Annotated in this window: 42 protein-coding genes and 2 tRNA genes (1 of these 44 running past the window's edge); 14 read left to right on the plus strand and 30 right to left on the minus strand. The window is 41.5% G+C overall.

Annotated elements, in window-relative coordinates; genetic code table 11:
• The 11 genes from K245_RS0109060 to K245_RS0109110 all read right to left on the minus strand — a co-directional run.
• On the minus strand, positions 1–329 hold a 329-nt coding region (locus tag K245_RS0109060; protein WP_027359035.1), incomplete at its 3' end, for an IS5/IS1182 family transposase.
• Positions 330–425: 96 nt separating this feature from the next.
• Positions 426–1,397, minus strand: a complete 972-nt coding sequence (locus K245_RS0109065; RefSeq protein ID WP_027359036.1) for a glycosyltransferase family 2 protein — start codon at positions 1,395–1,397, stop codon at positions 426–428.
• Between the two features lie 107 nt (positions 1,398–1,504).
• Positions 1,505–3,154 (minus strand): glycosyltransferase family 39 protein, encoded by a 1,650-nt coding sequence (locus K245_RS0109070; RefSeq protein WP_027359037.1) that lies wholly within the window; start codon positions 3,152–3,154, stop codon positions 1,505–1,507.
• Positions 3,144–4,316, minus strand: coding sequence for a vitamin K epoxide reductase/DsbA family protein (locus K245_RS0109075; RefSeq protein ID WP_027359038.1), 1,173 nt, complete (start codon positions 4,314–4,316; stop codon positions 3,144–3,146). The genes K245_RS0109070 and K245_RS0109075 overlap by 11 nt, the downstream gene beginning before the upstream one ends.
• Entirely contained in the window at positions 4,313–5,686 is a 1,374-nt protein-coding gene (locus tag K245_RS0109080) for a tetratricopeptide repeat protein (protein ID WP_198013862.1), read from the minus strand. The genes K245_RS0109075 and K245_RS0109080 overlap by 4 nt, the downstream gene beginning before the upstream one ends.
• 817 nt (positions 5,687–6,503) lie before the next feature.
• A complete protein-coding gene (locus tag K245_RS28475; RefSeq protein WP_084156182.1) occupies positions 6,504–6,926 on the minus strand; it encodes a type II secretion system protein in 423 nt (140 codons plus the stop codon).
• 229 nt (positions 6,927–7,155) lie between these two features.
• The gene (locus tag K245_RS23745) at positions 7,156–8,910 is read right to left on the minus strand and encodes a tetratricopeptide repeat protein (RefSeq protein ID WP_156906750.1); all 1,755 of its coding nucleotides are present in this window, start codon (positions 8,908–8,910) and stop codon (positions 7,156–7,158) included.
• 45 nt (positions 8,911–8,955) lie between these two features.
• Entirely contained in the window at positions 8,956–9,699 is a 744-nt protein-coding gene (locus tag K245_RS0109095; protein WP_027359040.1) for a glycosyltransferase family 2 protein, read from the minus strand.
• Between the two features lie 13 nt (positions 9,700–9,712).
• A complete protein-coding gene (locus tag K245_RS23750) occupies positions 9,713–10,630 on the minus strand; it encodes a class I SAM-dependent methyltransferase (RefSeq protein ID WP_051284006.1) in 918 nt (305 codons plus the stop codon).
• Between the two features lie 233 nt (positions 10,631–10,863).
• Complete coding sequence (locus K245_RS0109105) at positions 10,864–12,489, minus strand: DUF4352 domain-containing protein (protein WP_027359041.1); 1,626 nt, start codon at positions 12,487–12,489, stop codon at positions 10,864–10,866.
• A gap of 45 nt (positions 12,490–12,534) precedes the next feature.
• A complete protein-coding gene (locus tag K245_RS0109110) occupies positions 12,535–14,172 on the minus strand; it encodes a two-component system sensor histidine kinase NtrB (RefSeq protein WP_156906751.1) in 1,638 nt (545 codons plus the stop codon).
• A gap of 492 nt (positions 14,173–14,664) precedes the next feature.
• Between K245_RS0109110 and rpsT the strand changes: the two genes are divergently transcribed.
• Positions 14,665–14,937: a 30S ribosomal protein S20 gene (gene rpsT, locus K245_RS0109115; protein WP_027359043.1), complete on the plus strand. Its 273-nt coding sequence runs from the start codon at positions 14,665–14,667 to the stop codon at positions 14,935–14,937.
• A gap of 213 nt (positions 14,938–15,150) precedes the next feature.
• On the opposite strand, the gene lptE is transcribed toward rpsT, so the two are convergent.
• Positions 15,151–15,660: an LPS assembly lipoprotein LptE gene (gene lptE / locus K245_RS0109120; protein ID WP_027359044.1), complete on the minus strand. Its 510-nt coding sequence runs from the start codon at positions 15,658–15,660 to the stop codon at positions 15,151–15,153.
• Between the two features lie 131 nt (positions 15,661–15,791).
• The gene (leuS, locus tag K245_RS0109125) at positions 15,792–18,383 is read right to left on the minus strand and encodes a leucine--tRNA ligase (protein ID WP_027359045.1); all 2,592 of its coding nucleotides are present in this window, start codon (positions 18,381–18,383) and stop codon (positions 15,792–15,794) included.
• Positions 18,384–19,398: 1,015 nt separating this feature from the next.
• Here leuS and K245_RS0109135 point away from each other — a divergent pair.
• The 7 genes from K245_RS0109135 to topA all read left to right on the plus strand — a co-directional run bounded on the left by K245_RS0109135 (position 19,399) and on the right by topA (position 28,444).
• On the plus strand, positions 19,399–20,859 hold the full coding sequence (locus K245_RS0109135; RefSeq protein ID WP_027359046.1) for an Rne/Rng family ribonuclease: 1,461 nt from the start codon (positions 19,399–19,401) through the stop codon (positions 20,857–20,859).
• 247 nt (positions 20,860–21,106) lie between these two features.
• Positions 21,107–21,448, plus strand: a complete 342-nt coding sequence (gene yajC, locus K245_RS0109140; RefSeq protein ID WP_035276861.1) for a preprotein translocase subunit YajC — start codon at positions 21,107–21,109, stop codon at positions 21,446–21,448.
• A 97-nt stretch (positions 21,449–21,545) separates the two neighbouring features.
• Positions 21,546–23,114 (plus strand): protein translocase subunit SecD, encoded by a 1,569-nt coding sequence (gene secD, locus K245_RS0109145; protein WP_027359048.1) that lies wholly within the window; start codon positions 21,546–21,548, stop codon positions 23,112–23,114.
• Positions 23,115–23,131: 17 nt separating this feature from the next.
• A complete protein-coding gene (gene secF / locus K245_RS0109150; RefSeq protein WP_035276863.1) occupies positions 23,132–24,190 on the plus strand; it encodes a protein translocase subunit SecF in 1,059 nt (352 codons plus the stop codon).
• Between the two features lie 52 nt (positions 24,191–24,242).
• Complete coding sequence (locus tag K245_RS0109160) at positions 24,243–25,022, plus strand: tetratricopeptide repeat protein (RefSeq protein ID WP_198013863.1); 780 nt, start codon at positions 24,243–24,245, stop codon at positions 25,020–25,022.
• Positions 25,023–25,028: 6 nt separating this feature from the next.
• Complete coding sequence (gene dprA / locus K245_RS0109165; protein WP_027359052.1) at positions 25,029–26,162, plus strand: DNA-processing protein DprA; 1,134 nt, start codon at positions 25,029–25,031, stop codon at positions 26,160–26,162.
• Positions 26,147–28,444, plus strand: a complete 2,298-nt coding sequence (gene topA, locus K245_RS0109170; protein WP_027359053.1) for a type I DNA topoisomerase — start codon at positions 26,147–26,149, stop codon at positions 28,442–28,444. The genes dprA and topA overlap by 16 nt, the downstream gene beginning before the upstream one ends.
• Before the next feature lie 88 nt (positions 28,445–28,532).
• On the opposite strand, the gene K245_RS26520 is transcribed toward topA, so the two are convergent.
• The 5 genes from K245_RS26520 to bioD form a co-directional block, all read right to left on the minus strand.
• The gene (locus tag K245_RS26520) at positions 28,533–29,090 is read right to left on the minus strand and encodes a hypothetical protein (RefSeq protein WP_051284007.1); all 558 of its coding nucleotides are present in this window, start codon (positions 29,088–29,090) and stop codon (positions 28,533–28,535) included.
• Between the two features lie 29 nt (positions 29,091–29,119).
• Positions 29,120–29,521 (minus strand): hypothetical protein, encoded by a 402-nt coding sequence (locus K245_RS0109180; RefSeq protein WP_027359054.1) that lies wholly within the window; start codon positions 29,519–29,521, stop codon positions 29,120–29,122.
• Positions 29,522–29,948: 427 nt separating this feature from the next.
• Positions 29,949–31,022, minus strand: coding sequence for a TerC family protein (locus tag K245_RS23760; protein ID WP_051284008.1), 1,074 nt, complete (start codon positions 31,020–31,022; stop codon positions 29,949–29,951).
• A gap of 334 nt (positions 31,023–31,356) precedes the next feature.
• On the minus strand, positions 31,357–32,646 hold the full coding sequence (gene bioA, locus K245_RS0109190) for an adenosylmethionine--8-amino-7-oxononanoate transaminase (RefSeq protein ID WP_027359055.1): 1,290 nt from the start codon (positions 32,644–32,646) through the stop codon (positions 31,357–31,359).
• On the minus strand, positions 32,639–33,259 hold the full coding sequence (bioD, locus tag K245_RS0109195; protein WP_027359056.1) for a dethiobiotin synthase: 621 nt from the start codon (positions 33,257–33,259) through the stop codon (positions 32,639–32,641). The genes bioA and bioD overlap by 8 nt, the downstream gene beginning before the upstream one ends.
• Positions 33,260–33,496: 237 nt before the next feature.
• On the opposite strand from bioD, the gene K245_RS0109200 reads away from it, so the two are divergent.
• From K245_RS0109200 to K245_RS0109215, 3 genes are read left to right on the plus strand one after another with little or no spacing between them, the layout of a single operon-like run.
• Positions 33,497–34,192, plus strand: coding sequence for a hypothetical protein (locus tag K245_RS0109200; RefSeq protein WP_027359057.1), 696 nt, complete (start codon positions 33,497–33,499; stop codon positions 34,190–34,192).
• A gap of 55 nt (positions 34,193–34,247) precedes the next feature.
• A complete protein-coding gene (locus tag K245_RS0109205) occupies positions 34,248–35,228 on the plus strand; it encodes an Lnb N-terminal periplasmic domain-containing protein (RefSeq protein WP_027359058.1) in 981 nt (326 codons plus the stop codon).
• Between the two features lie 15 nt (positions 35,229–35,243).
• Positions 35,244–37,109 (plus strand): esterase/lipase family protein, encoded by a 1,866-nt coding sequence (locus K245_RS0109215; RefSeq protein WP_156906752.1) that lies wholly within the window; start codon positions 35,244–35,246, stop codon positions 37,107–37,109.
• Positions 37,110–37,160: 51 nt separating this feature from the next.
• Here K245_RS0109215 and K245_RS0109220 read toward each other — a convergent pair whose 3' ends face one another.
• From K245_RS0109220 to tadA, 8 genes are all read right to left on the minus strand, one after another.
• Positions 37,161–37,943: a methyltransferase gene (locus K245_RS0109220; RefSeq protein ID WP_027359060.1), complete on the minus strand. Its 783-nt coding sequence runs from the start codon at positions 37,941–37,943 to the stop codon at positions 37,161–37,163.
• 150 nt (positions 37,944–38,093) lie between these two features.
• Positions 38,094–38,723, minus strand: coding sequence for an alpha/beta hydrolase (locus tag K245_RS0109225; protein WP_156906753.1), 630 nt, complete (start codon positions 38,721–38,723; stop codon positions 38,094–38,096).
• 52 nt (positions 38,724–38,775) lie between these two features.
• Positions 38,776–39,954 carry an aminotransferase class I/II-fold pyridoxal phosphate-dependent enzyme gene (locus K245_RS0109230; protein ID WP_027359062.1) on the minus strand — a complete coding sequence of 393 codons (1,179 nt, stop codon included), beginning with the start codon at positions 39,952–39,954 and terminating at the stop codon, positions 38,776–38,778.
• Positions 39,955–40,145: 191 nt separating this feature from the next.
• Positions 40,146–43,685 (minus strand): DNA polymerase III subunit alpha, encoded by a 3,540-nt coding sequence (gene dnaE / locus K245_RS23765; protein ID WP_084156186.1) that lies wholly within the window; start codon positions 43,683–43,685, stop codon positions 40,146–40,148.
• Between the two features lie 676 nt (positions 43,686–44,361).
• On the minus strand, positions 44,362–45,825 hold the full coding sequence (gene guaB / locus K245_RS0109245) for an IMP dehydrogenase (protein WP_027359064.1): 1,464 nt from the start codon (positions 45,823–45,825) through the stop codon (positions 44,362–44,364).
• 357 nt (positions 45,826–46,182) lie between these two features.
• Positions 46,183–47,157, minus strand: coding sequence for a peptidylprolyl isomerase (locus K245_RS23770; protein WP_051284009.1), 975 nt, complete (start codon positions 47,155–47,157; stop codon positions 46,183–46,185).
• A gap of 196 nt (positions 47,158–47,353) precedes the next feature.
• A complete protein-coding gene (locus K245_RS0109260) occupies positions 47,354–48,649 on the minus strand; it encodes an adenylosuccinate synthase (RefSeq protein WP_027359065.1) in 1,296 nt (431 codons plus the stop codon).
• Between the two features lie 142 nt (positions 48,650–48,791).
• Positions 48,792–49,265 carry a tRNA adenosine(34) deaminase TadA gene (tadA, locus tag K245_RS0109265; RefSeq protein ID WP_027359066.1) on the minus strand — a complete coding sequence of 158 codons (474 nt, stop codon included), beginning with the start codon at positions 49,263–49,265 and terminating at the stop codon, positions 48,792–48,794.
• A 102-nt stretch (positions 49,266–49,367) separates the two neighbouring features.
• Here tadA and K245_RS0109270 point away from each other — a divergent pair.
• From K245_RS0109270 to K245_RS0109280, 3 genes are all read left to right on the plus strand, one after another.
• Positions 49,368–49,444, plus strand: a tRNA-Arg gene (locus K245_RS0109270).
• A gap of 395 nt (positions 49,445–49,839) precedes the next feature.
• On the plus strand, positions 49,840–50,664 hold the full coding sequence (locus K245_RS0109275; RefSeq protein ID WP_051284010.1) for a Fic family protein: 825 nt from the start codon (positions 49,840–49,842) through the stop codon (positions 50,662–50,664).
• Between the two features lie 195 nt (positions 50,665–50,859).
• Complete coding sequence (locus K245_RS0109280; RefSeq protein ID WP_051284011.1) at positions 50,860–51,558, plus strand: RluA family pseudouridine synthase; 699 nt, start codon at positions 50,860–50,862, stop codon at positions 51,556–51,558.
• A 359-nt stretch (positions 51,559–51,917) separates the two neighbouring features.
• On the opposite strand, the gene K245_RS0109285 is transcribed toward K245_RS0109280, so the two are convergent.
• The 4 genes from K245_RS0109285 to rsmG all read right to left on the minus strand — a co-directional run.
• Complete coding sequence (locus K245_RS0109285; RefSeq protein ID WP_027359069.1) at positions 51,918–54,671, minus strand: TrlF family AAA-like ATPase; 2,754 nt, start codon at positions 54,669–54,671, stop codon at positions 51,918–51,920.
• A gap of 685 nt (positions 54,672–55,356) precedes the next feature.
• Positions 55,357–55,809 (minus strand): DUF4826 family protein, encoded by a 453-nt coding sequence (locus tag K245_RS0109290; RefSeq protein ID WP_156906754.1) that lies wholly within the window; start codon positions 55,807–55,809, stop codon positions 55,357–55,359.
• Positions 55,810–56,034: 225 nt separating this feature from the next.
• Positions 56,035–56,117 (minus strand) — tRNA-Leu (locus tag K245_RS0109295).
• A gap of 88 nt (positions 56,118–56,205) precedes the next feature.
• Positions 56,206–57,671: the 3' portion of a 16S rRNA (guanine(527)-N(7))-methyltransferase RsmG gene (gene rsmG, locus K245_RS23775; RefSeq protein ID WP_156906755.1), read on the minus strand. Its footprint extends 58 nt past the window's final position; only the last 1,466 of its 1,524 coding nucleotides appear in the window; its start codon lies off the right edge, out of view; the stop codon is at positions 56,206–56,208.

The raw sequence follows: 57,671 nt of genomic DNA on the forward strand, positions 1-57,671 counted from the left end.
CTAAAAAGCCAGATCGTCTTGGAATCGGGAACTTTATCGCCTGCATCAATTGAAAGAAAACGCATAAAGGACAATCGGTCTAAAATCTGATATTCAATCCCATCATCAGAAAGGTTGTAAAGAGACTGTAAAATCAGTATTTTAAACATCAGGATAACATCATACGGTTTTGCGCCCGCGTTGCTCTTTCGATCCTTCACAAAAACATTACTCAAAACAGAACGAAAATCCTCCCATGGAATCACCTTATTCAATTCAACTAATGGATCTCCATTCTTGTCAATTCTCGTATAGCGCTCTTTCCAGTCAAATAATCCAAGCTGCTTCATTGTCTAATTTGCTCACCATATTCATAAGTTAATATGGTTGTCTTATAACATACTTTTACTTGTTTAGTAATTAATAAAACAATTTTTAGAGATTCTCTATATTATAGGAGCTTTCCTCCCGCCCCTAAGACTCCGATTAGCTTCCATATCAAGCCACATTCCAAAAAGAGTGAACTGACTCGCGCTGATAAAGGTAAACATGGCAGCAAGAGCATTTATTGGGGGAATATGTCCAACAAACACCCAAAAATAAAAAACTCTTAAAAAGAGGAGAAAAGATGAGCAGCCAAAAAAGAAAGCCAGAAAATAAAATAGCACCAGAGGGTGAAAATCCCTGATAACGTATTTTTCCTTCATTCTCCAGAAAAACAGTTTCAGAAGAAGCCAGCTCAAGGTAAACATAACTTTTTTTATGTTCATGCCTGATTTCTCGCCGACATTGTAAACCGGCTCAACGGGAACATCAGCAATTCTGAAATTGGCCACATTAAGCCTTACAATCAGATCATTGGGTTGACCGTAACTCTTATACATCGAATCCCAGTCTATTGTTTTAAGAACATCACGGTTCATTGCTGTATAACCGGACTGAAAATCTGAAATCTGCCAGTATCCAGAGGCAATTTTTGTTAAAAGAGAAAGAAAAGCTGTTCCATAATATCTGACTTTGGGCATCTTTTCATATGCTTTGCCCGAAAAAAATCTGTTACCTTTGGCAAAATCTGTCAACCCCTCAGTAACCGGGTACACAAGTTTTTCCAGATCATCCGGGTTCATTTGGCCGTCACCGTCCATTCTTACTATAATCTCGGCGTCCTGGCTCAAAACCCATTTAAAACCCTTAGCAAGAGAAGCTCCGCATCCGAGATTTGTTTCGTTTTTTAACAGAATTATTCTTTTGTCTGACTCAGATATTTTCTCAACTGTTTCAAAAGTGTTATCAGTACTTGAATCATCTACAATTACGATTTTATCGACAAAGTCAGGCATCGTCTCAATGACTTTTATAATCTGCTTCTCTTCATTATGGGCAGGAACAACAACATAAATTTTTTTATTTGAATACATTGGATAATCCTGATTTCTGTTTAGCCCAAACATAGAATCTGAATAAAAATGGGTTACTACTGTCGGTGCACAATATATAAGTATACAAGTCTACGTGATTGCCTGATTTACTTTATAATCTCATAAACTGAATACCCGTAGGCCCTGAATATCAGTCTGGCATGAAGCCTCCAGAAATCTAAAATTATTTTCTGGTGATCATCATCAAATACACCGCTTAACCATGACGAGTAGAGTTCTTCACCTACAACAAAATGTGTTATCCTGATATTAGTCAGATTATTAAATATGTCTTTAGCACTGTTAGCATTATTTGTAAATTTCCTAAAAACATTCTCATCAGTTACCATCGGACGGTCACAGTAATATCTTCTGTTTCCTACAAAAAGGCCAAAAATTTTGGCATTCCGGTCAACTTTCTGATTAATATATTGATACGCTGAATATTCTGGCCTTTGATTCTGAATATATTCACCCCGCGAAATTTTTCCTGAAAGATACGGTATAGGATCAATTTTTTTATACAGCTCGAAAAAATAATTATAATTCATCGAAAACATAGCAATGATAATAATTGCAAAGGCTGATTTAATGGTTAACCCTGAACAACCAAATTTTTTTTTAATTATCTGCCATAATTCCCCAAGCCCGATAAAAGAGAGAACAGTTAAGGGGGCAATGGCTGGTCCAATCCACCTAATGCGCATATCTGTCTGAACATAGACAAAAATGATATAAGCCCATGCAAATGAAAAAAGCAGAATTTTTTCATGATCAGGAAGCTTTTTCTTCATGTACCTGACAACTTCTACAATCATTGAGATTATTGGAAGAAAAAAAAGAAAAGGATTCAGTCGGCCATCAAAATATTTTGGATCATCGTCTCTGCCCTGAAAAAAAATACGGACAGGAGTTGTTATTGTTTCAAAAAAACTCTCGCCATGAACCACCCTGCGGTAGTAAAAATGGCTTTTTTTGACTGATTCCCCGCCAGCAAGTCCCGTATGGCTATCTGAAGGATTGAAAAGAGAGTTATACAGAGGATAAACTGGATTTTTGGTCCACAAGTAATTTTTTACAAGCCAGGGGGAAAAAATTATAATCGCAACAATGCAAAAAAGGCAGGCTCGCTCTATGACAAATTTTGACTTCGCAACTTTCTTTTCTGAAAGCCAGATAACAGCAAACATCATAAGCATAAACACAATCAGGCCGTTGTATTTGCAGCTCATGGCAAAGCCGCATGACAAGGCAGAAAAAACAAGATATCGGAGTTTTTCTAATCTTTGCCATTTAATAAGATAGTATAATGATAAAAAAGAAAAAAAAATCAGGCCTAGATCAACATATACAGTTACTGACAACTTTACAATTACAGGCAGAGACAGAAAAAACAATGCGCCTGCACAGGCAGCATATAAAGATGCTCTTTGCCTCAGGATCTTATAAACAAAAAATGATGAAAACAGAGCCATTCCAAAATGAATGTATTTTGGTATAATATCATTGCCGAAAAACAAAGGGATTGCGTAAATAAGCTCCAGGAGCTGGGGGTAATATGAAAATTCAATATCAGGAATTTCATATATACCGCCATGCTCTATATAAAGTTTGGGAATGGCGAGATGATGGGTTAAGGCATCCCTGTCAACAGGAGGCGTTGAAGCCATTAAAATGATGGTAATAAATAAAAGTGCGTACAGTAAAATAGAAAAAAAGAGAAATATATTTTTATTATCAAAAAGGCTATTCTTCATTCACAGCTTTCTCGATTGTTTCAAACGGCAGCTCTCCTATGTAAACCTTGCCTTCAATCACAAAAGCAGGGGTAGCCATGATTTCAAGCTTCATACCTACCAGAATATCATTATTTAAAATCTGCCTAACAGTTTTGTTTTTTATGGCAAAATAGACTTCAGCCCTTGAAAAACCAATCAGCTCACTTATTCTGGCAGTATTGATTCCACCCTCATCACCGATTTCAAGATTGAAAAGAATATCATTAACTTTCCAAAAATTCCCCTTATGTGCAGCATAAACCGCTATCAGCGCAAGCTCGCCTGATCCCTCGTGAAAAGGAGCTGTAATAATAACATTATTAAATCTGCTGTCCATCGGATAATGCCTGTGTACAAGACGCAATTTATCCGGGTGAGCGGCCACAAGCTGCCGCATGAAAAAATGAGCTTTTTTGCACTGAAAACAACGGTAGTCAGAAAACTCTGTTATCGTTAATTTGGGTTTTGTAGCTCCAATCCAAGGATGGCCGTCATCGGTCATTCCTGAATCGATACCTGATTCTTCAATGGATAAAGGCTTAAGAAGCCAGTATTGGGGCATAAACAGCCACATTGCAACAGGCGAAACGATTATGATAAAAAAAACGATCCGCGCGATTTTAATTTTCATAAAAAATTTCAGGTCATTTATCAATCCCCTGAAAATTCCATCAGTATCAAAACGGCTTCTGATAATCCATGAATAAAAAAGCAGCGCAATATTGATGGCGTAACTGAGTATGCACATGATGCAGTAGCTTTTGATATAATAACCGGATATGAACGCAAGAACAAGACTGTAGGCTGTGAAACATCCTGATATAATAAAAATTAAGGGCCAGCCCCGCCTTTTTTCAGCCCTCACTGTTCCTGATATTGCAATAATAAAAAAAAGAAGCGCATATCCAATGATACCCCAGAATGGCACCGGTATATTCATAAATATTGAATAGCTGCTCTGGGAGACAGTATCGCAGTTGATGGCCTTTGAAATCGCACAGAAACTTATATAACTGATATCATTATAATTTCTGTAATGGGAATAGCTAAGATAAATGGAATTGACGAGACCGGATAATGAAATGATGAAAACAGGTATAAAATAGTATCTGTATGATAACGCATTTATTTCTTTTTTCATTGCTGCTTATCATCCTTACCTAAAAGCTCCCGTATTTTTTTCATTATGACAGGCTTAATTATATCAGCAGAAACAGGCACTGTCTGATAAAAAACAGGTAAAACTTTCAGCATTGTATTAATTGAAACTATACTGTTATTGCCAAGCATTTCTTCAGCATATTTTTCAGCAACAGTCATATTCCCTGATTTTACGCCGTTTTCTATAAGGCAGAAAGTTGTAAACATATTAGCAGGCTCTTTTCTGCCCAGCCTTGATAGAAACCACTCTGCATTTTTATAATGCCCTGTCATTGAAAGCGCCCTGCCTATATTCAAATATACTGAAGAATCCCAAGGAGACTTATGAAGAGCCTGTCTTAGATAATGGAGAGCTTCATCGGGTCTGTTCTGCCATAAAAGAATCAGACCTTTTACATTTAAATAATCGCTTTTGAGGTATCCTTTGCGGTTATTAAGAAGCAGGTCCATTTCTTTTGAGGCTTCTTCCCATCGTCCAAGCATTATGAGTGGTTTTACCATATCAAAACGGCCCTTTATAAAATCAGGATCAATATCAAGGGCTTTCTTATAAAATTCGATTGATTTTTCAAACTGATTTCTTTGAAAATATATAAAAGCAATGTTTCCATAAATATCTGAATCAAGATTCTTTCTTGCTTTATTCATAAGCAGAGTTTTTTCAAAAAGAGCCATTGCTACATCATAGTCTCTTAGTGTAGGATTATCTTTCCATGCTAAAGCAATCGCGACATTTGTAGCAGGCCTTGCATCGTTTGGAGCTTTTTTCAAAGCATCATACCATAGGGAAAGTTCCGTTTTCCAGACGTTATTGCGACTATATGTATTTATACCAAACCAAATAATTACAAGAGAAGCTGTAAATATAATCATCTGATAAACGAAACAGTTTCTACCTTTGAATCTTTTCAAAGCTTCATTTACTCCCCAGGCAACAGGCATAAAAAGGAACATGGAAGGCAGATAGTTTCTATGCTCAAAGACGAGTTCCAAAGGGATAAATGTCGATTCTATTATGTGATTTAAAAAATAAAAAAGAATTGATAATGCCAGCAAAGGTCTTTTAGTGAACTGAAAAAATCCTATAACAATTATCGTAAAAACTGCCAAAATAGAAGGAAGCGTCATCCAAGGCTGAAATAAATTTTTTGAAATTTCAACATCGTGGGTTATGGAAAACCTATCAGATAGAGGATAGAATAACTGGGAAAGATATCCAAGAATTATTCTTGGCTCTGTAAGAAGCCTTTCCGAAATGGAAAAAGGCCTGTAATTATATCGATCTATAAAAAAAAACAGGTTGCCTTTAACAAAGATTGCCACCCCGCCAATACTAATGACAGCTACCAATAAAAATATCGCAAAAAAATGTTTATATTTTATTTGTATTTTCTTCACATCTTTAAAAAAAAGAACATCTACCATAATAATAGATAATGGCAGGATAGCAGCATTTTCTTTTGAAAAAAAAGCGCAAAAATAGCATAGAATGCAGAGGAAATAAAAAAAATAGCCTTTAGCCTTATTCACAGCTACCTTATGGCCAATGCCATACAATATTAAGCAACGCCCTTTGACATAAAAAAAAATTGCAGCGATATAAAACATCGCAGCCATACTGGTCATGCGTTGTACTATATATGTTACAGCTGATGTCTGTATAGGATGCACCGCCCACAGAACAGAAGCCAAAACTGAAATAAAATAGGCTTCTTCCTTCGTAAAGCGCTTTCTTAAATTTGGAGATTCAAAAATAACAAGACTGGATAGAAGAAGAAAGACTAACGATAACCAATGAATTAAGATATTTATGATGTGATATCCAACTGTATTCGAACCGCCAATCAACCAGTTTAAAGCAAAACTCAAATTTGGAAGTGGTCTGTAATTTTTATGACCCTCTCTTGAAAATGAGGATTTCCAAAGAGTGTCATAAGAAAAATTTTCAAGATGGAGGGCTTTATTATTAATGATATTCGGTATATCATCGAACTGCCAGACAGAATCAAGGGTATTTGAATATACGCAGGCGATGATCACAAAAAGAAGAAAACTCGTCTGAATCGCATTTTTCATAGAGATATAATCAACTGATACAATGCTGATAAAAAAAGGAAGGCGGATTTCTCCGCCTTCCCTCTATTCTGACATCTTAACTGTCATTAAGCTACTTGAGGGACAGAACTTTTGTATATACCTTATTAGTCCATGACTTAGTAGTAGTACCTGCTATGTTAGGAGAAGAGTCTTGGTACTCTTGAGGGCATCTTCCGCTTCCATCAGTAACTGTGATTGTAATTGCAACGTTAGGATCAGCTGGCCCCACGATTGTCCATGAGTTGGATCCGGTACCTGTGTAGGTAAGGTCTGTACTCGCAATGTTTGTATGTGTTGGAATTGAGAAATAATCTGCAACTGCTGCTGCTACCGCATTTGCATCAGATTCAGCAGCTGAACAGAAAGATTTGTTTCTGTATGCAATGAAGTTAGGTATAGCGATTGCCGCAAGAATACCGATAATAGCGATAACAATCATGAGTTCGATAAGTGTGAAGCCTTCTTCGCTCTGCATTCTAATTTTTCTAATCATAATGTTTCTCCTTTTCTTTAGGTTGTAAATAATGATTTGACCATGAGATAATAGTTTTTGTTGTTAACAATAAAAGCAAACAACATGCCAATAAATAAACACATATAAATTATGATTGCATAGCCACTACCATAAAACATTAGCTGAGCATATGACATTTTTTGGGATATATATATACAAAAAATGTCAAACACAAAAAAAACTCATCTGTGAAATACTATCAATAATATCATTGAGCCCTAAGAATTTTATCAATATCACTCTGGGCGTGTATATATCCCAGGCTGTAAGATTTCTGGAAATTCCACAAAGCTGCAGCAACATCGCCGATTTCATTATTAACAAGTCCCACCTTATAATAAGCCCTGGCATTATCAGGGGTAAGCATTATAGCCTTTCCAAGATATTTCAAAGATTTACTATATTCTTTCTGCTTCAAATAAATGCTTCCAATATTATAATAAGCTAAAGCAAAATCTGGCTTGATACTCACGGCTCTGAAAAAACTTTTTATTGCTTCCTCATTCTCATCCAAAGCCATATGGCAAACTCCAACATTAAAATGACCATTAAAATATGATGGTTTAATTTTGATTGCTTCGGAAAAACAGTCCTTGGCTTCTAATATTCTTTTTTCCTTCATTAAAGCATCACCAAGATTGCCGTAGGCGATATAATTATTTTTTGTAACACAGATTGAATGCTGAAATATCGAAATACTGTCACACCAGTTTTTGACATAAAAGCGAGCTGCAAACATAAAAAATATCGCTGTGGCAAGTAATGAGCTATAAGCGAAAAAATTACCGTACTTTAGTTTATCAAAAACAAATTGGGCGCCGAAGCCCATTATTAAAAAAAGGCCTATAAAAGGAATATAAGTATAGCGGTCAGCAATTGATTGAGCCCCAACCTGAACAATTCCTATAACAGGAACAAGAGTCCCCATGTACCAAAACCAGCCGACAAAAAGCCATGGAATTTTTTTAAAAAACCAGATAATCGCTGCCGATACAAATATGAGAAACAATAAGGAAATATAAAAAAATGGCCAATCAATTTTTGGGGCATAAGGATAAAATATCGAAAGATTAAAAGGATAGACCATTTTAATGATGTATTTAAAGTAAGAAATGAATGCGTTACAAAACCTCTCAGGTAATGGCAGTACGTCAAGCGATGACACTGCACCTCCCTTGGCCTGAGCTATTACTGTAATATAGCTTGAGAGCATGCTCAATATGAAAAACGGAATTTTTTCTATTATTAGAGATGACAATATTCTGTATCGTGGATACATTTTCAAGTCATTCATGCGTTTAAGCGGCCAGTAATCAAAAAGCATCAATAAGAATGGCAGCGTAACGATCATTGGCTTTGACATTATTCCAAGTGCAAAAAAGGTCATAGCCGACCAATATGTTACTCTTCTGCGTGACTTAGCATAAAAAATATAAGTCAAAATAGTAAGCATCATAAAAAAAGTACTCAGAACATCTTTTCTTTCTGCAATCCAAGCGACTGATTCAACGTGCATGGGATGAAGAGCAAAAAAAGCCGCGATAAAAGCACTTGGCCATTTTTGAGTTGTTGTTTTGAAAAAAATAAAAAAAAGAAGAATGGTATTTAAAACATGGAATAGCAAATTAGTAGCATGATGTTTGCCTGGGTCAAGACCATAAAGCTGACAGTCCAGCATGTGAGACAGCCACGTAACCGGGTGCCAGTTGCTTGCATGAAATGAAAAAAAGGCCCACTTTATACTATCTGCTGTCATGCCATGTTTAACATGAATATTTTCAGTGATATATTGAACATCATCATAGTTAATAAAGTCATAATTAACAACTGGGATATATACAAATAAAGTTGCCGTGAATAATAGACAGCAAATTATGAATTCTGGTCTGACTAACACTTGTTTTGATGAATATTTAATCAAGTTCGGATAATCTTTCAAAAAAAATGCGGCAATAAACTTCAATTTTAAGTAATTGCGACCTTTAAAACTTAAATTTGCCGCTTTGTGCTATTTAATAAACAAATTATGTATTTTCCCTGATTTTGCGAGTATGTAACAATACATAGTTTTCAGACATCCAAATCCATATTGAACACTTCTAAAAAAATTTATCGAAGAAGCCTCAGCAAAGTACTTTGTAGGGCAGCTTATCTCGGCTATTGTGCAACCAAGCCAGATTATCTGTGCCAGCATCTGGTTATCAAACACAAAGTCATCTGAATTTTTATCAAACGGAATTTTTTCCAGAAGTTCCCTTGAAAAAGCCCTATATCCTGTATGATATTCAGAAAGTTTTGCCCCAAAACAGACATTACCCGCAAAAGTCAAAAAACGGTTGGCAGCATATCTCCACAAAGGCATTCCGCCTTTCAGCGCCCCGCCTCCAAGAATTCTGGAACCAAGAACGCAGTGATAGAGACCATTTCCTATGAGAGAGGCCATTGCAGGTATAAGTTTAGGCGTGTACTGATAGTCGGGATGAACCATAATAACGATATCTGCGCCATTTTCGAGGGCAAGCCTGTAACAGCTTTTCTGATTTCCTCCGTATCCTTTATTCCTTTTATGCTTGAATATAATCGACTTGGGCAAGTTTTCTGCTATTTCAACAGTTCTGTCGGAACTGACATCATCCACAATTATAACCAAGTCGACAACGCCCTGATCCATGACTTCATCATAAGTCATGCGAAGTGTTTTCTCAGCATTATAAGCAGGCATTACCACAACAACTTTTTTATCTTTATACATAAAATATAAGGCCTTATTTTTTAGCTATGACAATAATTGTGCCACTATTATTAACTATTTTTTCAAAAACGACTATGGGTAAAAAGAGAACTGAGAAAGTGAAGCCAAGTATAATATTTAAATGATCTATCAAACTATTCGACCTTTTTTTTCTGCCTCTTAATCGATCAAAAAAAACATCCGCCTTCTTAAAAATAGAATTCAAGGCGCTCTGAACCCATCCGAGAAGATCATACTCAAACTCCTGCCAAAGCTTGTGTTCGATAATAAAACCATTTGATTTGAGACAGCATTTTAATGAATCTGCATCAAAATGGTATATATGACGGGGTACATCCAAATGAAGCCATTTGTTTTTAAATAATCGAGCCTGGATACTTTTTTTATTTGGAACCGCGATAATCAGCTTACCGTTTGGAGCAAGAAGGCTATAAATACCAGTGAAAACCTTTTTAGTATCCGGCATATGTTCCAGTGTATGCCACATGGTAATACAATCAAAAGGTTCACTTCCAGCGAAATCTTCAATCTTTTCTTTAACAGCCAAGTTATTAAATAAATCATAATCAGGATTGATCTCTGTGCCGCTGACATTCCATCCAGTGGTTTTTAATGATTTTATAAATGAGCCATCTCCGCATCCAATATCGAGCAGCTTTTTGCCTTTACCATTTTTGATTGTCGAGGAAACGATCTTGGAACGCCGCTTTATGCAATATTTTTCAGTAAAACCGTGCCTGTTACCATAATATGATCTATCGTAATATTTTTTTAGATCATTAGGCTGGGGGGTTGTATATCCAAGTCCGCAGCCAGAACAATTATATATCGAGAAAACTTCCATTGAAACACTATCACTGACTGGGCTGTAAAGAGGTTCGAGGTTCATACCACAAATATGGCATTTGGTATGAAAAGTTTTATCAGACATTTGTTTTCGCCTATTGTTTTTTATTTTAAACAGGTGTTTCTATTATACCCAATTGACTCACAAAAAGTCCGATTACCTTCATTCCGGCGCAGGCCGGAATCCAGAAGCGCCTGAACAGAATGGATACCGGATCAAGTCCGGCATGACGACGACGCCTTTTTTTGACTTTTTGCGAGACCGTCACTCTTAATGGCTTATGCTTCTTGTAAGAGCTATCATACAACGGCAGATATTCATGGAAACTCCCTGAGTATCTGCCCAAGTTTTACGTGATCAAAAGCAATTCGTCTTGGTCTGCTTTTGGTATAAAAAAACACGTCTCCTTCAATTTCTTCGCCAGGAGCCAACTCTGTGACCAGATTTTTTGAAAAATCATTATACTGGTATTTGACGCCATCCTCGCAATCAAGAGAAAAGAAATCCGGATTTATCCTGAAAGCATCTGGTCCGACATTTTTTAGCCAGACCCTTATTTTTCTCTGGTTTCTGTTTTTATTACCTGAAAAGCCGTCATCACGCATAGCCATTACGACATATTCATTTCCTTCGAAAAAAAGAAGCTTCTCACTTTTCGCTTTGTGAACAAGCCATTCATTCCCAGGAGTTGGTTCAAGACCATAAGCCTTTTCAGCAATTGTTATTGCGCCTTCCAAGACAGCCTTATCCTTATTATAATTACGGAGAATACTTTCTGCCTTTTCTGCCATTTTTGAAGCGAACATCATCCTGTTCAGCCTTAGCAAATCGGCGTAAGATTCATTCCCAGGATCAATGTCTGAAAGCCTCGAATATGCTTCGTATCTGGCTTCATAATCATCAAATGCCATATCTTTTATTTTCTGATTCAGAATTTTCTCGTCAAGGCTGCTTTTTATCAAAATGAGGAAAGGATTGTAACGCAGATTTGGTATATCATATTTATTAAGTTCTGACTTAGCAGGCTCTATTCCTTCTCTGTCTGCTACAGAAATGATATGTTCTTTAAGCGACCAGGCATTTTTACGAAATATATCAGCCTTTTTTTCAAGCGCTGTTTCATCTGCAATACGCTTTTTTTCATCTCTGTAAACCCGGTAAGAATCAATGCCGGAATTGACAGAATAATAAACAGCCACAAAACATATAACTACTGAAACAAACAGTAAAATCTGCTTTTTAAAGTTCCATGTCACAGAATACGAGGTGAGAGCCAATGATTTTAAAACAGGCGTTAAAGCAAACAAAAAAGAAATAAAATATTTTGCAATTACGACAGCGAACCCTCTAATGCCTGCTAAAACTTTTGAAAACTCTTTCAGATAATTACATGCGCCAGAAGAAACAGGCGTCTCGTATAGATCCTCCTGTTTCATGGACTCAAGTTTTGCGAAAACGGCTCCGCAGTTCCGGCACTCATACTCTCCGAAATACCGGTTTGACCTGCAATTGAGACAGAAACCAATAACATGGCCGGTCTCTTCAAATTCCATGACAAGTCTATCATCCCCATCACTAAAACTGTCAAATGATAAAATATCAGAGGACTCGGGCTTCCGGTTTTCCTGCTCATCCAAGACTTCTTTGTCCGACTCCTTTATCAGGGCATTTTCATAGATTTGAAAATCTATGCCGCACATCAGGCAAACCCTGTCATTTTCAAGCCTGTCAAAACCGCATGAAGGACATTTGGGCCCGGAAAAAGTCTTTACTTCCGGGACTACCTTCTTTTTTTCGTCTGATTCTACCTCCGGTTTCTTAGCGGGCCCGGTATCTGAAGAGCTTTGGTAAATCTGAAAATCAATCCCACACATCAGACAAATTCTGTCAGATTCTATTCGCTCGAATCCGCATGCAGGGCATTTCAAATCTTGGCCTGTCATAACCGTGATACCTTTAATTATCTTGATGCCATATTAATAACAAAACTAAATTTTCCAGATATTTATACCATGGGTTCTGCCAGCTACAGGAAGATAGACCATAACTTTTGTACCCCGTCCCTCTTCAGAAAGGATATGTATATGGCCGTCATTCTGTTTAACCGCAGAGTAAGCAATCGTAAGACCAAGCCCCATACCTTTTCTCACACCTCTCTCCCGTGTAGAAAAATAGGGATCAAAAATCCTTGGCATATCTTCCTTGCATATTCCAGGGCCATTGTCAGACACGGTTATTTTAACATATTCACCAGGAGGCAAAAGAAAGCCGGGATGAATGGAATCTGCATCCATAATGACCTTTTCAGCCTCTATCTTCACTGTATTGTCTGACGAGACTGCAGCCTCGAGCGCATTGGACATTATACTTGATAAAGCAAGCCTTATTGAATCACAGTCTATGCGTACCTCAGGAAGATCCTTCGGAATATTTGTCACTATTTTTATTCCTGAAGTCCCGAGATTGAGCATGACAGCTTCATTAATGACAGGGCCGACCAGAATATTCTGGCGATAGACCTTTCTGGTCTGTGAAAAATTAATAAATTTATGGGTGATTGACTTCCCCATGTTTGCGGCTTTTTCAATCTGCCCGAGCATATTGTGTACTCTGCTGCTTTTTTCCAGCTCCATCTGGGCAAGGGATGTATTTCCAACTATAATTGAAAGAATATTGTTAAAATCATGGGAAATTCCGGCAGCGATTGTATTTGCCACCTCAAGCTTTCCTGACTTTATTCTCTCGTCCTCAAGCGCCCTTCTTAATGAAATATCCCTGATTATCAGCTGGTAAAGACGCTCATCCACACCCTCTACGGTTGTCACCCCTATTTCCACAGGAGTTCTGGAATCATCCCTCTTTTTTAACACTGTTTCAAAAAAATCTGACGCGCCTAATAACGAAAGGCCACCAGCATTCACTGTAGAATCGAATTCAAAAATACGATCTATGCAGATTCCTGATAATTCGGAAATATCCATTCCGGCGAGCTCGGCAGCCCGTCGGTTCACCATTTTTATTACACCCTCACTGTCCAGAAGAAAAAGAGCTTCGCCAGATTCCTCGAAAAGAAGACGGTAGCGCTTTTCGCTGTCTTCAAGAGCTGTCTTGGTTCTTGCCAGTTCCTCTTCCAGCTCCATCTCCTTGGAAACCTCCGTAAGATTCCCGAATGACAGACAGATCCCATCATTATCAAATGACTCAATTAGTACGGAATCCTTAAGCCACAAAATTCTTCCGCTCTGGGTTCTGATTTTGTATACTGCTTCAATATTCCCGGCGGTTTTACCCTGCTTCCTCTGGCTTTCCCTGATAAAAGCCATATCAGCTTTTCTGATTATATGCTTTTTGATTGTTACATCAAAATATTTATATACTCTCTGATCAATAACAGCCTTCCTAAAAATTTCCGGCAGCCCTTCTGTGTCCGTATCAAAAATCTTCAGAAAGCCTTTGCTTGCAAACTCATACCATATTGCGCCTGTTTTTTCATCCCAGGCAGAAATATAATGAAGAAAAGGCCCGGGCACTGAATCAAGCCCCTGATAAACCGACAGCGCTTCAGCAAGACGCATTTTCAGTTCTTCACTATAACCTGAGTCCAATATTCTTCCATGATAGTTCAAGATGTTATCCTCTTGATGGGTTGAGTTTGAAGAGAAATTCGGATTAATTTGGGCACAGCCAAAAAAATATTAATTTTGACAAGGTCGCAAAAAGTCAAAAAAAGACGCCTGCGTCATACCGGACTTGATCCGGCATCTTTGTATTTTCAATTACTTCTGGGCTTCCGGATTCCGGTTTTCACCGGGACAGGCCCCGCCTGAATGACCTTAATAGAACTTTTTGCGAGTCCATCAATTTTATAAAATATTTTAACATATGCGGCAATCTGTTTTATTCAGCATATGCGGCAATCTGTTCCTGATAATCAAAAAACCCCCGCATATCCGGCATAAAAAGGCCCGCCTCCAAATTACGCTTGCAAAACACTCTATTTATTATTAAAAAATAGCCTTGACATAAAAATCATCAGATAATATTTATACAGTCTATTTTGACATTCAAAATACAATTTATGCATATAGAAAAATATCAAACTTAAGGAGTCTTGGAAATTGGCTAATCATAAGTCAGCAGAAAAAAGAGCAAAACAGGGCGAGAAGAAAAACCTTCGCAACAGAATGGTAAAAACTCATGTTAAAACAGCAGTAAAAAAAGTCCTCGCAGCTGTTACTGAAAAAGATGAAAATGCAGCAAGCGTTCTTGACATGGCAAAATCAGCCATAGACAAGGCTGCAAAAAAAGGCGTAATTCACAAACGCAATGCAGCAAGAAAAATTTCCCGTCTTGCAAAAAAGCTTAATGCGATAAATAAAGCAAACGCGTAAACGCTCAAATATATTAGCAACTGAAAATCTGAAGCCGGGGATTCCCGGCTTTTCTTTTTCTTGTATAGCCCGGCTTGATCGTTTAAATCGCTTATTGATACTAATGGTCTCGCAACAAGTCAGAAAAGGACTTCAGGCCTGACTTGATCCTTCATCCAGCACTCTCAGACACTTCTGGATTCCGGCCTTCACCGGAATGACGGAAATACCTTGTCAATATTCATTCAGCTTTTCATAAACAGTTTCAGCCATTCTTTTTGAAACCGTCAAAAGCGCATTCTGCTTATTATTTTCAGTTGTTGTCCTGTTATCAGAAACCTTGTAAGCTTCCTCGTCCGTCAGCTTTGCAAGCTGCCTTACAAGTTTTCCGCTCTTATCCACAAGATTCACGTCCAGAAAAACCACGGCCTTTCTTTCAGTGGCAATATCAGGATTTGAGTGTGTTATGCCCTTAATGTCTATCCTTGAGATCTCGCCCTTGATGAATCCGTCAGCCTTTTCGAGAGAAGAATAAGTATCCGCGCTCTTGCTGATGAATTCCTCAATAAGGGAATTGGTCAGAACAACCTCGTATCCGCTTTCCCTGCTTTTGTTTTCAAACATCTGGATACCAAGCTTTTTAATGCCTCCGGGAAGTTTTGTTCCAACGGCAAACCTGTAGCCGCAGGATGTAAACGTACAGACAAGAAGGATGATAAGAACACTTAAATATCTTTTATTCAAAGGGATCTCCAGAAATATACCAGGACAAAAAAACTTTGCCGGGAACCGAAGGTGAAAGTTTCCGGCCTATTGAAATGGAAGAGCCTGTCTGGCGCATACCAAATAGTATGCACCAAGGAACAGGCAAAGTATTAAACTACTATATTAAGAAGCTTGTTCTTGACATAGATAACCTTTTTCAAAGGTTTGCCATCGATAAACTTCTCTACCTGCGGATCTTCGAGTGCAAGCTTTTTTACTGTTTCCTCATCCGAATCCAGAGGCATATTGAGCTTTCCTCTGAGTTTCCCGTTAACCTGAACAACCACGGTCACCTCGTCTGCAACAAGGGCGTCTTCCCTGTAAACAGGCCAAGCCTTTGCAGAAACACTTGAGCCATCTCCAAGAAAAGCCCAGAGTTCTTCTGAAATATGGGGAACAAAAGGCGCAAGCAAAAGTGTCATGGACTCGATTGAGAATCTGATAACTTCAGGAGCAAATGGAGCTTCTTCCTCTCCTTCCATGAGATAGAGCAAATTAACAAGTTCCATGACAGCACTTATTGCGGTATTGAACTGATATCTGTTTTCAATGTCTTCCCCAACTTTTTTGATGGTAAAGTTAGCTTTCCTGAAAAGTTCCTGAACCTTTCCTGATAGTGCATCCACCGATCCTGAGTATGATTTTTTGCCGTTTATGAGATCATAATAACGGCTGATGATCCTCCAGACCCTGTTGAGGAACCTGTCAGCGCCTTCTATACCCTGGTCGCTCCATTCAAGATCCCTTTCAGGAGGAGCAGCAAAGAGACAGAATAACCTTGTAGTGTCAGCGCCGTATTTATCGAGCATTTTATCCGGATCTACGCCGTTCTTCTTTGACTTGGACATTTTTTCAAGGCGTCCTGAAGTAACTGGACTTGAGCACATTTTGCAAACAGGCCCTGATTCTGTCTGAACAATTTCATCATAATAAAGAAATTTGTGTTCAGGACAGGTCATGGTCTCCCTGCAAACCATCCCCTGGGTCAGAAGCTTGTCAAATGGCTCCGAGATGCCGACAAGCCCTTCGTCCCTCATTACCCTTGTGAAATATCTTGAGTAAAGAAGATGAAGAATCGCGTGTTCAACGCCGCCGATATATTGATCAACCGGCATCCAGTAATCAACTGACTCACGGTCTATCATCCCTGTGGTGCAGAAAGGGTTGCAATATCTTATAAAATACCACGACGATTCCACAAAAGTATCCATTGTGTCCGTATCCCTGACTGCATCGGGATTTCCGCATTTAGGACACTGTACCTTCTTGAAAAAATCGAGCGCAGGAAGAGGAGATCCACCATTTTCAAGGAGCTGGGCATCCTCTGGAAGCAGAACAGGCAGATTCTCAATTTTTTCAGGAACTATCCCGCATGAATCACAGTGAATCATAGGGATGGGACTTCCCCAATATCTCTGCCTTGAGATGCCCCAGTCACGCAGCCTGTAGGTCACAGCCTTGTCCCCCAGCCCCTTATCCTTAAGATAAGTTGCTATGGCATCCTGGGCATCCTTATTGTCCATACCTGTAAAATCACCTGAGTTAACAAGAAAACCAGGAGCTGTATAAGCGGCCTTCATTGTCTCAGCATCAAGGGTTTCACCCTTTGGCTGAATAACTACAATGCGCTCGAGATTATATTTTAGCGCAAAGTCAAAATCTCTCTGGTCATGGGCAGGTACAGACATGACAGCGCCTGTTCCATATTCCATCAGGGCAAAATTGGCGGCAAATACCGGCATTTTCCTGCCTGTCATCGGATTTATGCAATATGCGCCTGTAAACACGCCTTCTTTTTCCAGCATGTCGATATTTCTGCTGGATCTGTCCTGGGTGGCAATTTTTTCGAGAAAAACTTTTACATCAGCCTCTGTTTCCTTTCCTGACGAAAGTGAAAGGACAAGAGGATGTTCAGGAGCAAGACACATGAATGTAGCGCCGAATAAAGTGTCAGGTCTTGTTGTGAATACTTCTATTGTTTCCGGGCTTTCCTCGATGGCAAATCTGATTCTTGCACCCACGCTCTTGCCTATCCAGTTCCTCTGCATCGTTGTTACTTTTTCAGGCCAGCCAGTGAGATTATCACATTCCTGAAGAAGCTCCTCGACATGATCTGTTATGCGGAAAAACCACTGATCCAGCCTTTTCTGACGAACCTGATTTCCGCATCTCCAGCATTCCCCGTCTTCAACCTGCTCATTTGCAAGAACTGTCTGGCATGGATCGCACCAGTTGACATGGGATTCTTTTCTGTAAGCCATGCCTTTTTCAAACATTTTTATAAAAAGCCACTGTTCCCATTTGTAATAATCAGATTTGCAAGTGGCTATTTCCTTTTGCCAGTCATAACTGAAACCGAGACGCTTTAACTGAACTTTCATGGCTTCGATATTGGAATATGTCCAGGCAGCCGGATGTGTATTATTGCTGATAGCGGCGTTTTCCGCTGGCATACCGAAAGCATCCCAGCCCATGGGATGAAGTACGTTGAAGCCTTTCATTTTTTTGTATCTGGCGATCACGTCTCCAATGGTATAGTTACGCACATGGCCCATATGAATCTTCCCGGAAGGATAGGGAAACATTTCAAGTACATAGTATTTGGGTTTTGTCTTATCTATGACAGACTTAAAGGACGATTTTTCTTCCCAAAAGCCCTGCCATTTAGATTCTATCATTTCGGGGCGGTAATTTTTGTCCATGCGCCAGATGCCTCCGCTGTTCAAAATTTATAATAACAATAAAACATAAATGAAAATCCTTTATGATCCGGACAATTTCAGTATTAAGGATCACATAATGCCGCAATCTATAGAAAAAGCACAAATATTAAGGATGGATTTTCACAAACTCATAAAAATGAAAACCCGCCAGAATCAATCAGTACCAGCCACAGCATGATTACAAGTCGGCGGGATAATACGGATATCTCATGCCACAACAGGGACCAAATATCAAGAAGGCAGCCAGAATCAAATGACATCTCCAAAAAAAAATTGACTTGAGGCTCTTGATTGCTTATTTTTCATCCGTCTTTAATTTTATGGTGGTTCAGGTTTATATGGTTTTTCCGGCTTATTTGGCAAGCCGTTAAAGCATCTGCCTTTTGGAACAGTTCCCCAGAAAACAAAATATGTCTATTTTTGATGGTCAGGCGGCTTTTTATCAGCCGTGCTGTCATCCTAAATTAAGACTGAAATAATATTTTAGCCCGGAGCAAGTAAACGGGCTTTCCAGACATTGATAGACTCGCAAAAAGTCAAAAAATGACTTTAGCGTCATGCCGGACTTGATCCGGGATCTTTGCATTTTCAGATACTTCTGGATTCCGGCCTACGCAGGAATGACGAAAATCGGACTTTTTGCAATGTTGTCAGACATTAAAATAAACGCAATTTCATGGTTTTTACGGACATAAAAAATACATCTGACCGTTTCCCCATGAATTCAATAATAATCTTTTTTTTGCCAGCGCAGCCATCTTTGAATAATCAGACCCATGCCATTATTCCATTTCGCGTCCAAGATGATAAAACTACGGCAAAAGGTGAGCAGGGAATAAAAATCCTTGAGCCCTTATGCCGACTATTAAGCTAACCTGATAAAATTTATCGGAAAGCGACCGGGATACGAAGACAGAATGATAAGCATACTAATTTTATGAGGATGTTCCATTATCCGCTCTGATTGCGCGCCGGCAATAAGGAAAATTTCAAAATGAGTATAAAGATCCTTATCAATGCGGTGGACAGTGAAGAATGCCGCATAGCAAAAATCTCAAGCAACAAGCTTGAAGAGTTTCACATTGAAACAGCGGCAAGGGAAATCACCCAGGGCAATATTTATAAAGGTATTGTGACTAGGGTGGAACCAAGCCTTCAGGCCGTATTCGTGGATTACGGCTCAGACAGACACGGGTTCCTGCAAAGGCAGGAAATCCATACGGATTATTTCCAGGACGGTATTCAAGTCAGCCAATCCCTCAGAAAGCTGATCAAAAAGGGCCAGGAAGTCATGGTTCAGGTCACGAAAGATCCTGCACAGACCAAAGGCGCAATGCTGACCACCTTCATATCCCTTCCCGGCCGTTACGCAGTTTTAATGCCTGGCTCGACAAATATCGGGGTTTCCAGAAAAATTGAAAACGAAGAAGAAAGAAAACGCCTCAAGGAAATAATATCGAAGCTCAAACTGCCCGAAGACTTCGGGCTTATCCTTAGAACCATAGGTGAAAACTGCACAAAAACTGACGTTGACAAAGACGTCAGATATCTCATGAAGCTGTGGAAGGAAATAAACGTCAAGGCCCAGAATGAAAAGGCCCCTGCCCTTCTTTACAAGGAACGCAGCCTTGCACTCAGATCAATCAGGGACTATCTGACGCCGGATGTCAAAGAAATAATAATTGACCATGAAGTGGTCTACAAGGAAGTCAAACAATTTGTGCAGATCATCTCTGCTGTCCAGGCAAAGCAGATTAAACACCACAAAGGCGACAATCCTCTTTTTGCCCACTATAAAATTGAAGACCAGATATCATCAATTTTTGAAAAAAGAGTCCAGCTGAAATCAGGCGGTTATATCATAATTGAACAGACAGAAGCGCTCGTATCCATAGATGTCAATTCAGGCAAGGCCACACAACAGGACAGCATTGAACAGACCGCATTTTCGACGAATCAGGAAGCAGCCGAGGAAATAGCAAGACAGCTCAGACTAAGGGATCTTGGCGGCCTTATAATAATAGACTTCATTGATATGAAGGAAACAAAGCACAAACTTGAAATTGAAAAAAATCTCAAGGCCCACCTGAAAGAAGACAAGGCAAGGGCAAAAATCGGCAAAATTTCAAAATTCGGGCTTCTCGAACTCTCCAGACAGAGAATCAGGCCATCCATTGAATTCGGCAGCTTCATCACCTGCCCTCTTTGCAGCGGCAAGGGCACCATTCTTTCAACCGAAGCCCTTGGACTTGCTTTTTTGAGAGAACTCAGAACAGAGTCACTTAAGCAGGGAATAACCCAGATAAAAGCATCTTTGCCAGTAAATGTTGCAAACTATATTCTGAACAATAAAAGATCCGAACTCTATGATATCGAAACAAAAAAAGGAATTACAATAACAATACTGGGCGAACACGGGATTGCACCAATGGCGAGGGAAATCACCTCGTCCTGATATTGTTTGGATTAGTCCTTCAGAAATAGTTGAATCATTTAGCGATTCGTATTATTAGACAGGGCTGGTTTTTTAGGCTATACCATATCGAATTCAAAACCTCACATGGGCCGAAAATATTTGAAAAAGCTTTAATACTAACTATTTAGGCTTTACTAGTGGCATTTTGTTTTGATTCCTTTGGTTTGATACATTTTTTCTGTTAACCTTAATGTCTGTAGAATTAAAGTAGTATGGAGGTAGAATCTTGATAGGCACTGCTTATGCAATGGGACAGAGCGGCGCGGCAACCCAGGCGCCTGGCGGAGCTTTCGCCCAGTTTATTCCAATTCTGATCATGTTTGTGATCATTTATTTTCTTCTGATTCGTCCACAGCAGAAAAAAATGAAAGAACACAAAGAAATGATGAATAACATCAAAAAAGGCGACAAGATTGTCACCTCCGGAGGAATCTACGGTACAGTAACCTCCGTATCCGAAACCACAGTGCATCTTGAAATAGCTGACAAGCTGGAAATCAAGCTGGACAAGGCATGCGTCAATACAGTTCTCAACGCTGCCAACCAGAAAGCTAAAGAAGGCAAATAAAAATAACCCGGCTGAATAGCCGGGTTTTTTATCCTTACTGATTTTTCAGAAACCACTTTTATCAAGAAAACCATTCTAAAGCAGAAAGGATGCAGTCTTGAAAAACTATTCATGGAAACTAATCACGGCGATTGCTGTAATCGTCATATCAGCCACATTCGTGGCACCGACTTTCAAGGAAGGAATCTGGCCCAACAAGAAAATCAATCTTGGGCTTGACCTCCAGGGCGGGATGAATCTTGTACTTGATGTACAATCAGATGTGGCTGTCGAAAAATCCCTTGAAAGAATGAGCGAAGAAGTAAAAGTTCTTCTCCGCAGGGATCAGATCCAATATGACGCGGTCAAATTCGTCAAAGAGTCCAAGTCCATTGAAATAAGTCTTAAATCAAAGGCGGACAAGGAAAAGCTTCAGGAATCCATGAAAAAGGAATTCGGAACACTGAAGCAGACAAACGAATCTTCCCAGGGTGATGCGTATACTGTAACCATGGCCTTCCCTGCCGAAGAGGTTAATAACATAAAAAAAATGTCAGTTGACCAGGCTCTTGAGACAATAAGAAACAGAATTGACGCTTTCGGTGTTGCTGAACCTGACATAAGAAAACATGGCGAAAAGGGTATCATAATACAGCTTCCTGGCATCCAGGATTCCCAGAGGGCAAAGGATCTGATCGGAAAGACCGCCCTTCTCGAGTTCAAGCTTGTTGAAGACTCAGGCAGCATAGATAGTCCTCCTCCGGGCACCCAGGTTCTGTACCAGAATGAAAAAGACGCCGAGTCAGGCAAGTCTTCGCCAAAGCCTTTTCTTATAAAGAAACAGGCTCTTTTGTCCGGCGACACGATTACAGACGCAAGGGTTCAGATTGATTCCCAGAATTACAACAAGCCCCACGTAACAATCACGTTCGACAAAAAAGGTTCGAGAATATTTGAAAGAATCACCGGGGAAAATGTTCAGAAACGACTTGCAATAATACTGGACAACAAGGTTTATTCAGCGCCTGTAATTCAGGATAAAATTTCCGGGGGAACAGCAAGAATCACAGGTAATTTCACCCTTGACGAGGCCAAGGACCTTGCGGTTGTCTTAAGGGCAGGTGCTCTTCCGGCTCCTGTTGTGATTCAGGAAGAAAGACTCGTAGGCCCTGCGCTCGGAGCTGACTCGATCCGCCTTGGAGTCACATCCGCACTTATTGGATTGTTGATTGTAGTCTGTTTCATGCTTGTTTATTACAGGTTTGCAGGCCTTATTGCCAATATAGCGCTTTTGGTGAACATCCTTGTGATAGGCGCAGTGCTTGCCATGCTTGGAGCAACACTTACTCTTCCTGGCATTGCCGGCATAATCCTGACCATAGGCATAGCAGTTGACGCCAATGTACTGATCTATGAAAGAATCAGGGAAGAGCTGAGGGCAGGCAAGACTCTCAGGGCTGCCGTAAATTCAGGCTATGAGATAGCGACTGTGACAATTCTTGATGCCAATATCACAACCCTCATATCAACAATAGTTCTTTTCCAGTTTGGTACAGGCCCTGTCAAAGGATTTGCAGTTACCCTCACAATAGGCGTTCTTGCGAGTATGTACACAGCCATAATTCTGACCAGGGGAATTTTTGAAATGATTCTGTCAAATCCTGAAAGAAAGACAATCAGTATTTAATATTGGAAAGGATGACCATGCAATTCATTAAACCAGGAACTAACTTTGACTTCATTGGAAAATGGAAAATAGCAGCAGCCTTTTCCTGCGCCCTTATAGTGATAACGATCATATCGCTCGTATATCATAGCGGCCCAAGATACGGGGTTGACTTTGTCGGAGGCGCCCAGATCGAGTTAAAGGCTGACAAACAGCTGCATGCAGATGATTTAAGAGAGGCTCTCAAGAACATCGGGATAGATGATCCGAGTCTTCAGAATTCAGGAAAGCCTGAAGAAAACAGATTCATACTCAGAACCCAGTCCCAGATCAAGGGTGGCCAGGGATTCACGGATGATATGAAAAAGAAGCTTGAAGAAACTACAAACGCAAAGATTGAAATACTAAGCGTAGATGTGGTTGGCCCCCAGGTAAGCGGCGAGCTAAGAAAAATGGCGCTTATGGCCATATTTTTTGCCCTTCTTTTCATAGCCATCTATATTTCCGGCCGTTTCGAGATGAAATGGGGCGAAAGCATTTTTGCCAGCGGCGTACTGATAGGAATAGTGTATCTTGTTTCGCTATTCAACGTAAGCATACCGATCCTGATAGGAATAGCCCTTATTGTCAGCTTGGTCATGTTCTGGATGCTTGGTCATAAATTCGCTTTAGGAGCCATAGCATCCCTTATCCATGACGTAATAATAACGGTTGGATTCTTCTCTGTTCTGAAGCTTGAATTCAACCTGCCTGTCATAGCGGCCATCCTCACGATCATAGGTTATTCACTGAATGACACCATCATCGTTTTTGACAGGGTCAGGGAAACAATAAAGAGCAATAAGGGTAAACTGACCTTTGGAGAGCTCATGAACAAGAGTATCAATGATACTCTGAGCAGAACAATCCTGACATCTCTCCTTACGCTGATATCCATTACTCCGCTTTACCTGATGGGATCAGGATCGATAAAGGATTTTACATTCGCAATGATCATAGGAATATTCACAGGAACCTATTCCTCCATTTATGTAGCAGGTGCCATAGTTTATGCGCTTGAAACCAAGCGTTCAAAAAAACCTATCGCCCAGACATAATTTAAAGATCTTAGAGGCGGCCGAAAGGCCGCCTTTTTTGCAGGCCAAACAGATGAAAAAAATATTCTCCTCAACCTTGCCCCTTAAAAGCATCTTGTTTTCTTCCGCGATCATTCTGTCAGGAATGTCATTGCAGGCCTGCGATTTCTTCAAAAAAAAAGATGCTGAAAAAAAAAATGAGTCAGCCAAGGCAGGAGACAGCCAGATAGAAACAGAGAAAAAAATTGATGAAATCTTAAAAAAAGTTGATAAAATCCTTGCCAATATGGAAGAGTCCCAAAAGCATGCCAGGGATGAAAAACCTCTTGAATCAGAATTAAATCAACAAGACCATGAAACACCTTCTGATGCACATCCTGCTCCAGAACATGCTGAAAAAAAAATAGAAGAAACACAACCCCAACAAAACCAGCAACATGGGTCTGAAACTGAAAAAAAGACATCGGCAGAAAAGCCCAAAGAGTCTCCTGATGTTATTTATAAAAAAGCAATGGATGCCTATAAATCAAAAAATTTTGAAAGCGCGGCAATCCTATTTGATGAAATTGTCTTATATTTTCCGGGAAATGACCTTTTGGACAATTCCCTTTACTGGAAAGGAGAAAGTCTGTTTGGCCTTAAAAAATATGATGAGGCAATAGAGGCTTTCAAAATAGTGGCTGAAAAATATCCTGACTCGGAAAAAGCGCCTTCGTCTCTTTTAAAAGCTGGCTATGCATACCAGGCAATGGGAAACAGAGAAGAATCGATTGTCTATTTCAAAAAAACTGTATCTACGTATCCATTTTCCCAGCAGGGTGCTGTCGCGCTTTCAATGCTGGAAAAGCCCTGATAAAAAATGCACTCTAACCATATCATAGCTCCCTGGCTGACCCTAAAAGCCGTAAACGGTGTCGGAAACATAACTTTCAAAAAGCTGATTAATGCCTTTGACACTCCCGAAACTGTTTTGTCAGCTTCATGGAAGGATTTATTTGAAAAGGCAGGAATATCGGAAAACCTTGCAAAAAGAATAAGCGGAACAAAGACTTCAACTGACATTTTAAAAGAACTTGATCTTGCGGGAAAATCAGACATAAAGATAATAACTTACAATAACGCTGATTACCCGTCTATTTTGAAAGAGATACCGGATCCGCCTCCATATTTGTATGTCTACGGCAATCTCCTTGCCGAAACTCCGAAAATAGCCATAGTTGGCTCAAGAAATGCTACTTACTACGGAATCGAAACAGCAGGCCGACTCGCAAAAAATCTTGCTGGGTTAGGGATAGAAGTTGTAAGCGGTATGGCAAGGGGCATAGACACATCTGCCCACGAAGGCTCGCTCCAGGGAATGGGAAGAACCATCGCTGTACTTGGCAGCGGTCTGAAACGGATTTATCCGCCCGAGAATATAAAGCTCTTTCACAAAATCTCGGAAAACGGGGCGGTTATTTCAGAGTTTGCTCTTAATGAAGGGCCTGAAGCCAGAAATTTCCCGATGAGAAACAGAATCATATGCGGACTTTCAAACGGAGTTGTTGTAGTTGAGGCAGGAAACAAAAGCGGATCTCTCATAACCGCAAGGCTGGCAGCGGAACAGGGCAGAGAGGTCTTCGCTGTTCCTGGAAGCATAAACTCCAGCAAAAGTTCAGGGACTCACAGTCTCCTGAAGCAGGGAGCAAGGCTGATAGAAAATGCGGAAGACATTATTGAAGAACTGCCGTACCTTTTAAAAAGCAAGGCCACAATGCAATCAAACGCTTCTGATGCAACAATTCATATGGCAAACCTTGATGAAACAGAAAAAAAAGTCATGGCTAAACTTGATGCATACCCCTTGCATATAGATGAAATAGGAAGAAAATGCGGACTTGAACCGGGAAAAGTATCTTGCATACTCCTTGAACTTGAGTTAAAGGGGCTGATACATCAGCTACCCGGAAAATTATACGCGCTTAAAGAGGACAAGAATTGGCTAAACCGTTAATAATAGTAGAATCACCGACAAAAGTTAAAACCATAAAAAAATATGTGGGCAATGAATTCGATGTTGCAGCCACTGCCGGACATATTAAAGACCTTCCTACAAACACTATGGGTATTGACATTGAAGATAATTTCAAACCCCATTACGAGGTCATAAAAGGCAAGCAGAAGGTAATAAATGAGCTTAAGTCTGCGGCCAAGGATTCTACAGAAATATACCTCGCGCCCGACCCTGACCGTGAAGGAGAGGCGATTGCATATCATACAGCAGACATTCTCCAGAAAAAGGGCAGAACCTTCTTCAGGGTACTTTTCCACGAGCTGACCAAAACAGGCATAGCCGAGGCTTTAAAGTCCCGAGGCGAAATGAACCACAACAAATATGATGCCCAGCAGACAAGGCGAATACTTGACCGCCTGGTGGGATATCATCTATCGCCTCTTCTCTGGAAAAAGGTTCAGACAGGATTAAGCGCAGGCAGGGTTCAGTCCGTGGCCTTAAGAATCATCTGTGACAGGGAAAAGGAAATAATGGCCTTTACCCCTGAAGAATACTGGACGATTTCAGCCCTTCTTAACGGCCCGACTCCGCCGCCTTTCACTGCAAAGCTTGCTAAAAAATCAGGTGAGAAAATAAGCATTTCAAACCAGTCAGAGGCTGAAAATATTTTAAACGAGCTCAGCGGCAAGCCGTATATAGTTGATAAAATATCAAAAAAGACTTCTCATAGAAATCCGCTTCCGCCTTTTATAACAAGCAAGCTTCAGCAGGAAGCCATCAAAAAACTCCGCTTCACCGCAAAAAAAACAATGATGGTTGCCCAGCATCTTTATGAAGGTGTTGAAATCAACGGTGAGCCAGTGGGACTCATAACATATATGCGTACCGACTCTACGCGTATCGCAACTGAAGCCGCAATTGAAGCCCTGGATTTTGTCAGAAACAATATGGGGCCGGAATACGCCCAGAAAGAGCCAAGATATTTTACAAACAAAAACAAAGCCCAGGATGCCCATGAAGCCATCAGACCGACAAACATAAGCCTGACGCCTGAAAGAGTTTCGTCTTTCCTGGACAAAGACCATCTGGCCCTTTACGAACTGATATGGAAAAGATTCGTCGCGTCCCAGATGACACAGGCAATAATTGAACAGAATACGGTTGCTATCAGAAACGGTGAGTTCATATTCACGGTTACAGGTTCAACAGTTAAATTTCCTGGTTTCATGGCCCTTTACATGTCATCCGACGATGATCAGGATCAGCCTGACAAGCAGCTGATGCCCAAAGGTATTGAAGAGGGCATGGAAGTAGCGTGCGAAAAAATAGAACCAAAGCAGCATTTCACCCAGCCACCTCCGAGATTCTCGGAAGCAACGCTTGTGAAAGAGCTCGAAGAGAACGGAATTGGAAGACCAAGTACATACGCCACTATCTTGACTACGATCCAGAGCAAAGGCTATGTGGAGCTCCTGAACAGATATTTCAGACCAAGCGAACTTGGACTCATAGTAAATGATCTTCTTACAGAAAATTTCCCTGTTGAAATGGATGTCGAGTTCACAGCAAAATTTGAGGAAAATCTCGACAAAATTGAGACCGGAGAAACTCAGTATCAGAATATTCTCAAAGACTTTTATGAGCATTTTACTGAAAAGTTAGACTCTGCGGCAAAGAATATGCTCAGCGTCAAAGGAGTTGGTCTTCCTTCAGGCATAAAATGCCCTCAGTGCGAAGGCGAACTAAAGATCAAGACCGGGAAAAACGGCCCTTTTCTAGCGTGTGAAAAATATCCGGACTGTTCGTATTCATGTAATTACACAAGGGACGAACACGGCAAAATAAATCCTGTCGCGCCAGTGCCTACTCTCCAGACAGACAAGACCTGCCCCAAATGTGAAAAACCTCTGGTTGTAAAGCACGGCAGATTCGGGGATTTCCTGGCATGCAGTGGATATCCTGCGTGCAAGCACACCGAATCCATGAATCAAGGCCAGGGAGCATCCTCTTTCCAGCCCGTGGCCTGCCCTAATCAGGGATGCACAGGACAAATAGGGGAAAAACGCTCAAAGCGAGGCAAAATTTTCTACGGATGCAGCAAATATCCTGATTGTGATTTCGCAACCTGGGACAAACCAGTGGACAAAAAATGCCCTGACTGCGGCCATGGCTTCCTGTCTGAGAAATCTTCCAAGATACAGGGCAATTTCCTGAAATGCCCAAGCTGCGGATATTCTGAGCAGATTGAAAATAATGCAGGAGAAGAAGGTAAAAAAAGCTAAAAACTGTTAGAGAATCTGGGGAACTTTTTACAACATATTCCCCAGAATTATTTTCTCTTAAAAAACAAATGAAATAGTCTGTCCAGAACTATGGCAGATCAATAACGTCTATAATTGTCTTTGTGGCATCCGCGACCTTTACAATCCTGTTGTCTATTTTCATGAGAGACGTCCCGGCAGCAAGGGGCGGAAGCTGAATCATTATGTCTTTTGGCAGAGGCTCCCCATGCTTGTAGATGTCAGCAGGAATAACTTCTCCCTTGTTAACTTTCTTCTGCCATCCCGGAGGAAGGCTTCCGCCGCCAGCAACTTTTTTTGCAAGTCCTGGAGGAAGATTCTGGTTCTGTACGGTATAATAACTATGTATTGCGTCCTTCTCGGTATTAGAAAAGACCTTAAAAGCATCGTTTGTTTTAGTTTTTCCATGCTCAACGGCCTTATCCTTTTCCTTGTTTGCCTCTCCCTTTAGAGCATTACCTTCATTAATAATCTCCTGCTCCATCTGGGAAGAAAAAGAATCATTATGTTTGTTCTTATTCTTGTCCTTATTTTTTTCTGCAAACCCAGGGGCTGCGACACAAATAGAAACAGCAGCCATACCAGCGGCCATAATCAAAAAACTTCTGAAACGGTTATTAACCTTCATTCTTACCTCCGAAATAGTTTTGTGTACTGTTACTGAGGCCTGTTAACAAGCTGATCCTGCATGTGAACCTTCACTACATATTCAAGCATTTCTTTGCCATTCTGATTAACTGAAAACTTGAGAAGCCCGCCTGCTTTCAAAGGCACGCCATTGATCTCGAGTATGAATCTGGTATCCTGTCTTCCCTTAAAATCGACTGTAATCGGCTGGGAGAGTATCTGCTCTCCATCAAGGGTTACAACAATATCAAGGGGAATCATGGGGTTTTCGCCCGGGAAATCCTGTCCGAGCATCGCAATTACATTAACCTTGTGGATCATTGCAGGAACAGTTGTGAGATTGATTTCTTCAAGAATATTGATAAAGGAAAGTGCATTTGTGCGGCCATCCACGAGACAGGTTTCACATACTACAAGGGATTTGAATTTCATAATAGATCTCTTTCTTTGAGTTTGGTTAGTGACAAAACAGTGAAATGGTGCATCATGATTTTTAAAACGAATGAAATTAATTACATTTTTTATGCAAAACAGGAAAGATTATTTTTCACGCCGGAGCCAAGCGCTGGCCTGAGCAGCCAACGCATATAATATGCTCTGTCCCTCCTTAGGTGTTGAGAAGGATACATACAAAACTATTTGATATTCAAATATAAAAAGGTGCCTCCGGCGGGTCGCTTTTTGAAAAAAGCTCCGCAAAAACTTTCAATGATATAAATAATGGGCTGTGATCATAAAAAACATAAAGTTTTTGAGGGAACTTAAGTGTAAAAAGTTCCTTAAGAAAATATACTAAAAACACTTTGTTCTACATATTTCTACATTTAATTGGAACATAGCCTAATAATAATACTTAGGATCACTCAGTCTCAGAAAGATCCTTTTCCTCTTCAATTATTAGAGAAAAGATAACGCCAAGAGCAAGAATCAACACTATCATGCCAAGCAGATAAAGACCGAAGTGTTCGCCAAGCTGTTCTTTAAGCCATTCAGCGACAAGCATTTTGGCTCCTACAAGGGTAAGAATGCACGCAAGGGAAACCTTAAGGTATCTGAACTTGTCCATCATTCCGGCAAGAGCAAAATAGAGTGATCTGAGGCCCAGAATGGCAAAAACATTACTTGTGAAAACGATGAATGGGTCTGCTGTTATTGCAAAAATAGCTGGTATGGAATCCACTGCAAAAATAAGATCCGTGGTTTCAATCATTACAAGGGCAAGCCCAAGCGGAGTAACAAGTAAAGCGCCTTTTTTGGCCCTCTCCACAACCTTGTCCCTGAGCGCTGTCCCTCCCTTTACAGGAGCTCTTTTTGAAGCCTTTGAACCGGCCTTTACCAGAAAATGCTGTCCATGATATCTTTCCGTAACAGGAACAAAACGTCTTATAAGTCTTATTACAAAATTATTATTCAGATCAGATTCATCTGTGTCTATGAAGAACATCTTTATGCCTGTGATGATAAGAAAAACACCAAAGACATACATGATCCAGTTAAACTGAGCTATGAGGCCTGCGCCAAGAACAATCATGCCTCCGCGCAGAACAAGTGCTCCAAGTATTCCCCAGTAAAGCACCCTGTGCTGGTAAAGCTGTGGAACTCCAAAAAAACTGAATATCATTGCAATTACAAATATGTTGTCCACACTTAAGGATTTTTCAACAACATAGCCAGTCAGATATTTAAGAGCAGCAGCCCTGCCGCTGTTTACAACTCCGTCTACTACATCAGGAGACAATCCAATTCCGAACCATTTCAGCTCATAGGCATAATAAATAAATACCGTGAAACTCAGACCAAGGGTAATCCAGACAAAAGACCAGCCCATGGCTTCCCTGAAGCTTACGACATGGGCATTTCTGTGAAATATCCCGAGATCAAGGGCAAGAATTACAAAGACCAGACATAAAAAGCAAATCCACAACCAGATCAAACGAAAATCTCCAAATTAATTTTGATGGTTTATCCTGATAAAAAAAAATGAATTTTATCAGGTCAAAAAAACTTTTTATATTAATACAGCTCAATCAATTATGACAAGGTCGCAAAAAGTCCTATTGCCGTCATTCAGGCACAGGCCGGAATCCAGAAGTAGCTGAAATTACAGGATGCCGGATCAAGTCCAGTATGACGCCGATGCCTTTTTTTGACTTTTTGCGAGTTCATCAATGATGAATACCTTATTAATAAATATCAGAAAAATAATTCTAAAAAATGAGGTTCAGTTCACATCTCATTCTTAAAAGCGATTGTAATGCACAGATTAATTATATCAAGGCTGTTTCGGCTGCTTTTGCAATTATTTCATAAATCATACAGATTTCTTCCTCGGAGGTGCAGTAAGGTGGAAGAATATAAACCACATTGCCCAGAGGCCTCAAAAGAAAGCCCTTCTCAGTGAAAAAACTTTTAAGTATTGGCCCTATCGAGCTGAGATATCCAGAATCCCCGTAAAAATCAACCGAAGCTATTGTTCCGCAAATCCTGAATCTTGTAAGATTTTCATATTTTCTAAGGCTCTCCATTTCTTTCTTATGGATATTCTCGATTCTTCTGAAACTGTTCTCATTTTCAGAAAGCAGCCCGAATGAAGCAACTGCCGCTGCGCATCCAAGAGGATTGGCCGTGTATGAATGTCCGTGATAAAGAGCCTTTGCAGCGTCATCATCATAAAATGATTCATAAACTTCTTCACTTGCCACAGTAACTGCAAGGGGAAGAAAACCGCCTGTAATGCCTTTTGAAAGGCAGATTATATCAGGTTCAGTACCTGATTTTATGCAGGCAAACCATTCTCCGAGCCTTCCGAAACCTGTCATAACCTCGTCATAGATCATCAGAACATCGTGCTTTTTCAAAATATCCTGGAGCTTTTTCATGAATTCGGGCCTGCACATATTCATCCCTGACGCGCCCTGAACAAGGGGTTCCGCAATCATTGCTGAATATTTGCCGGAATTTTCCGATAGAAGATTTTCAAGATATGAAATGGAGGCGGCTTCTTTTTCCAGAATTTCTGAATCATCCGACCATGTCGATGGAAAAGGAACGCGATCCACATCAAATAAAAGCTCGTTAAACGGATCATTAAAAACAGATCTCGAACCTGAACTCATGGCTCCGAAGGTGTCGCCATGATATGCGCCCTCAAATGCAAGAAAGGATGTTCTTGTTTGAACCCCCTTGTTCTTCCAGTATTGAAATGCCATCTTGAGCGCCACTTCGACAGCAGTTGATCCGTTATCAGAGTAAAAAACCCTTTTGAGGTTATCAGGAAGCTTTGTAAGAATGAGCCTCGCCAATTTTTCAGCTGGTTCGTGGGTAAACCCGGCAGAGATGACCTGCTCAAGCTCCTTGGCCTGCCTGTATATGGCCTCAGCTATTTCAGGACAGGCGTGGCCGTGGATATTGACCCACCAGCTCGAAATACAGTCCAGAATCTTTTCACCATTTTCAAGATAAAGCCAGGAACCCTTGCCTGACTTTACTTTCAAAGGCTCAGGAGCTGTCTTCATCTGGGTATATGGCATCCAGACAGGCGATTTTGCTTTATCCATTAAAAAACCTCTCATAGATTTCAATAAGCACAGATTTGTTTATCACTGGGACCGGCTCAATTTCCGCTACCACCCTCACCTGCCCCAGTCTTTCTATGGATTCTCTGTTCTCTGGATTAACAGGGCCGTTCATTACGACTCCTATTATCTCAAGGCCACTTCTTTTCAGCGTATCCAGTGTAAGAAGAGTATGATTGATGGTTCCAAGACCGCTTCTTGCAACAACAAGAACAGGCAGGCAGAATTTCCTCATTAGATCCAGCATAACAAAATCTGCGTTTAATGGAACCATTACGCCTCCGGCTCCTTCAATTACAAGTAATTCTTTATTATTCGGAAGATTAATCAGATCAGGATCAATGGATATTCCGTCAAGTTCGGCTGATATGTGCGGAGAAAGCGGAGAATTAAGCCTGTAGGCCTCTTTCAGAAAATGTGTGTCAGGCAAACCTGTAACAGATCTGACCCATTCAGTATCAGTCATATCTTCCAGACCGCTCTGTATCGGTTTCCAGTAATATCCGTTTCTCCCGGCTGTAATTACCGCAGAAACAAACGTCTTGCCTATTCCTGTATCTGTTCCTGTTATAAAGATTTTTTCAGGAAGAATCATAAATCCTGCTTGATGATATTGGTGATTCTATTAGGACTCCAGAGTCCATGATAAGCCGGTAATACTCAATAACAAGCCTGTTTCAGCATGAAAACAAATAACAAAAAAATAACATAAAGCATATTTTTCTGTTATTGTCATTTCTCAAAAAAAATCAAGAGACAGCATTTCTGATTTACTATGGTTCACAAAGGCTTTGCTTAATCAGGCAAGCCAATAACATAATGGACTAACATAATGAAAATACACATAAAAGCGTTCAAGTATGCCGCAAAAGCATCCATTTTGGTTTCAATGCTTCTTTTTTCAGGCATATCAGGAGCAGTATGTATTGCTGATGATGACATGGACTGGGAGAGAAACAAAAGTCATTATAATGAAAATACTGGAAGATCCGGTTATATAGGCCCAAGAATCAACGGCGGAATATTTGCTGGTGATGATTTTTCAAATTACTGCAGTGCCGGGCTTGCCTTTGGATACGATATTGACGCAAAACAGAGCATTGAGCTGGATTTTGCATTAGCCAAGGTTGAAACAGACGGAGACGGCCCTGTGACAAGTCTTTTCAGGGATGATCCCCAGATTCTTATAGCAGCGATCAATTACAGGTATTTCTTCACACCAAGACACAGCTTCCCTGGATTATATTTTCTCTCAGGCCTTGCGTACAATGGCATATACTGGGATTATAAAGAAGGAGTCAATGATTCCACAGGTGCAAGGATAACAAGTGATGATATAGACGGTACCGAAATAAGCGCGGGACTCGGCATGACTTTCTTTTCAGTAAAAAACATAGATTTCAGATTCGAAATCATCCCGTCTATTATTTTATGGGATGACAAAACAGATAATGATCTGGATCACAATTTTAATCCCTCACGCCTTGTAAAATTCAAAATTGGCTGTGATTTTTACATACCGGAATAATGTATTCATAACATCTTGAAACTTTACCAATAAACATTCAGGAGATCTCATTAAAATGCGTTTTCTTAAATTCTTTTTTAAAATAATAATATGGCTTTTAATGGCCCTGATGTCAGTCTGGGGATGTTTTGCAATCTTTTACTCAAATCTCCCTCAAAATCTGGGCATGACAGGAGCAGCAATATTTGCTATTTTCTGTATAACTTGCCTGACTTTTGGCTTTGCCAAAAAGAAAACCAGAATTTTATTTTTTGCAGTATTTGCAGTTCTCGTAATCTGGTGGATGATGATCCCCCCTTCAAACACCAGAAACTGGCAGCCTGACGTGGCTGTTCTTCCCTGGGCAGAGTTCAATGGCAATCTTGTGACCATCCATAATATCAGAAATTGCGAATACAGAACAGAAACTGACTACACCCCCAAATATTACGACAAAACATTTGATACCTCCAAAATAACAGGGGCAGATTTTTACATGGTTTACTGGGGATCGCCGATGATAGCCCATACAATGCTTAGTTTCGGATTTGAAGGAGGAGACCAGGTCTGCTTTTCCATAGAAACAAGAAAGGAAGTCGGAGAGGAGTATTCTGCCGTTAAAGGATTCTTCAAGCAGTACGAGCTGACATACGTTGTTGCAGATGAAAGGGATCTTGTAAGACTCAGAACCAATTTCAGAAACGAGGACGTTTACCTCTACAGACCCAAAACAACCAAGGATATGGCCAGAAAAGTTTTCCTCGACTACCTGAAAGAAGTGAATGATCTTAAAGAAAAGCCCGAATGGTATAATGCCCTTACGAGCAACTGTACTACAAACATCAGAAAACATACTAAACCATATTCCGGAAATGCGGTTGTGGACTGGAGAATGCTTGTGAACGGATATCTTGATCAGATGCTTTACGAAAGAGGAGCAATGGGTTCTGATCTCCCATTCCAGGAATTTAAAAAAAGAAGCTATATCAATGAAAAGGCAAAACCACTTAACGACAACCCAGAATTTTCCAGACTGATTCGTGTTGGTCTGCCTTAAAGGAACCGGAAACCCATGAAATCTTGCAAAGCATCAGTATTAGGCTTGTCTATTTCTTTAGCATTTTTAGTAATCATGTCGGGATGTGCCACTCCGATTGGAGTTAGACCACAGTCTCCGTCTGATTCATACATGAGCAACATGTCCAGCCCATTGAGCGCTGGGCCTCCAAGTAATACCACGACAATAGTTCTGCACAGATTTGACCTTGTGGACCTGTTTGAAAAAGATCCTGCTTCAGCAATTAAAACTCTTCACGATAAAGCGATTAAGGATCAGAGAAGGGATATCGTGTTTGCTCTTGCAGAGCTTTCATATTTCTATGGAGATCAACTCGATAATAGCCTGGATTCTGAAAAGAAGAACAAAGCTCCTGAATATTTCCTGCTCTCTGCAATATACTCATATACTGCAATCCTTGACAAAAGATACGACCCGGTTCCAAATCTTCTTGATCATAGAGTAAGAAGGGCCTGTGATCTTTATAATTACTCGCTCTGGAGAGGTTTTACAATAAATGGGGATGAGGGGCTTGAAATAAAGGATGGAACCAGAAAACTTCCATTTGGACAGGCAACAATATCAACCAATGTCTCCCACTTCCCATGGGAACTTGATAAAATCGAAAAATTTGAGCCTGTGGACAAATACTCTGTATATGGCCTAAGCGTACGAAACAGGTTCAATGGGATTGGTCTTCCAATGGTAGCCTTAAAACCTTCTCAGGAATCGCCTGTGGGCAGCCAGGTACTCCCTGCGACCGCATTCCTGAGAATTGAAAGTAATCTGGAAAATATTGAGACCAACGATTTCAAGGCATCTCTTGAACTCTATTCATCCTATGATGATGTTTCAGTAAAGGTTAATGACCGGGAAATACCCCTTGAAATTGATACAACCACTCCGGTCGCATACAAACTAACGGACAACTCCATATGGTCATTTGGAACTGATCTTTTCCTCGGCAAATTTCAGAATGTTCCAAACAAACTTTATAAATTCCAGCCTTATAATCCTGATAGAATTCCTGTTGTATTTGTACATGGGACGTTCAGCAGTCCTGTATGGTGGGCCGAGATGATAAACACCCTTAATGGCGACCCTGTTCTCAGAAAAAAATATCAATTCTGGTACTTCTTTTACAACAGCAGCAAACTCATAACAAATTCAGCCGCAGACTTAAGGTCAGAGCTTATAAGAAATGTCAAAAAATACGATCCTGAAAACAAATCAAAGACCTTAAACCAGATGGTTGTAATAGGACACAGTCAGGGAGGCCTTCTCACCAAAATGACCGCAATTGACAGCAAGGACAAACTTCTCAAGACGGTTCTCAAAGGCGATATTGACAAGCTCAACGCAAGCGAGGACATTAAAAATATAATCAAAAAAAACCTCGTATTTGATCATCTCCCGTTTGTAAAAAGAACTGTTTTCATATCAACTCCGCACAGAGGAAGTTTCCTTAGCCAGTCACTCGTAAGAACTCTTGTACGTAAATTAATCAATTTCCCGGACACCATTCTTAAAGGAACCCAGGAAGTATATGGAATTCTAAGGGATGATGTAAAAAGGCAATGGGAAGGTAAGATTCCGACAAGCGTTGATGCGATGTCCCCGGATGATCCACTCTTAAATGCAATAGCTGATCTGCCTCTTGCTCCTGGGATTAAAGGGAACTCGATAATTGCCATAAAAGATGATGGAGATCCCAAATTAGGAAACGACGGAGTAGTCGAATACAAAAGCGCACACCTCGAAGGCATGGAATCTGAATTCATTGCAAGATCATCACATTCTTGCCAGGATAAGCCATCAACCATTGAAGAGGTCAGAAGAATTCTGCTTAAGCATCTTGAAGAAAACGGGACAAAGCCATAAGACCGCATGAAAAAATTCTAATAAGCCTTCCCAACCCCAAAAAGGGAAGGCTTATTTTTTTATAAAAAACAGCCCAGCCATATATGTTACTGTCAGGTTCTTACCAGCCATTTCATCCCAGCCTTTTATGAGTTTTTTCATCAATGCAGGACTTAGATGATCTTCCCTGTTCATGGTTCCAGCGCCAATTCTTTTGATAGCCCTGAAAAAATCTGCTGAAGACCTGTAATTTACCGGGATAAATTTTGTAAGAACTGTCGATTTAATCCCAAAACCAGAAAAAAACTTAGAGACCTCGTCAATTGATGGAAGCTGATTAGCTGTAAAAGGTATATCAAGCCTGTTGCAAGCTTCTTCCCATTCAGAAAATGAGCCTTCTGACTGAAATGAAAAAGCCAGAATTCCTCCGGGAACCAGAGATCTGTATAAACTGAGAAGGGATTTTTCAAAATTTGTGAACCACTGAAATGTGAAGCCTGAAAAAACCATGGAAAATCTGTTTTCAGGCCAGTTGCTTTCACCATCATATGAGGCAAAAAGAGCATTATCACAATTAATATCCAAAGCTGCCAAATGTTCCCGGCATATTTCAGCCATTTTTGCAGCAATATCAGTAATGAGAAATGTTCTATCAGGAAAAAGTCGAAAAATCTCCCTCGTGACAAAGCCAGTGCCGCAACCGATCTCAAGAACCGGGCCGCAAGGAGTCTCTCCGATGCTATCTTTTATGAATTCCCCAAGAAGCGATGCAGCCATGGCCTGGGCCTCTGCATAGTCATCATATGTGGATGAAAACCTTGAAAAACTGTCTGATACTGCTTTTTTTGAATACATCTCAGGATTCAGCCCTGTCCCTCATTTTTTTAGCATTTATATTTACAAGATCGCAAAAAGTCAGATTACCGTCAGGCAGGCGTCCAGAAATATCTGAACATATAAAAAAGCCGGGTCAAGCTGAATGTCGGATTACGAGCAAAGGTCGCTCTAATCCGACCTACAAACGGGAACAAAGCCTTTTTTTTGCATTTCCAGATGATCAAAGACTATCTCCATACATTTTTCATAATGCGTGAAGGGAAGCCCGTGTCCAGCGCCATCCACCATGATCAGTCTGCTGCCTGGAATGGACGCATTCAGATCTTCTGCCCTCTCAGGCCAGACGATTCTGTCATCTGTCCCCTGCACAAGCAGAACATAAGGAATCTTTTTAAGATGTTCAACATCAAGAGCTGAATTTGAAAGCCTTTCAAGATCTTCGGCAAGCTTTATTATACCGTCTTCAGTAGCTGAGATTTCGTCTGATTCAGCACTGCACATGGATCTGAAGTCGCGTGTGACATCAAAAGAGCCGCTTCCGAATCTTTTTAGCATCAGATTGACGAGCCTTTTCGAGAACTTCCCTTCCCTGCCTGTTGTGTGGAATTCCCTGAACCCAGATATTGAGACCAGCATATCAGCCTTTTTCAAAAGATGATCAGGCAGAATAAAAAGTCCAAACGAATGGCTTATGAGAATCTTGCGGGATTTGTCCGATGAAAAATTCGCTGACTCTGGTTGTCCGAAATATCCTCTGTCCAGAACAGACATTTTAAGGCCAGCCTGCGCATTTTTCATCCATTCTGCCCAGCATCTTTTGTCAAATGCCCATCCGTGCTGGAAAATAATCTCACACTCCAAATCGGTTCCACCTTTTCATAGCATCACAAAGATGATCAATATCTGCTTCAGTATGGGAAGCTGTTACAGTAAATCTCAATCTTGACTCTCCCCGCGGGACTGTCGGAGGTCTGATAGCTGATGCAAAAATTCCATTTGCATAAAGAAAATCGGAAAGCCTTGTGGCATCGACAGCCTGCCCCACCATTACAGGAATGATCTGCGTTGATGAAGCTCCGCAGTCATAGCCCATTTTTGAAAACTCTAATCTGATTCTTTGGGAAAAATCAGCCACTTTTTTTCGATCAGAATCCATGCCAGGAATAATATCAAGGGCAGCATCAACAGCTCCCAGCACTCCTGGAGGCAGCGCGGTTGAAAAAATGAAGCCCGTACAGAAGTTCATCAGGTATTCTTTCAAAAGTTGAGATCCTGCCACATAAGAGCCATAAGACCCAAGGGCTTTGCTGAATGTTCCCATAACAATATCCACATCATGATTTTTGCAAAGACCTGAACCCTTTTCTCCCATTATTCCTGTTGCGTGGGCTTCGTCCACCATTATCATAGCTCCAAGTTTATGGGCTATTTCACAGATGCCGCCAATGGGAGTAATATCACCATCCATACTAAAAACAGATTCTGTCACAACAAGGACTCTGTCGTATTTTTTTAAAGCCGCCTTTTCAAGGACTTCCGCAAGATGTGACAGATCAAGATGCCTGAAACGAATTATTTCAGCTCTGCTCAAAACAGCTCCGTGTACAAGACTGGAATGGCATAGCCTGTCCATGACAATCAGGGATTCACGTGTGCAGATTGCCGGAATCACAGAAATATTTGCCTGAAATCCGCTGCCAATTATGATAGACGCATCTTTTCCCTTAAATGAGGCAATCTTTGATTCAATTCCCGCAAAATACCCCTTGTCTCCGCATACAAGCCGTGAAGCTCCTGATCCGCTACCATAAGCTTTCATGAACTCCAGAGATCTTTCCTGGAGAACTGGATTTGAATTGAGGCCGAGATAATCGTTTGAGCAGAAATTAAGAAGTTCTTTGCCTTCATGCAGAATTCTGGCTCCCATACAGGGCCTAAACTCACGCACGGATCTTCTCAACCCCGCCTTTTCAACGTCCTCAAGCCTTTTTCTCATGAAGTCGAGTCTTGCCGGAATATGATCAGCCATAACACCGCACCTAAATCAAAAATCTCTAAAGTTTTTTGCGGAGCTTTTTTTCAAAAAAGCGACCCGCCGGAGGTACCCTGTTTAACGTCGGATTACGGACAAAGGGCGTCCTAATCCGACCTACAAATTGGGCCTACGAATCGGCCTTTTTTGACGGCAATTTAACCATACAAGGCAAATTCAGCCCGAATCTAAGCCGCCGCAGGAGCCTTTTTCCTCCTGAAGCCATTTGTTTCAGGCTTTTTGACTGGAGGAGGAACAATGACAGAAACCGCCTCTGATCCTGAAAAGCCATTAATTTCTTCCTTCAGCTCTGACACTGGAGATAGAGAAAAACCATTACCTAACTCTATCACCGTCTCTGTCTCTCCAGGAATGATAATATGCATATAGGTTTTTGAATTCCCAGGATATTTCTTAAGTATTGTTCTTAAATCCTCCATGCTTTTCTTGGTAAAAACCTCAGCGCTGAAACCAAGATGCACTTCCATTGGCCATGACTCGTGGGCCTTTTCCATCAGGATTATTTTCTCGGCAAGAATCTTTACACCATTCTCGTCTCCCTGAACCACGCCTTCGACCATTATCGGGCTGTCTTCATAAAGTATCCCTGCGACCTGTTCAAATACGCTTGAGAAAACAGTCACCTCAACTGTTCCCTGCATATCCTCGAGATTGACAAATGCCATCTGATCGCCCCTCTTTGTCCTTATGACCTTTGACGCCTGAACTGTTCCGCCGATTCTGACAGGTGTATTGGCCTGGACTTCCCTGATCGAGGATGTATCTGTGGTTCCATACGATTCCATGGCAAACTTGAACTTGTCAAGAGGATGGCCTGAAACATAAAATCCAAGCGTCTCTTTTTCAAGGGAAAGCATGAAGCGCTCATCCCAGGCTGGGGTATCAGGCATCTGAGGCTCACCTGTCAGGGAGGATTTTGTTTTATCAATTTTGAAAAGTCCAAGCTGGGGATCTGACTTTTCCTTCTGAACCCTCTGACCATATTCAAGAGCTTCTTCCAGCACAGTCATGAGCTGGCTGCGTCTCGCTCCAGTGCAGTCGAAAGCGCCCGCTTTTATAAGAGCCTCAAGTACTCTCTTGTTGACCTTTCTTAAATCAACCCTTGAGCAGAATTCAAATATGGTCTTGAATGGCCCGTTCTTTTTTCTCTCTTCAATAATAGCCTCAATGGCACCGGCACCAGCATTTTTAACCGCTACCATTCCAAAGCGTATTTTACCGTCAAAAACCCTGAAATCCGTCTCGCTGTAATTTATATCAGGCTGGAGGACTTCTATCCCATGGGCCCTGCATTCAGCCATGAATTTTACGACACCGTCAATGCTGCCCATTTCACTGCTGAGAAGCGCAGCCATAAACTCAACCGGATAATGGGCTTTTAGAAAGGCTGTCTGAAATGCAATCAAAGCGTACGCCGCACTATGGGACTTGTTAAAACCGTAGCCACCAAATTTTTCCATGAGGTCAAAAAGCTGACCGGCCTTGGTTAGATCCAGCTTGTTTTCTGCAGCACCTTTTAGGAAAAGATCGCGGTGTTTTGCCATCATTTCAGGAATCTTTTTACCCATGGCCTTTCTGAGGCCATCGGCGTCTGCCATACTGTAATTTGCAAGTACACTCGCAATATGCATTACCTGTTCCTGATAAACTATAACCCCGTATGTTTCCTTTAATAGAGGCTCAAGCTCAGGCAACAGATAATTTACAGGCTTTCTTCCGTGTTTGCATTCGACAAAGTCATCCACCATGCCGCTGTCCAGAGGGCCAGGACGGTAAAGAGCTACAAGGGCGGTAATCTCAGCAAAATTAGCCGGTTTCATTCGCCTTAAGAGATCTTTCATGCCCGAGCTTTCAAGCTGGAAAACGCCTGTTGTGTCGCCCTTTGCAAGAAGCTCATAAGAGGCAGGATCATTGAAATCAAGATCCAGAAGATCGGGCGGAGTCTTACCCTGGGCGCTTATCATGTCGAGTGCGTTCTGAATTACTGTCAGGTTTCGAAGTCCCAGAAAGTCGAATTTGACAAGACCAATCTGCTCGACCCTTTTCATGTCAAACTGGGTAACAACTTCTCCGTTTTTACCTTTAAAAAGCGGCAGATACTCATAAAGAGGCTTGTCTCCGATAACAACACCAGCAGCATGAACCGAGGCATGGCGAGGAAGGCCTTCAAGCACCTTGGAGATTTCAAGCAGTTCCTGAATATCTGATCTGTTTTCAGCTCTCTGGAGTATTTCAGGAGCTTCTTCCAGGGCTTCCTTCAAGGATATGTTAATTTTATCAGGGACAAACTTTGCAAGCTCGTCGACTTCCCTCAAAGGAATATCTAAAGCACGGCCAACATCACGGAGAACCGCCTTTGTCTTGAGTGTTCCATAGGTAATTATCTGGGATACATAATCACCGCCGCCGTAGCGTTTGACAACGTATTCATAAACTTTTTCACGGCCATTGATGCAGAAGTCCACGTCAATATCAGGCATGCTGATACGTGAAGGATTGAGGAAACGCTCAAAGATCAGGCCATGTTCAATGGGATCGAGACCTGTTATGTCAAGAACATAGGCGACCATACTTCCGGCTGCCGAACCTCGGCCAGGGCCTACAGGAATTCCGTTCTGCTTGCTGTATCTGATGAAGTCTGCAACGATCAGAAAGTATCCGGGGAAACCCATATTCTTGATTACGCCGGTTTCATACTCCAGCCTTGCTTTGTATAGATCAACGTCAACCGAAGGGTTCTTATGCTTAATGACTGCCATTTTCTTTTCAAAACCAGCCCAGACTTCCTCATCAAAAATCTCGTCTGCCGTTTTTTCAGTTGTACTGTCAAATTTTGGGAAATGGTAAGTATTGAAGTCAAAATCGACATTACAGCGCTTTGCAATCTCGACGGTCTGCTCCATGATTTCAGGATGGTCTGAAAAAGGAGCGAACATTTCTTCCCTGGACTTGAAATAAAGCTGGTCAGTATTGAATTTGAAACGTCCGGTATCATTGACAGTCTTTCCTGTCTGAATGCACAGAAGTACCTCGTGGGCCCGCACATCTTTTTTATCGAGGTAATGACAGTCATTAGTTGAAACAACAGGGATTGAAAGACGTTTGCTTATATCAAAGATTCCGGTGTTAACCTTGTCCTGGTCACTCAGTCCATTGCTCTGCACTTCAAGAAAGAAATTATCCTCACCAAAAATACTCTGGTAAAATCTGGCAGTTTCCTCGGCCTGTTCCATCTTTCCTTCAAGAATTCTCTGGGGGACTTCGCCTTTGAGGCAGGCTGAAAGGGCAATAATTCCCTTGCTGAATTCTGCCAAGACCTCACGGTCAACCCTGGGTTTGTAGTAAAAACCTTTTAGCTGGGCAATGGATGCGAGTCTGCATAGATTCCTGTACCCCTCGTTGTTCTGGGCAAGAAGAACCATATGATAGGGATCTTTGTCAGCTTCGGCTGTCTTGTCCGTAAGTTTCCTTGGTGCCACATAGCATTCGCATCCGATTATGGGTTTTACGCCAGCCTTGTTGGCATATTCAAAAAAATCAAGGGCTCCGAACATGGTTCCATGATCAGTAATCGCCACAGAATCCATGCCATAGGCTTTTGCTCTCTCAAAAAGAGGTTTGAGCCTGATTGCGCCGTCAAGAAGGCTGTACTGGCTATGAAGATGAAGATGGACAAAACCCGGGATGTTTGATGCTGTTTCTGTCATTTTTGACAAGGATCTCCTGCAAAATACTGTTATTCTGGAAATCATTTTAAAATATGATTTCCTGATTACTTCTGAAAGTTTCCGGCTATGTCGGAAACTTTTGTAATGCTTTTTTATCTCAGGGAGGCAGTATGCCTTTTATAAGCAGTACGAAGGCCTTGTATGGTCAATTTGCCTTAAAAAAAAACCAATTCGTAGGTCGGATTAGAGCGTCCTTTGCTCGTAATCCGACATTGATCCGAATGCCTCCGGGGAGGCAATGTTACCCTTATAAACCAACGAAGATAGGAATAATAAGGATATTCAATGTCACCATTCTTATGGTGAGTGCCTCCGGCGGGTCGCTTTTTGTAAAAAGCTCCGCAAAAACTTTAGGGAAACTATTCAACATATTTCCCCGACAATATTCAGATACTGCATATGCTTGTGATTCTGTATAAAACACAAAACATAGAAAATTTTTGAAAAATTGCCTTAAAAGTTTATAGATTTTCGTAGGGTGCGTGGCGCTTATCCGCGCACCTTTTTCCATGCCTTGAACAATCAAAAAATCAAAAGAAACATGAAAATTTTCCAAAAAAAATGAGACCGCTCGGAGGCCTGTTTATCAAAAACAAAAATGCTTATGAGAAATATATTTCCCATAAGCATTTATGAAAAGACTTTTAATTTTTTTTTATTCTATTCTGTAATTTGGTGCTTCCTTGGTTATGATTACATCATGAACATGGCTTTCCCTGAGACCAGCAGCGGTAATTCTCACAAACTTGGCTTTCTGTCTTAGCTCCTCGATATTGCGGGCGCCTACATAACCCATGCCTGCCTTAAGTCCACCAATAAGCTGATAAAGATTTTCAGTAACAGTTCCTCTGTATGGAACCCTGCCGACAATACCTTCTGGAACGAGTTTTTCATCTTCTTCCTCGTCTCCAAGATAATATCTGTCCTTGCTGCCCATTTTCATGGCTTCGAGTGACCCCATACCCCGGTACTGCTTATAAGTTCTGCCCTGATAAAGAATGGTTTCGCCAGGACTTTCTTCAGTCCCAGCCAGAAGGCCGCCGAGCATTACTGTATGGGCACCTGCACCAATTGCTTTAGTGAGGTCACCTGAATATTTTATTCCGCCGTCCGCAATAAGAGGCACGCCTGTTTTGTTGGATATTTCACGACAGTTCATGATGGCTGAAATCTGGGGAACGCCAACTCCGGCAACGATGCGGGTTGTACAAATTGAACCGGGGCCAATACCTATTTTTACACCGTCAACGCCAGCCTTGATAAGAGCTTCGGCACCTTCTCCTGTTGCAACGTTTCCTGCAATTACATCAATATCAGGAAATGCAGCCTTAAGCTCGCTCACAGCGTTCATTACGTTTCTGGAGTGTCCATGGGAGGTATCAATGGTAAGGACATCAGCCCCAACCTTGATAAGAGCCTCGGCCCTCTGCATCATATCAGCGCCGACACCTACAGCTGCACCTACCCTGAGGCGACCCATGGAATCCTTGCATGCATTCGGATATTTCTTGATCTTTTCAATATCTTTTATTGTTATCATGCCCTTGAGTCTGCCATTGGCATCAACTACAAGTAGTTTTTCAATTCTGTGTTCATGCAGAGCCATTTTTGACTCATCAAGGGTGATTCCTTCAAGAACTGTCACAAGCTTCTTGCTGGTCATAACTTCAGAAACTTTTTTGGTAACAGTTTTTTCAAATCTAAGATCCCTGTTTGTGATAATGCCAACAAGCTTTTCACCATCAACAACAGGAACGCCTGAAATTCTGTACTGGCTCATGAGTTTTAAAACATCGGATACAGGCTGATCAGGTCTGATTGTAACAGGATCAATGATCATGCCGCTTTCTGATTTTTTGACCTTATCTATCTCGAGTGCCTGATCTTCAATTGTAAGGTTACGATGAACAAAACCCAGCCCCCCCTGACGGGCCATGCTTATCGCTGTTCTTGCCTCGGTAACCGTATCCATTGCGGCGCTGATGATCGGGATGTTAAGAGATATATTTCTTGTAACTTTTGTTGAAACATTGACTTCGCTTGGTACAACATCCGAATAGTTTGGCAGAAGAAGCACGTCGTCAAACGAATAAGCCGGTTCCGTTGCAATAATACTCATGGGGGATCCTCCGAAATTATATTCTAAATAAACAGTATTTATAGCAGATTATAAATAAAGAAAAAAACTGCGTCGCTCAAATGTATAATAGAAATATTTGCAGAATTTTGGGGCTTTGATTACCAGAACATTTTTTTTAAATCAATGCTATTTTCAATATTTTGGCAAACATGAGCCTGTCAGATACACGATATGGAAAATCATTTATAATCTTTTTGTATTCCACTTCATTTCATTCAGGCCTTTAATAATCTGGTCAGCGGGAAAAGGTCTTTGACCGACTCCCGCTGACAAATGATTATCAATATATATGGGAATTGAACGGCCAAAGTCCGTTTTTCCGTTCAATCCCATTAATTATACCTGATTTCTTTCTATCTTGGCATCTTTCTTCATGTCTTCAAGATAAGCGCGTATTTTTGCTGATACTTCCTTGTTCTTGAGCATATTCTTGATCTGTTCTTTTACTTCGGCATAAGGAACAGTGCCTGCTGCTGTCTTGCCTGTAACCTTGATTAAATGCCATCCGAAATCTGTTTTGACAGGCTGGCTGAGATCTCCCTGTTTCATTGCAAAAGCCGCGTCTTCAAAAGGTTTGACCATCTGGCCCCTTCCGAACTCTCCAAGATCGCCGCCCTGATCTTTACTTGGGCAATCAGAATTTGCCTTAGCAAGAGCTGCAAAATCTCCGCCAGCAGCAATCTTCTTTCTGAGATCCTTGATTTTTTCTTCCGCCTTCTTGCATCCGGCTGCATCAGCCTTGTCACACTTTGCAAGAATATGGCTTGCTTTTACTGATTCAGGCTTTTTAAATTTTTCAATATTCTGCTTGTAGAACTCATCTGCCTTGGCATCATCTACTGTGACATCTTTTTCAAACTTTGTTTTGATAAGACCCTCAACAGCCATGGATTTTTTAACCTGGCTTCGAATTTCAGCAAGAGTGATTCCTTTATCAGCAAGACTCTTTTCCATGGTCTTTTCATCAGGGAACTGCTTCTTGATCTGGGTGATCTGTTCTTCAAGCTTGGCGTCTTCAACCTTTATACCTTCTTTTTCACTTGCCTGATAAAGAAGCTCACGGTCTATGAGTTTTTCAAGAATCGCTTTTTTAAAAACAGGCATCTGGGATGCACCAATCTGCTGACCTGAGTAAAGCATTTTCTGCTGCTCAAGGCCAACCTCCGTATCAAGAATCTTTGTAGGAATTTCAGTTCCATTTACAACAGCTGCGGCCTTCGGAGCTGCTGGTGCTGCCGGCGTATCAGCAGCCATGGCAGAAACAGAAATTCCAAAAACCAACATAATACCCATAATAAGCATGTATTTCATTTAATTTTCTCCTGTAAAAAACCGGGCTTAAAGCCCGGTTAATATAATGATTTAAAATCCTGTTTGATCCGATCCACATTAGAGGTTACATCTTTATTCACGGAGAGGCATATTTCAAGTATTCAAAAAAATAAAACCTGACAACAAAACAGCCAATCCGATCCTCCAGCCTGATGTACTCGAATGTGGGCCGAAATCAGGAATCAAGATGATTCCTCAGAACTATTGTTTCATCTCTTCCCGGACCAACCGAGATCATATCTATGCTGACACCGCTGAGTTCTTCAATCCTCTTGAGGTATTTTTTAGCGTTTTCAGGGAGCTCTTCATATGTTTTTGCTGATGAAATATTTGTATCACCCCAGCCAGGAAGAGTCTCACACACAGGCTTGCAGTTTTCCAAAGTCTTAATGCACGCAGGAAATGTCTTGTAAATCTTTCCGCCTGATTCATAGGCTGTGCAGATTTTGATTTCCTTAAGACCGCCAAGAACATCAAGCTTTGTTATTACCATTCCGTCAACACCGTTAAGCCTGATGGCATTTTTCAGAACAACCATATCGAGCCAGCCGCATCTGCGTTTTCTGCCTGTGGTTGAGCCAAATTCAGCTCCTACTGACTGAAGATGATCGCCATCAGCGTCAAAAAGTTCAGTAGGGAAAGGGCCGGAACCAACTCTGGTAGTATATGCCTTAACTATTCCAAGAACATGGTCGATACGATTTGGACCGACTCCTGACCCCGCCGCAGCATTTGATGCGACAGTGCTTGAAGAAGTAACAAATGGATAGGTTCCATGATCTATATCAAGGTGAGTTCCCTGGGCTCCTTCAAAAAGAATCTTGGCACCAGTTTTTATGGACTCATCAAGAAGCACGCCTGTGTCTGCAACATAAGCCTTAAGTCTTTCAGCGTATTTCATGTATTCATCAAATATTGCGTCTTCTGAAAGAGGAGTCTTCTTGAGATATTTTTCAAGGTAGAAATTCTTTTCAGGCATGACCCTTCTCAGTTTGTCACGAAAAGCGTCAGGATCAATGAGATCTGCAAATCTGAAACCGTTGCGGCAGGCTTTATCCTCGTAACACGGGCCAATCCCTCTGCCTGTCGTTCCGATTTTGATACCAGCGAGAAGCTCTTCCCTGCCTGCGTCGATCAGTTTGTGGTAGGGCATAATAATATGGGCCCTGTCACTGATTTTCATTATATCCGGGCCTGCGTTTATCCCTCTTTCCTGAAGCGAGTCTATTTCTTTCAGAAGTACACCAGGATCAACCACAACTCCGTTACCTATAATACAGAGTTTTTTCTGGAGAACTCCTGACGGAATCAGATGGCTGATGATCTTTTCGCCATTGACCACCAGGGTATGTCCAGCATTGTTTCCGCCCTGAAACCTTACGACAGCGTCGGCCTGAGCCGAAAGCATGTCCACGATTTTACCCTTGCCTTCATCCCCCCACTGGGTGCCTATAATTACTATGTTGGCCACCATCTGCTCCTTCAAATACAAATAGCGCGTCGCCACGACGCAAATTGCCCATTTAGGACAACTCCATTCACATAAAATGACACACCTTATTATAATCAGAGCGGCTGCGTTTCCGCCTCTTTGCCGAATGATTATTAATGGGTCATCTTGTCTGTAAAGTGGAATTTCCCCTTTTATTCCTGAAAAAGCCCTGGATCAGAGCTTTTGATTCTTCACCCAGAATTCCTGAAACAACTGTGAGTCTGTGATTAAAGCGTTTGTCTTCAGAAAAATCATAAATAGAACCAAAGCCGCCCCATTTCGGGTCCGGAGCCCCGAAAACAACTGTTCCGACTCTGGCATGCAAAACAGCTCCCGCACACATGACACAAGGCTCGACGCTAACATAAAGAGTTGTATTCAGCAACCTATAATTCTGAATGTTTGCAGCAGCTTTCCTCAGCACCATCATCTCGGCATGGGCAGAAGGATCTGATAATGAAATCGTACGGTTATGATCTTTGGCAATCACATCGCCTTCCGCAGAAACAAGGACAGCCCCCACTGGAACCTCGTCCATGAGCGCCGCAAGCCGCGCCTGTTCGATGGCGATTTTCATAAAAAATTCATGATTCATGAAAAGCTTATTAAAAATATTTAAGGCTAAGGTCAAATTATTAATTTATGATGTTGACAAGAAATGCATCTTCGCTTATTAGATTCGAGTCTTTTGACAAATGCGCTCGTAGCTCAGCTGGATAGAGTGAAGGACTACGAATCCTTAGGTCGCAGGTTCGACTCCTGCCGAGCGCGCCATTTGAAATATCAAAGCCTGAGCATTTTTTGCTCGGGCTTTTTTATTTGGCTCCGGTCGTTTGCATCTACATGAAGCATAGTCTTTAACTCAAGATTTACGAAATTAAGCCCACTAAAATATTTTTCACTACAAAAAGAGTTGGATACGGGGCAGTACATTCCATCTAATATGCTTCGTGTTTCTTTATTATAAAACGATCATAGAATTGTTCTGGAAAAATTAGACAGCCATTTAAGCGAAAACCTGATTTCGTACCCCATCATAAAAAGTTGCGGAAGATTGGCAAAAGGAACAAGAAAAAATCACGGACCAGCATTCAAGGAGAAGGTGGCATTGGCTATTTTTAAGGGAGACCTTTTGTAATCATGACCTTATACGTTTACTGGATTCAATCATGAATGAATTTTACACCATAAATACAAGCCCTGAATTGGATGATAGACTTAAACAGGTTGATCATCTCAAAAACGCAATAGATCAGAGAAGACCCTTGAAGCCTGATATCTGGTCAACTATTCAGAACAAGCTGAAAATTGACTGGACTTATGACTCGAATGCCATTGAAGGAAGCTCTCTGAGTAGGGGCGAGACCTTCTTTTTTCTTCAGGAAGGTTTGACCGTCGAAGGAAAGCCTCTGAAGGATTTTCTGGATGCCAGAAATCATGCTGATGCCATAGATTTTCTTTTCGATGTTGTCAAAAATGAAAGAAAGATCACCGAAGGACTTATTAAGGAGATGAACGCCTTGCTGCTTTCGGGTATCAGGTCAACATCAGCAATGAATGAATACGGTCAGATTGTTCAAAAACCTGCCAACCCCGGTCAGTATAAAAAGCTCCCGAATCATGTTCTACAGATGGATGGTACGATTCATTACTATGCAGATCCGCTTGATGTACAACCTCAGATGCAATATCTCTGCGAGTGGATAAATGAAAACATGGACAGGATTCATCCTGCAATGGTCGCAGCGACTGCTCATTATAATCTTGTCAGGATACATCCTTTTGATGATGGAAATGGTAGAGGAGCAAGGCTTCTGATGAATCTGATTCTGATGAAAAAGAGCTATCCGCCTGCAATTGTCAGAAGCGAAAAGCGAAGATTTTATCTTGAGTGCCTTATAAAAGCTGACAGAAAGGAGCTTAATCCTTTCATCATGTTTATGGCTGAGTCATTACTTGAAACTGAAAGCAATATTCTGAAAGATCTGGAGTGATCCTTAGCTGGTCATAAAAAACATTCGGCAGTATCAAAATAAAATACCCTCCTCCAAAAACCTGTATTTCAATCTCCAGAGCTCCCCACCGCTTGAATTGACAATAATAGAAAGGCCGCCTCCACCCAAAAGTATGAACAGCTTTTCTTTGGGAATGGTGACAAACCAAGGCAATATGGAACTATATTGGATAATATGATTAAAAGCGACCGTCCGACCAATAAGCATCAACCAAGAGGACTGGCAATCCTGCACGAGGACATAGATATCATTGTGGTGGTAAAATCGGCTGGACTGCTGACCATTGGCACTGATCGGGAAAAATCGAAAACGGCCCACTATCTTCTCAACGATTATGTACGCAAGGGAAATCCAAAATCAAGAAACAGGGTATATGTGGTACATCGCTTAGATAAGGATACGTCCGGTGTAATTATTTTTGCCAAAAGCGAACAGGCTAAAAAAATCCTGCAGGAGAATTGGGAGAATACCGAAAAACACTACCTGGCCATCGTTCATGGCCGACTGACGGCAAAAGAGGGAACGATCTCATCCTATCTGGTCGAGAATAAAGCCCAGAGAGTATACTCTACCAATGATGCGTCCAAGGGGAAGCTATCTCATACGGCCTACAAAATTTCGGAAGAATCTAAAAGGTTCAGCCTGGTTGATATCCATCTTCTCACTGGCCGCAAGCACCAGATTCGCGTGCACTTTGCGGAAAAGGGCCATCCAGTAGTCGGTGACAGGAAATACGAAAATAAGGACATAGCTTCAACACGGCTCGCCCTTCATGCCAGATCAATTTCTTTCACCCACCCCTTCACCTATAAGCTCATGACCTTTGACACCGGGGTACCTGAGGATTTTATCCGTCTGTTCCGTAGGCTGTAGCTAAAGAATAATGAATCAAACTGATCCTGGAGTTTGATTCATTTCTGAAATGGCAAGCCTCTTGTTTTCTCCAATAAGCTCGTCAATTCCTAACGTAAACCCTTGATGGCTTTGGGGATAACGTGGTTTTTCAATCAGTAGGCATCAAATATTTTCAGCTTTTGTTCTGCATGATCGATAGGAATTTCATATTCGAACTCTGAGCAAGACATTCCTGTTGTCAGCCCTTTAATCGTAAGAAATGCCTGTCGCCAGAGATGTGAGAATCTATTGAAAGAATGGTTACAGGTCACTAAAGCTCATAAAAAAAGACATGATTCGATTCATGGCAGAGTTTAGTGTCGAGCATACTTGCATCGTTATGTAATCCCTGCATTTATTCGTTTGTATCTCTGATCAAAGGCTTCCTTGCCACCCTCCATCACTCGGCATATTTCATCTCTTATGGTAGGCTCCTGAAGCCCACCCTGTGTGACAATTCGTGTTTGCCCAGACCTCACATCAAGAGCGATGACATTTTCTGCATCACCATTTACGACGATGTTAGAATTGTGAGTGACGACCAAAACTTGCCGTTTCTGTTTGATCTCCCGCAGTTGAGTTACGATCAAGTCATAAATCAAATGGTTGTCGAGATCGTCTTCCGGCTGATCAAGCACGAGAGGCTCATTGCCATACGAGAGGATGAAGGCCAGAAGGGCAGCAGTCTTTTGACCTGGTGATCCTTGCTCTACGGGTTTGAAGCTCTCGCCTTCCTTGAGGCTGTACCTAACATCCAGAGAATCATCTGGGAACCAACACTGGATTCGATCTATTTGCTCGGAGGTTAACCCTTGGATGTGGGAGACAAATCGTCGATCTTTGGCCTCTGCTACGGCTGTCGAATCTTTTGCATGGATAGCAAACAGGGTAGATTTCAGACCTGCAACCTTTTCTTTCATAGTTTTGGCAGGGTTCTTCGTCAGAGTCGATAGAAGCCCCTCATCCCCGCCGATCAAACCAATGTCGCGCTCAAAACCGCCATTACTTCTGTCGATCAGTTTGCGAAACTCTTCTTCGATCGTGACCTTGTTTCCAAACGGTATGACATTGATCTGTACATACGAATTGCCGACGAGGGTAACCTCAAGAAAGTCCTCACGAAGCTTGGTTATCTTGGCTCGATGCCCATGAAGCTTGTCCAAGCAGTCGTCCGCGCTCTTCTGATGCTTAGCAAGGGTTTCCCGTTTTTTGTTGAACCCCTTGAGCTTTTCCTCGAAATCCTGTCTCTGTTTAACCAGAACACCATATTCTAAAGGATCACCAGCACCTACTGCGTTTAGTTGATATAGGAGGTCGGTGTACTCCCGGTTCGCCGTTGTGATTTTTTTCGATATTTCCAGGCTGGGCCGCTCTTGAATCCAGGAGATCTTCACTTCATTAATACGTTGCGCGATTGAATTCATTTCATTCTGGATCTTCTCAAACGTCACACGGATGCCCGCTAAAGTGCCGATTAACTCATTATCCTCTGTATCTTCGGGATTAAAATACTGTAAATCCAATTCAAGCGGCAACAGACTTCCTGAAATATCCCTAACTTTTTCAGCGCAATCTTCCCAAGTCTTTTCCCAGGAATCAATGGCCTTGCTCTGGTTCTGTCTAAGCTGATAAGCTTTAAGGACGCCTGCATGCCCAGCCTTTTCAAAAACCTCGAGTTTACGCTTGACATCCTCGAGCTGACCTTTGATTACCGATTCTTCTTGAAGGCCAGACTGGACTTCACGCGCCTGTGCTCTAAATGAGAGATACTTGGAAACCAGCTCATCACATTCAAGTTGCCAATCACGATGATTGACAGCTGGGGCATCATCGACGACTTGCAATAGCGCCTGGGGATGCTTCGCCAACTCGAAAATCTGTTTCTGGCTATAAATCCTGACCGGGAACCTTTGCGCAATATCTCCTTCGGATGTACTCCAAGTTCCAGGCGAGATCTCTTCCTCTATTACGTAATTGTCGCCAGCATTAGACCACGTGATTCGAAAGCGTCCACCATCTTTTCGAAAACCGACGGTGATAACTGTTTGACTCGTTAAGAGGCCTTCATCTTGGCGATTGTTCGACGTCTGACTGTATTTGTAGAATTCATTATCAAGGCTTTTGGGTATCTCTCCCTTCCGTTTGAGAGCAATTCGCAGAAACTCCAATGAAGTCGATTTACCAGTGCCTCGTCCACCAATGATAGTGTTAAGCCAAGGGTTGAGTTGACAGGAAAAAGGTTTCCCTCTGCCCAGGTACTTCGCTTTATCAACCACGATGCTTTCGATAGCGAGCTGGCCATGAGTGTTAGGATCGCCTGTAAAAAAGTCAGAACGCTTCAGTGAGAGTGAGCCGTCAATAAGTGCCAACCGCAATCCGTCATAGGACGGTTCCGACATCTTTACCCAGGTAAAATGGCTGCCCGGATAGCTTTGGCCAGAGGTTCCCATCGGATGATGAGAATCGGTTCCAACTACCTCGGCCCAATTCAAATTCTTGTTGGTGTAGAGTTGTGGCTTTACCTGAGCAAGATCCGTCACCTCCATGGCAAATACATTCTTGTTGTCGAGAACCTGCTCAAGCGTGTTGCCAGTAAAATTAGTAAAAAGACCGTTGGCCTGGTTGACATGAGCGGGGATCGCCAGCCCGCCAAATTTTGCTATTTCATTAATCACCTCAACGGCTGAGCATTCAGAACAGCCGTCACTTTTCCCCTTGGTGGCACGATACCTGACGGCACCCAGGAGAGAATCAATATCAGAGGAGGTCTTATCTGTGCCGGAAATAGCCAGGATGTGGATATTCCCCTGTACGGTTATCTCAACCCCAGGAAATAGGTAGAGCGGTCGATAATCCGGACGCCCGTCAGATGCCAACTCCAGAAGTGCCTGCTTGAGTGGATCAATCCAGGCACCTGAATTGTGATCCGTCACTGCAACGCAATCAACGCCTTGCCGCATGTAGTTGAGCAGCCAATCCTTATGAGATATCTGCTTATGCTGAGCCTGATTAGGGCCTTTTCCATAATCATCCGATTCCGGTGTGTGATTATGAAAATCGAACTTCCACCACTTTGAACCAATCCACGTCATTTAATTCTTCCCATACTTTTCTCATAACGGAGAGCTATCCACATCGCCACAGTGCGAGTTAACCCCAAAAAAAGGGTGGGGGCATCAAGTGTGTTTTTACCCCATGGAAACTTTAAAAATCATAGTTTAGCTATATTAGCTAAACTGCACTTCGGTTGAAAAAGGATTGCCAAGCGAAAACAGCGTTTAATAAAGAATTCTGGCCTGTTGGGACTTCGACCAGAAGTTCAAAATCCGGGATAATGTTGTTTGAAAGAAAACTATTTAAGGCTGCAGCAAATCATTCAGTTGAAAAGTTTCCGTCTATCCCAATATTAAGATCAAAACATGAAAAAACTAAAAATTGCCCAAGTTTTGCAAAGTTGGTATTTAGTGGCTAAAACGCTTTTATAAAATAAAAGACAGGTATTAACATCATATTATTTGTCTTTTTGTCCATCATTATTTTACTTCTGATCAATAACCATTAAATAAAGGAAAAGCTATAAAGCCAAGTATTTCCGGTCTTGCTGATGAATATGGAGTCGCAGGCTATGGATGAGAAGTTGTTGAATCAATATTTCCGCAGGGTGCGTACCGTCCTTACACGCTCCACCAGACTCAAAAAGGTGCGTGGGAAAGCGTCACACGGATTGAATCGGAGAAAAAGCTATACTTATGCATGGCGTCGCCGGAAATCCAGCTCTCATAAATCACTCCAGAGCGAGTCGTCCTTAGCCCATTCAATCAATAAATTGGCTCTTTTTACAAGCAGAGGCATCAACTCCTCAAATGAGTCTGTATTGCCAATACAATAATCAGCAGGCTTTTCCCCTTTTTTAAATTCATCCACATATTGAAGCCAACGCTCAGCCATGGCTTTTATAGCCTTTCTTGGATGCTGAGGCGCTTTTATATCAGAAGAAGATATACAATCGGTCGGGAGATCTCCAGAAATTACCCACCATCCAATACATTCCGGATATTTGAGACTCTCTACAGCCCAGATTGAAACATACGGAGCAACATGCCAGGCTGGCCAATCCCCAACACGCCCATATTTTACTCCTTGAGAATGAAGATAGGCGGTAACAATGGATTTTTGCTCCTCACACCATCTTTCTTCAGTTTCAGGATCATCATAATCTTCTTTTGTCATATTTGACCCATAAGTAAAAAACAGGAATCTGAGCTGATTCTTGCCCAGATCCGATAAATTGAAGGGTTGGGCCAAGCCTCTCTGCTTTCAATTCAAGCCATGATCTAAAAAACAAAGAGGGTTGGATTTAAGGATATTTTTTAAACTATTCGGACCAATAAAAATAAAAAGCCCCTTGATTTCTCAAGGGGCTTTAAACAGTGTCTGACACTGTAAATAATAGAGTGGTGCCGAAGAGAGGACTCGAACCTCCACGCGATGGCACCAGATCCTAAGTCTGGCGTGTCTACCAATTCCACCACTTCGGCAAAAACAAGAGACATATAAGTGAATAGCCGGGCAAAGTCAAGCCAACATTTTCAGGGCTTTGCCTTTTTCAAGCATTTCACGGAAACATTATTTCTTTCCGGTGGATGAAGCCCAAAGATAAAGAGCTATCGAAGCTGAAGTCGCTGCGTTCAACGATTCAACAGCCGGATTTATAGGGATAGAAAGCGCGTTAGCCCTCCACTTATCGGAAAGGCCCTGCCCTTCCACTCCTGCAAGAAGTCCGAATCTTTCAGGAAAAGTATAGCCAGAAATGTCTTCTCCTTCTGCTGATAAAGACATGATCGGCATTCCTGAAGCAGAATCAGCATCAAGGTTTTCCATTAATGGCCCATTATAAATCTTAACATGAAAAACAGCTGCGCCTGAACTTCTGACAGCCTTGGGATGATAAGGATTTGCGCTGCCTTCAAGCATGACAACCGCGCTTACTCCGAAAGCTGCCGCTGATCTTATGACCGCTCCAACATTTTCAGGATCCTGGAAAGGCACAAAAAGCGTACAACCCATATCTGCCGCATCCTGATTCCATTCTTCAATTTCAGGAGTTCTGACAAGAAGAAGAGGCGTCTTTGTGCCGAATACATCCAGTTCTTCATAAAGTTTTGGCGCAAGCTGAAACCAGTACATACCGTCCGGGGAAGAATCAGGAGGCGGAGGTGTATCGTTTTTTGTGATCCATGCCTCACATATTTCAGGCATTGACTCAAGCACGTCAAAAACCTGCTTGGATCCTGAGACAATTGTTTTGCCTGCCTTCTTGATTCCACGGCCGCCAAGAAGCTTCAGGAGATCCCTGAAAATATCGTTTCTGTCGCTTTCTATCTGTTTAATTTTCAATTCAGAAGCCCTTTCAATATTTACCTGCCATACAGGAGAAGACACGCGCCTGAAAACAACAAGCCGCCTTTCATGAGCAGTTCCTTTGATAACGTAAGGAGTATCCTGTTCCAGAACATAATCTTTTTTAAAATTTCTAAGTGTCTTTGCTATTTCATCTTCACATTCAGGCCCTTTCATGAAGATGGCAAGCCCATCCCTTGCAAGGGAACCTGATATCCTGTCAAGGGTTTCCGGGATATCCTCGACAGCCCTTGTTATGACTCCGTTAACCTGAATTCTTGATTCAGGATACATCCCAGCGCCGAGCACTTCTATACCGTCAAGTCCCAGCTCACTTATTACAGTACGGAGAAAGTCGTTTCTCTTGCCCCTTGACTCAGATAGTATGATATGAACATCAGGAGAAACAATCTTGAGCGGAATTCCTGGCATTCCTGGTCCGGTTCCGAGATCTATAAGCGGAGTGGGCAGCATCATAAAATTTGACGGCATTATGGAATCTGCATAAAGCTTCTGAACCATATTCGAAAAGTTATGGATTCTGGTCAGATTGATATCCGGGTTGAATTTTCTGAGCAATTGATGATACTGCCATAAAAGGCGCGCCTGTTTATCATCAAGATGAATTCCGCAGCCCGAAAGAATGGATTTCATGCTCTTTTCAGAAGGATTGTCCCTGCCCTGAAAAGAAT

It is taken from the genome of Desulforegula conservatrix Mb1Pa (assembly GCF_000426225.1).
Classification (GTDB): Bacteria; Desulfobacterota; Desulfobacteria; order Desulfobacterales; family Desulforegulaceae; genus Desulforegula; species Desulforegula conservatrix.

Excerpts from the sequence above, each read along its gene's own strand:
- bioD (WP_027359056.1), bottom strand. The coding sequence starts at position 33,259 with ATGATTCTTCCTGAAAAAATCTTTATAACAGGAACAGATACAGGAATA.
- leuS (WP_027359045.1), bottom strand. The coding sequence starts at position 18,383 with ATGGACAAAAATTACCGCCCCGAAATGATAGAATCTAAATGGCAGGGC.
- K245_RS0109230 (WP_027359062.1), bottom strand. The coding sequence starts at position 39,954 with ATGGCTGATCATATTCCGGCAAGACTCGACTTCATGAGAAAAAGGCTT.
- tadA (WP_027359066.1), bottom strand. The coding sequence starts at position 49,265 with ATGAATCATGAATTTTTTATGAAAATCGCCATCGAACAGGCGCGGCTT.
- K245_RS0109280 (WP_051284011.1), top strand. The coding sequence starts at position 50,860 with ATGATTAAAAGCGACCGTCCGACCAATAAGCATCAACCAAGAGGACTG.
- K245_RS0109180 (WP_027359054.1), bottom strand. The coding sequence starts at position 29,521 with ATGAAATTCAAATCCCTTGTAGTATGTGAAACCTGTCTCGTGGATGGC.
- K245_RS26520 (WP_051284007.1), bottom strand. The coding sequence starts at position 29,090 with ATGAAGGTTAATAACCGTTTCAGAAGTTTTTTGATTATGGCCGCTGGT.
- K245_RS0109065 (WP_027359036.1), bottom strand. The coding sequence starts at position 1,397 with ATGTATTCAAATAAAAAAATTTATGTTGTTGTTCCTGCCCATAATGAA.
- K245_RS0109225 (WP_156906753.1), bottom strand. The coding sequence starts at position 38,723 with ATGAAAAATGCGCAGGCTGGCCTTAAAATGTCTGTTCTGGACAGAGGA.
- guaB (WP_027359064.1), bottom strand. The coding sequence starts at position 45,825 with ATGAGTATTATTGCAACGGAACCGGCTTATTCGTTTGACGACGTGCTT.
- K245_RS0109075 (WP_027359038.1), bottom strand. The coding sequence starts at position 4,316 with ATGAAAAAAGAAATAAATGCGTTATCATACAGATACTATTTTATACCT.
- K245_RS23750 (WP_051284006.1), bottom strand. The coding sequence starts at position 10,630 with ATGTCTGATAAAACTTTTCATACCAAATGCCATATTTGTGGTATGAAC.
- K245_RS0109105 (WP_027359041.1), bottom strand. The coding sequence starts at position 12,489 with ATGACAGGCCAAGATTTGAAATGCCCTGCATGCGGATTCGAGCGAATA.
- K245_RS0109160 (WP_198013863.1), top strand. The coding sequence starts at position 24,243 with ATGAAAAAAATATTCTCCTCAACCTTGCCCCTTAAAAGCATCTTGTTT.
- K245_RS0109095 (WP_027359040.1), bottom strand. The coding sequence starts at position 9,699 with ATGTATAAAGATAAAAAAGTTGTTGTGGTAATGCCTGCTTATAATGCT.
- dprA (WP_027359052.1), top strand. The coding sequence starts at position 25,029 with ATGCACTCTAACCATATCATAGCTCCCTGGCTGACCCTAAAAGCCGTA.
- K245_RS0109215 (WP_156906752.1), top strand. The coding sequence starts at position 35,244 with ATGAAATCTTGCAAAGCATCAGTATTAGGCTTGTCTATTTCTTTAGCA.
- K245_RS0109135 (WP_027359046.1), top strand. The coding sequence starts at position 19,399 with ATGAGTATAAAGATCCTTATCAATGCGGTGGACAGTGAAGAATGCCGC.
- K245_RS28475 (WP_084156182.1), bottom strand. The coding sequence starts at position 6,926 with ATGATTAGAAAAATTAGAATGCAGAGCGAAGAAGGCTTCACACTTATC.
- K245_RS0109290 (WP_156906754.1), bottom strand. The coding sequence starts at position 55,809 with ATGACAAAAGAAGATTATGATGATCCTGAAACTGAAGAAAGATGGTGT.
- K245_RS23770 (WP_051284009.1), bottom strand. The coding sequence starts at position 47,157 with ATGAAATACATGCTTATTATGGGTATTATGTTGGTTTTTGGAATTTCT.
- K245_RS0109070 (WP_027359037.1), bottom strand. The coding sequence starts at position 3,154 with ATGAAGAATAGCCTTTTTGATAATAAAAATATATTTCTCTTTTTTTCT.
- K245_RS0109285 (WP_027359069.1), bottom strand. The coding sequence starts at position 54,671 with ATGACGTGGATTGGTTCAAAGTGGTGGAAGTTCGATTTTCATAATCAC.
- bioA (WP_027359055.1), bottom strand. The coding sequence starts at position 32,646 with ATGGATAAAGCAAAATCGCCTGTCTGGATGCCATATACCCAGATGAAG.
- dnaE (WP_084156186.1), bottom strand. The coding sequence starts at position 43,685 with ATGACAGAAACAGCATCAAACATCCCGGGTTTTGTCCATCTTCATCTT.
- K245_RS0109220 (WP_027359060.1), bottom strand. The coding sequence starts at position 37,943 with ATGTATTCAAAAAAAGCAGTATCAGACAGTTTTTCAAGGTTTTCATCC.
- K245_RS0109275 (WP_051284010.1), top strand. The coding sequence starts at position 49,840 with ATGAATGAATTTTACACCATAAATACAAGCCCTGAATTGGATGATAGA.
- secF (WP_035276863.1), top strand. The coding sequence starts at position 23,132 with ATGCAATTCATTAAACCAGGAACTAACTTTGACTTCATTGGAAAATGG.
- K245_RS0109200 (WP_027359057.1), top strand. The coding sequence starts at position 33,497 with ATGAAAATACACATAAAAGCGTTCAAGTATGCCGCAAAAGCATCCATT.
- K245_RS0109205 (WP_027359058.1), top strand. The coding sequence starts at position 34,248 with ATGCGTTTTCTTAAATTCTTTTTTAAAATAATAATATGGCTTTTAATG.